Source organism: Kitasatospora sp. NPDC088861, from assembly GCF_044750105.1.
GTDB lineage: Bacteria > Actinomycetota > Actinomycetes > Streptomycetales > Streptomycetaceae > Kitasatospora.
This window is the reverse complement of sequence record NZ_JBIVJF010000019.1, coordinates 1-54,845: the sequence shown is the minus strand read 5'-3', so window position 1 is coordinate 54,845 and position 54,845 is coordinate 1. Positions and strand designations below refer to the sequence as shown.

55 protein-coding genes and 1 riboswitch (1 of these 56 running past the window's edge) are annotated in these 54,845 nt (G+C 71.6%); of the genes, 32 read left to right on the top strand and 23 right to left on the bottom strand.

The window, feature by feature from the left end; genetic code table 11:
• From ACIP37_RS26840 to ACIP37_RS26820, 5 genes are all read left to right on the top strand, one after another.
• Window positions 1–946, top strand: partial view of an iron ABC transporter permease gene (locus ACIP37_RS26840; protein ID WP_363377332.1) — the 3' portion only. Its footprint begins 86 nt before the window's first position; the window shows 946 of its 1,032 coding nt (coding positions 87–1,032); the start codon falls outside the window, past its left edge; its stop codon occupies window positions 944–946.
• Window positions 943–2,019, top strand: a complete 1,077-nt coding sequence (locus tag ACIP37_RS26835; RefSeq protein ID WP_363632249.1) for an iron ABC transporter permease — start codon at window positions 943–945, stop codon at window positions 2,017–2,019. Before ACIP37_RS26840 ends, ACIP37_RS26835 begins: the two co-directional genes overlap by 4 nt.
• Window positions 2,019–2,825 (top strand): ABC transporter ATP-binding protein, encoded by an 807-nt coding sequence (locus ACIP37_RS26830; RefSeq protein ID WP_063348212.1) that lies wholly within the window; start codon window positions 2,019–2,021, stop codon window positions 2,823–2,825. Before ACIP37_RS26835 ends, ACIP37_RS26830 begins: the two co-directional genes overlap by 1 nt.
• Window positions 2,826–2,891: 66 nt before the next feature.
• Complete coding sequence (locus tag ACIP37_RS26825) at window positions 2,892–3,863, top strand: ABC transporter substrate-binding protein (protein ID WP_400808824.1); 972 nt, start codon at window positions 2,892–2,894, stop codon at window positions 3,861–3,863.
• A gap of 138 nt (window positions 3,864–4,001) precedes the next feature.
• Window positions 4,002–4,445, top strand: coding sequence for a MarR family transcriptional regulator (locus ACIP37_RS26820; protein WP_363584920.1), 444 nt, complete (start codon window positions 4,002–4,004; stop codon window positions 4,443–4,445).
• Window positions 4,446–4,475: 30 nt separating this feature from the next.
• On the opposite strand, the gene ACIP37_RS26815 is transcribed toward ACIP37_RS26820, so the two are convergent.
• Window positions 4,476–5,075 carry a short chain dehydrogenase gene (locus ACIP37_RS26815; protein ID WP_363632251.1) on the bottom strand — a complete coding sequence of 200 codons (600 nt, stop codon included), beginning with the start codon at window positions 5,073–5,075 and terminating at the stop codon, window positions 4,476–4,478.
• A gap of 122 nt (window positions 5,076–5,197) precedes the next feature.
• Here ACIP37_RS26815 and ACIP37_RS26810 point away from each other — a divergent pair, with 122 nt between their 5' ends.
• Complete coding sequence (locus tag ACIP37_RS26810; RefSeq protein WP_400808826.1) at window positions 5,198–6,064, top strand: LysR family transcriptional regulator; 867 nt, start codon at window positions 5,198–5,200, stop codon at window positions 6,062–6,064.
• 32 nt (window positions 6,065–6,096) lie between these two features.
• Here ACIP37_RS26810 and ACIP37_RS26805 read toward each other — a convergent pair whose 3' ends face one another.
• Window positions 6,097–6,717: a cysteine hydrolase gene (locus ACIP37_RS26805; protein WP_363584914.1), complete on the bottom strand. Its 621-nt coding sequence runs from the start codon at window positions 6,715–6,717 to the stop codon at window positions 6,097–6,099.
• Window positions 6,718–6,789: 72 nt separating this feature from the next.
• Window positions 6,790–8,205 (bottom strand): MFS transporter, encoded by a 1,416-nt coding sequence (locus tag ACIP37_RS26800; RefSeq protein ID WP_363632255.1) that lies wholly within the window; start codon window positions 8,203–8,205, stop codon window positions 6,790–6,792.
• A 251-nt stretch (window positions 8,206–8,456) separates the two neighbouring features.
• Between ACIP37_RS26800 and ACIP37_RS26795 the strand changes: the two genes are divergently transcribed.
• Together ACIP37_RS26795 and ACIP37_RS26790 are read left to right on the top strand one after the other, a co-directional pair.
• Window positions 8,457–9,062, top strand: a complete 606-nt coding sequence (locus tag ACIP37_RS26795; protein WP_363584910.1) for a TIGR03086 family metal-binding protein — start codon at window positions 8,457–8,459, stop codon at window positions 9,060–9,062.
• A 213-nt stretch (window positions 9,063–9,275) separates the two neighbouring features.
• The gene (locus ACIP37_RS26790) at window positions 9,276–9,638 is read left to right on the top strand and encodes a nuclear transport factor 2 family protein (RefSeq protein ID WP_363584908.1); all 363 of its coding nucleotides are present in this window, start codon (window positions 9,276–9,278) and stop codon (window positions 9,636–9,638) included.
• A 78-nt stretch (window positions 9,639–9,716) separates the two neighbouring features.
• Here ACIP37_RS26790 and ACIP37_RS26785 read toward each other — a convergent pair whose 3' ends face one another.
• Together ACIP37_RS26785 and ACIP37_RS26780 are read right to left on the bottom strand one after the other, a co-directional pair.
• Window positions 9,717–10,193: a hypothetical protein gene (locus ACIP37_RS26785; RefSeq protein ID WP_363584906.1), complete on the bottom strand. Its 477-nt coding sequence runs from the start codon at window positions 10,191–10,193 to the stop codon at window positions 9,717–9,719.
• A 73-nt stretch (window positions 10,194–10,266) separates the two neighbouring features.
• Window positions 10,267–10,917 carry a hypothetical protein gene (locus ACIP37_RS26780; protein WP_400808831.1) on the bottom strand — a complete coding sequence of 217 codons (651 nt, stop codon included), beginning with the start codon at window positions 10,915–10,917 and terminating at the stop codon, window positions 10,267–10,269.
• Between the two features lie 102 nt (window positions 10,918–11,019).
• Between ACIP37_RS26780 and ACIP37_RS26775 the strand changes: the two genes are divergently transcribed.
• On the top strand, window positions 11,020–11,754 hold the full coding sequence (locus ACIP37_RS26775) for a TetR/AcrR family transcriptional regulator (protein WP_363584902.1): 735 nt from the start codon (window positions 11,020–11,022) through the stop codon (window positions 11,752–11,754).
• Here ACIP37_RS26775 and ACIP37_RS26770 read toward each other — a convergent pair.
• The gene (locus tag ACIP37_RS26770) at window positions 11,651–12,490 is read right to left on the bottom strand and encodes a hypothetical protein (protein ID WP_363584900.1); all 840 of its coding nucleotides are present in this window, start codon (window positions 12,488–12,490) and stop codon (window positions 11,651–11,653) included. The two genes, ACIP37_RS26775 and ACIP37_RS26770, sit on opposite strands and share 104 nt — an antisense overlap.
• 343 nt (window positions 12,491–12,833) lie before the next feature.
• On the opposite strand from ACIP37_RS26770, the gene ACIP37_RS26765 reads away from it, so the two are divergent.
• Entirely contained in the window at window positions 12,834–15,335 is a 2,502-nt protein-coding gene (locus ACIP37_RS26765; protein ID WP_400808834.1) for a helicase-associated domain-containing protein, read from the top strand.
• A gap of 20 nt (window positions 15,336–15,355) precedes the next feature.
• Here the strand turns inward: ACIP37_RS26765 and ACIP37_RS26760 are convergent, their stop codons facing one another.
• Both ACIP37_RS26760 and ACIP37_RS26755 read right to left on the bottom strand, forming a co-directional pair.
• Window positions 15,356–15,607, bottom strand: a complete 252-nt coding sequence (locus ACIP37_RS26760; RefSeq protein ID WP_280678786.1) for a hypothetical protein — start codon at window positions 15,605–15,607, stop codon at window positions 15,356–15,358.
• A 383-nt stretch (window positions 15,608–15,990) separates the two neighbouring features.
• Window positions 15,991–16,773 (bottom strand): GIY-YIG nuclease family protein, encoded by a 783-nt coding sequence (locus ACIP37_RS26755; RefSeq protein ID WP_400808837.1) that lies wholly within the window; start codon window positions 16,771–16,773, stop codon window positions 15,991–15,993.
• A 118-nt stretch (window positions 16,774–16,891) separates the two neighbouring features.
• Here ACIP37_RS26755 and ACIP37_RS26750 point away from each other — a divergent pair, with 118 nt between their 5' ends.
• The 3 genes from ACIP37_RS26750 to ACIP37_RS26740 all read left to right on the top strand — a co-directional run bounded on the left by ACIP37_RS26750 (window position 16,892) and on the right by ACIP37_RS26740 (window position 19,788).
• Window positions 16,892–18,190 carry a DNA cytosine methyltransferase gene (locus tag ACIP37_RS26750; RefSeq protein WP_400808840.1) on the top strand — a complete coding sequence of 433 codons (1,299 nt, stop codon included), beginning with the start codon at window positions 16,892–16,894 and terminating at the stop codon, window positions 18,188–18,190.
• A gap of 41 nt (window positions 18,191–18,231) precedes the next feature.
• Window positions 18,232–18,990: a very short patch repair endonuclease gene (locus ACIP37_RS26745; protein WP_400844639.1), complete on the top strand. Its 759-nt coding sequence runs from the start codon at window positions 18,232–18,234 to the stop codon at window positions 18,988–18,990.
• 264 nt (window positions 18,991–19,254) lie between these two features.
• Entirely contained in the window at window positions 19,255–19,788 is a 534-nt protein-coding gene (locus ACIP37_RS26740) for an NUDIX hydrolase (protein ID WP_400808842.1), read from the top strand.
• On the opposite strand, the gene ACIP37_RS26735 is transcribed toward ACIP37_RS26740, so the two are convergent.
• The gene (locus ACIP37_RS26735) at window positions 19,789–21,102 is read right to left on the bottom strand and encodes a hypothetical protein (RefSeq protein WP_400808845.1); all 1,314 of its coding nucleotides are present in this window, start codon (window positions 21,100–21,102) and stop codon (window positions 19,789–19,791) included.
• Between the two features lie 179 nt (window positions 21,103–21,281).
• Between ACIP37_RS26735 and ACIP37_RS26730 the strand changes: the two genes are divergently transcribed.
• From ACIP37_RS26730 to ACIP37_RS26705, 6 genes are all read left to right on the top strand, one after another.
• Window positions 21,282–21,731, top strand: coding sequence for an ATP-binding protein (locus tag ACIP37_RS26730; protein WP_400808847.1), 450 nt, complete (start codon window positions 21,282–21,284; stop codon window positions 21,729–21,731).
• Window positions 21,732–21,793: 62 nt separating this feature from the next.
• Entirely contained in the window at window positions 21,794–21,934 is a 141-nt protein-coding gene (locus tag ACIP37_RS26725; RefSeq protein ID WP_400808849.1) for a hypothetical protein, read from the top strand.
• Between the two features lie 120 nt (window positions 21,935–22,054).
• Window positions 22,055–22,183: an albusnodin family lasso peptide gene (locus tag ACIP37_RS26720; protein WP_350580324.1), complete on the top strand. Its 129-nt coding sequence runs from the start codon at window positions 22,055–22,057 to the stop codon at window positions 22,181–22,183.
• An 82-nt stretch (window positions 22,184–22,265) separates the two neighbouring features.
• A complete protein-coding gene (locus ACIP37_RS26715) occupies window positions 22,266–23,963 on the top strand; it encodes an albusnodin/ikarugamycin family macrolactam cyclase (protein WP_400808852.1) in 1,698 nt (565 codons plus the stop codon).
• Window positions 23,960–24,655, top strand: a complete 696-nt coding sequence (locus ACIP37_RS26710) for a lasso peptide biosynthesis B2 protein (RefSeq protein WP_400808855.1) — start codon at window positions 23,960–23,962, stop codon at window positions 24,653–24,655. The genes ACIP37_RS26715 and ACIP37_RS26710 overlap by 4 nt, the downstream gene beginning before the upstream one ends.
• Window positions 24,594–25,145 (top strand): GNAT family N-acetyltransferase, encoded by a 552-nt coding sequence (locus ACIP37_RS26705; RefSeq protein WP_400808858.1) that lies wholly within the window; start codon window positions 24,594–24,596, stop codon window positions 25,143–25,145. The genes ACIP37_RS26710 and ACIP37_RS26705 overlap by 62 nt, the downstream gene beginning before the upstream one ends.
• Window positions 25,146–27,413: 2,268 nt before the next feature.
• On the opposite strand, the gene ACIP37_RS26700 is transcribed toward ACIP37_RS26705, so the two are convergent.
• On the bottom strand, window positions 27,414–27,827 hold the full coding sequence (locus tag ACIP37_RS26700) for a GntR family transcriptional regulator (protein ID WP_400808861.1): 414 nt from the start codon (window positions 27,825–27,827) through the stop codon (window positions 27,414–27,416).
• A 203-nt stretch (window positions 27,828–28,030) separates the two neighbouring features.
• Here ACIP37_RS26700 and ACIP37_RS26695 point away from each other — a divergent pair, with 203 nt between their 5' ends.
• The 6 genes from ACIP37_RS26695 to ACIP37_RS26670 all read left to right on the top strand — a co-directional run bounded on the left by ACIP37_RS26695 (window position 28,031) and on the right by ACIP37_RS26670 (window position 33,151).
• Window positions 28,031–28,420: a hypothetical protein gene (locus ACIP37_RS26695; RefSeq protein ID WP_400808863.1), complete on the top strand. Its 390-nt coding sequence runs from the start codon at window positions 28,031–28,033 to the stop codon at window positions 28,418–28,420.
• On the top strand, window positions 28,417–28,671 hold the full coding sequence (locus tag ACIP37_RS26690) for a hypothetical protein (RefSeq protein ID WP_400808864.1): 255 nt from the start codon (window positions 28,417–28,419) through the stop codon (window positions 28,669–28,671). Before ACIP37_RS26695 ends, ACIP37_RS26690 begins: the two co-directional genes overlap by 4 nt.
• A complete protein-coding gene (locus ACIP37_RS26685; protein WP_400808867.1) occupies window positions 28,671–30,107 on the top strand; it encodes a cell division protein FtsK in 1,437 nt (478 codons plus the stop codon). The genes ACIP37_RS26690 and ACIP37_RS26685 overlap by 1 nt, the downstream gene beginning before the upstream one ends.
• Window positions 30,108–30,149: 42 nt before the next feature.
• Window positions 30,150–31,016 (top strand): DUF2637 domain-containing protein, encoded by an 867-nt coding sequence (locus ACIP37_RS26680; protein WP_400808869.1) that lies wholly within the window; start codon window positions 30,150–30,152, stop codon window positions 31,014–31,016.
• A 66-nt stretch (window positions 31,017–31,082) separates the two neighbouring features.
• Window positions 31,083–32,597 (top strand): replication initiator, encoded by a 1,515-nt coding sequence (locus ACIP37_RS26675; RefSeq protein WP_400808871.1) that lies wholly within the window; start codon window positions 31,083–31,085, stop codon window positions 32,595–32,597.
• Window positions 32,594–33,151 (top strand): hypothetical protein, encoded by a 558-nt coding sequence (locus ACIP37_RS26670; protein WP_400808873.1) that lies wholly within the window; start codon window positions 32,594–32,596, stop codon window positions 33,149–33,151. Before ACIP37_RS26675 ends, ACIP37_RS26670 begins: the two co-directional genes overlap by 4 nt.
• Before the next feature lie 40 nt (window positions 33,152–33,191).
• Here the strand turns inward: ACIP37_RS26670 and ACIP37_RS26665 are convergent, their stop codons facing one another.
• Together ACIP37_RS26665 and ACIP37_RS26660 are read right to left on the bottom strand one after the other, a co-directional pair.
• Window positions 33,192–34,223: a restriction endonuclease gene (locus ACIP37_RS26665; RefSeq protein WP_400808876.1), complete on the bottom strand. Its 1,032-nt coding sequence runs from the start codon at window positions 34,221–34,223 to the stop codon at window positions 33,192–33,194.
• A gap of 276 nt (window positions 34,224–34,499) precedes the next feature.
• The gene (locus ACIP37_RS26660) at window positions 34,500–36,059 is read right to left on the bottom strand and encodes a recombinase family protein (RefSeq protein ID WP_400844636.1); all 1,560 of its coding nucleotides are present in this window, start codon (window positions 36,057–36,059) and stop codon (window positions 34,500–34,502) included.
• 108 nt (window positions 36,060–36,167) lie between these two features.
• Here ACIP37_RS26660 and ACIP37_RS26655 point away from each other — a divergent pair, with 108 nt between their 5' ends.
• Window positions 36,168–37,799, top strand: a complete 1,632-nt coding sequence (locus tag ACIP37_RS26655) for a DNA repair helicase XPB (RefSeq protein ID WP_400808879.1) — start codon at window positions 36,168–36,170, stop codon at window positions 37,797–37,799.
• 330 nt (window positions 37,800–38,129) lie between these two features.
• Window positions 38,130–40,181 carry an AAA family ATPase gene (locus ACIP37_RS26650; protein ID WP_363584896.1) on the top strand — a complete coding sequence of 684 codons (2,052 nt, stop codon included), beginning with the start codon at window positions 38,130–38,132 and terminating at the stop codon, window positions 40,179–40,181.
• Between the two features lie 57 nt (window positions 40,182–40,238).
• Here the strand turns inward: ACIP37_RS26650 and ACIP37_RS26645 are convergent, their stop codons facing one another.
• The 8 genes from ACIP37_RS26645 to thrC form a co-directional block, all read right to left on the bottom strand.
• Window positions 40,239–40,925 (bottom strand): copper homeostasis protein CutC, encoded by a 687-nt coding sequence (locus tag ACIP37_RS26645; protein ID WP_400808882.1) that lies wholly within the window; start codon window positions 40,923–40,925, stop codon window positions 40,239–40,241.
• A 57-nt stretch (window positions 40,926–40,982) separates the two neighbouring features.
• Entirely contained in the window at window positions 40,983–41,981 is a 999-nt protein-coding gene (locus ACIP37_RS26640) for a hypothetical protein (RefSeq protein WP_363632263.1), read from the bottom strand.
• Window positions 41,978–42,361, bottom strand: coding sequence for a PadR family transcriptional regulator (locus ACIP37_RS26635; RefSeq protein WP_363584890.1), 384 nt, complete (start codon window positions 42,359–42,361; stop codon window positions 41,978–41,980). Before ACIP37_RS26635 ends, ACIP37_RS26640 begins: the two co-directional genes overlap by 4 nt.
• A 121-nt stretch (window positions 42,362–42,482) precedes the next feature.
• The gene (locus ACIP37_RS26630; protein WP_400808886.1) at window positions 42,483–42,839 is read right to left on the bottom strand and encodes a hypothetical protein; all 357 of its coding nucleotides are present in this window, start codon (window positions 42,837–42,839) and stop codon (window positions 42,483–42,485) included.
• 95 nt (window positions 42,840–42,934) lie between these two features.
• Window positions 42,935–44,557, bottom strand: a complete 1,623-nt coding sequence (gene groL / locus ACIP37_RS26625; RefSeq protein ID WP_063348228.1) for a chaperonin GroEL — start codon at window positions 44,555–44,557, stop codon at window positions 42,935–42,937.
• A gap of 346 nt (window positions 44,558–44,903) precedes the next feature.
• The gene (locus ACIP37_RS26620) at window positions 44,904–45,107 is read right to left on the bottom strand and encodes a cold-shock protein (protein ID WP_030289665.1); all 204 of its coding nucleotides are present in this window, start codon (window positions 45,105–45,107) and stop codon (window positions 44,904–44,906) included.
• Between the two features lie 589 nt (window positions 45,108–45,696).
• Window positions 45,697–45,975 (bottom strand): MoaD/ThiS family protein, encoded by a 279-nt coding sequence (locus ACIP37_RS26615; protein ID WP_363584886.1) that lies wholly within the window; start codon window positions 45,973–45,975, stop codon window positions 45,697–45,699.
• Window positions 45,976–46,014: 39 nt separating this feature from the next.
• Window positions 46,015–47,295: a threonine synthase gene (gene thrC / locus ACIP37_RS26610; protein WP_363584884.1), complete on the bottom strand. Its 1,281-nt coding sequence runs from the start codon at window positions 47,293–47,295 to the stop codon at window positions 46,015–46,017.
• 17 nt (window positions 47,296–47,312) lie between these two features.
• Window positions 47,313–47,449: riboswitch (SAM riboswitch) on the bottom strand.
• A 171-nt stretch (window positions 47,450–47,620) separates the two neighbouring features.
• Between thrC and ACIP37_RS26605 the strand changes: the two genes are divergently transcribed.
• Together ACIP37_RS26605 and ACIP37_RS26600 are read left to right on the top strand one after the other, a co-directional pair.
• A complete protein-coding gene (locus tag ACIP37_RS26605) occupies window positions 47,621–48,598 on the top strand; it encodes a glucosyl-3-phosphoglycerate synthase (protein WP_363632276.1) in 978 nt (325 codons plus the stop codon).
• A 50-nt stretch (window positions 48,599–48,648) separates the two neighbouring features.
• On the top strand, window positions 48,649–50,115 hold the full coding sequence (locus ACIP37_RS26600; RefSeq protein WP_363584880.1) for a trehalose-6-phosphate synthase: 1,467 nt from the start codon (window positions 48,649–48,651) through the stop codon (window positions 50,113–50,115).
• A gap of 86 nt (window positions 50,116–50,201) precedes the next feature.
• Here ACIP37_RS26600 and otsB read toward each other — a convergent pair whose 3' ends face one another.
• Window positions 50,202–51,041, bottom strand: a complete 840-nt coding sequence (otsB, locus tag ACIP37_RS26595) for a trehalose-phosphatase (protein WP_363584878.1) — start codon at window positions 51,039–51,041, stop codon at window positions 50,202–50,204.
• A gap of 30 nt (window positions 51,042–51,071) precedes the next feature.
• Window positions 51,072–51,332 (bottom strand): DUF3263 domain-containing protein, encoded by a 261-nt coding sequence (locus ACIP37_RS26590; RefSeq protein ID WP_363584876.1) that lies wholly within the window; start codon window positions 51,330–51,332, stop codon window positions 51,072–51,074.
• Window positions 51,333–51,399: 67 nt separating this feature from the next.
• Here ACIP37_RS26590 and ACIP37_RS26585 point away from each other — a divergent pair, with 67 nt between their 5' ends.
• Window positions 51,400–51,750 (top strand): cupin domain-containing protein, encoded by a 351-nt coding sequence (locus tag ACIP37_RS26585; RefSeq protein ID WP_363584874.1) that lies wholly within the window; start codon window positions 51,400–51,402, stop codon window positions 51,748–51,750.
• Window positions 51,751–51,799: 49 nt separating this feature from the next.
• Here ACIP37_RS26585 and ACIP37_RS26580 read toward each other — a convergent pair whose 3' ends face one another.
• Complete coding sequence (locus tag ACIP37_RS26580; protein WP_363584872.1) at window positions 51,800–53,080, bottom strand: extracellular solute-binding protein; 1,281 nt, start codon at window positions 53,078–53,080, stop codon at window positions 51,800–51,802.
• 293 nt (window positions 53,081–53,373) lie between these two features.
• Between ACIP37_RS26580 and ACIP37_RS26575 the strand changes: the two genes are divergently transcribed.
• The gene (locus ACIP37_RS26575) at window positions 53,374–54,321 is read left to right on the top strand and encodes an ROK family protein (RefSeq protein WP_400808893.1); all 948 of its coding nucleotides are present in this window, start codon (window positions 53,374–53,376) and stop codon (window positions 54,319–54,321) included.
• Window positions 54,318–54,845, top strand: a 528-nt coding sequence (locus ACIP37_RS26570) for an amidohydrolase family protein (protein ID WP_400844609.1), incomplete at its 3' end; no start/stop codon positions are given. The genes ACIP37_RS26575 and ACIP37_RS26570, both read left to right, overlap by 4 nt.

Sequence of the window (54,845 nt, the reverse complement as noted above, 5' to 3'; positions counted from 1 at the left end):
CGCCGCGGTGCTGCTGAGCCTGGCGGTCGGCAGCCGCACCATCCCCTTCGGCGACACCCTCGACGCCCTGCTGCACGGCGGCGACACGGCCAACGCCGTCGTCGTCCGCGAGCTGCGGGTGCCGCGCACCGTCGTCGGACTGGCCGTCGGCGCGGCGCTCGGCCTCGCCGGGGCCGTCATGCAGGGCCTCACCCGCAACCCGATCGCCGACCCCGGCATCCTCGGCGTCTCCCAGGGCGCGGCGGCCGGCGTGGTCCTCGCCATCTCCGGCTTCGGCGTCTCCACCCTCACCGGCTACGTCTGGTTCGGCTTCGCGGGCGCCGTGATCGCCACCGTGCTCGTGTACGGCCTGGCCGGGCGCGGCCGGGGCGGGGCCACGCCGATCAAGCTGGCGCTGGCCGGCTCGGCGATGTCCGCGTTCATCGCCTCGCTCAACACCATGGTGCTGACGACCGACGCGGCCACCATGGACCAGTTCCGCTTCTGGCACGTCGGCTCGCTCTCCGGGCGGACCTCGGACGTGGCCTGGCAGCTGCTGCCGTTCCTCGCCGTCGGCACGGTGCTGGTGGTCGCGGTGGCCCGCGGCCTGGACGCGCTCGCGCTCGGCGAGGACACCGCCAAGGGCCTCGGCGCCAAGACCGGCCTGGTCCGGGCGGTCGGCGCGCTCGGCGCGACGGTGCTGACCGGCTCGGCCGTCGCGGCCGCCGGGCCGATCGCCTTCGTCGGCCTCGCCGTCCCGCACGCGGCGCGGGCCGTCGCCGGCGCGGACCACCGCTGGGTGCTCGCCTTCTCCGCCGTCCTCGGCCCGGCCCTGCTGCTGCTCGCCGACACCCTGGGGCGGGTCCTCTTCCCGCCGTCGGAGGTCCCGGCGGGCGTGATGACGGCGCTCGTCGGCGTCCCGGTCCTGGTCGCGCTGGTGCGCCGCCGGAAGGTGGTCGCGTCATGAGCGCGCAGGGTGTGCGAACCGTCGGGCGCGGCGCCGTCTCCCCGCGCGGGTACGCCGTGCTGCGGGCCGGGCGGGCGTCCGTGCTGCTGCACCGCCGGTCGGCGGTGGTGGCGCTGGGCCTGCTGGTCGCGCTGGCCGGGACGGTCGTCGCCTCGCTCTGCCTGGGCGAGTCGGCCGTGTCCCCGGTCGAGGTGGTGAAGGTGGTGCTCGGGCAGCCGAGCCCGCACGAGCTGGTGGTCGGCGAGTTCCGGCTGCCCCGGGTGGTCGTGGGCCTGCTGGTCGGCACCGCTCTGGGGCTGGCCGGGGCACTGATCCAGACCGTCGCCCGCAATCCGCTGGCCAGCCCCGACGTGGTGGGCGTGACCTGGGGCGCGACCGCCACCGTCGTCGGGCTGATGGCGTACGGCGTGGTCGGCTCGACCGGTCAGGCCCCGTACGCGGCGGTGGCGGGCGGGCTGGTGGCCGGGCTGCTGGTGTACGCGCTGGCGTGGCGGCGCGGCCTGCACGCGCAGCGCTTCGTGCTGATCGGGATCGGGATCAGCGTGGCCCTGTCCTCGCTGACCTCCGTGTTCCTGACCAAGGGCGACGGCTTCCAGGCGCAGGCCGCGAAGGTCTGGATGACGGGCAGCCTGAACGGCGCCGGCTACGACCAGGCCGGCTGGCTGGCCTGGGTGCTGCTCGCCGCCGTGCCCGTCGTCCTGTGGGCGGCGCGGGCGCAGCGCTCGATCTCCTTCGACGACGCGACGGCCGTCGGTCTGGGCCTGCGGCTGGACCGGATCCGCCTCGGCATGGCGCTGCTGGGCATCGTGCTGGCCTCGTGCGCGGCGGGCGCCGCCGGGCCGGTGGACTTCGTGGCGCTGATGGCCCCGCAGATCGCGCTGCGGCTGGTCCGGTCCGCGCAGGTCCCGCTGTTCTGCTCGGCACTGACGGGCGCGCTGGTGGTCGTGCTGGCCGATCTGATCGCCCGGCGGCTGGTGGCGCCGACCGAGCTGCCGGTGGGCGTGGTGACCGGCATGGTCGGCGCGCCGTACTTGATGTGGCTGCTGATTCGTTCCCGTCGTGGAGGTTCCTGATGTCCGCTCACCGTCTGGAGGCCCGGGGCCTCACCCTGGCCTACGAGGCGCGCACGGTCGTCGAGGGCCTGGACGTCGGCATCCCGGACGGGCGGGTGACGGTGATCGTCGGCCCGAACGCCTGCGGCAAGTCGACGCTGCTGCGGGCCCTGGGGCGCCTGCTGAAGCCGGTCCGGGGCGCGGTGCTGCTGGACGGCGAGGAGCTGGCGCGGATCCCGACGAAGCGGATCGCCCAGCGGCTGGGCCTGCTGCCGCAGTCGCCGACGGCGCCGGAGGGCATCTCGGTGGCGGACCTGGTCTCGCGGGGCCGCCAGCCGCACCAGAGCTGGTGGCAGCAGTGGTCGCCGGAGGACGAGGCGGCGGTGACGGAGGCGCTGGAGCGGACGTCCACGGCGGAGCTGGCCGAGCGCAGCATGGACGAGCTGTCCGGCGGCCAGCGGCAGCGGGCGTGGATCGCGATGGCGCTGGCGCAGGGCACGGACATCCTGCTGCTGGACGAGCCGACCACCTACCTGGACATCGCGCACCAGGTGGAGGTGCTGGACCTGGTCCGCCGGCTGAACGTCGAGCGCGGCCGGACGGTGGTGGCGGTGCTGCACGACCTCAACCAGGCGGCCCGGTACGCGGACCACCTGGTGGCGATGCGGGACGGCCGGGTGGTGGCGCAGGGCGCGCCGACCGAGGTGGTGACGGCCGAGCTGGTGCGGGAGGTGTTCGGGCTGGAGTCGGTGGTGGTGCCGGACCCGGTGACGGGCACGCCGTTGGTCGTTCCGGGGGCCCCGTGGGCGGCGGCCGTGGACGCCTGACGGCAATTCCACACCAAACCGGACATAATCGGCGCGCCCCCGAAGCCTCACTCCCGAGGACCGCCGATGCACCGGATCGCCCGCCGTTCGTTCCTCGCCGGTCTCGGCGGGGCCGCGCTCGCGGCCTGCACGACCGGGCGGTCGGCGCCGCCGACCGCCGACGGCCTGGGCGCGTCCGCCTCGCCCACCCCGGTGCCGCCGGTCACGGTGGACGCGGCCACCGGGCCGGTGCTGGTGCCGGGCGAGCCGCTGCGGGTGGTCGTCCTCGACACGGACGTGCTGGACTCCGCGCTGACCCTCGGCATCACCCCGGTGGGCGCCGCGCTGCCGGCCGCCGACATCCGGTTCCCCGCCTACTGGCCGGCCTCCCGGGTCGCCGGGATCCACCGGGTCGGCCTGGCCAGCGCCCCGGACCTGGTCGCGATCCGGGCGCTGCGGCCTGACCTGATCCTCTCCAACCAGGCGCGCGACGGCGACCGCTACGACCAGTTGCGGGAGATCGCGCCGACCGTGCTCACCCAGACCACCGGCGCGCCGTGGAAGGCCGACTTCCAGGTGCACGCCCAGGCGTTGAGCCGGGAGGCCGCGGCGGCGGCCTTCGTCTCCTCGTACCAGCGGCACGCCAACCAGGTGGTGCAGGCCCTGTCGGCGGCGAAGGCGTCCGGCCGGAAGGTGAGCCTGGTGCGGTTCGTGGAGGGCGGCGGGATCCGGCTGTTCGGGAAGCAGAGCTTCCCCGGGATCGTGCTGTCGGACGCCCAGGTGGGGCGGCCGGACGCGCAGAACGTCGACCAGTCCGACGTCGAGATCCCGCTGGACCAGATCGCGAAGGCGGACGGCGACCTGCTGCTGTACGCCACCTCCGGCGATCCGGCCCTGGCCGGCACCGACGCCGCGCTGGAGAGTCCGGGTTGGCAGGCGCTGGGGGCGGTCAAGGCGCACCGGGCGTTCCCGGTGGACGACCAGCTGTGGTTCCAGGGGATCGGGTACACCGGCGCCAACTTCGTGCTGGCCGAGCTGCAGCGCTTCCTGGGCGCGTGACCCGCCGCGCGGCGTCGGAGAGTCCGTACCGGCCAGGCCAGGGCGTGGCGCGAGGATCCGCCGGACGTCGGCCCCGCCCCCGTACGCCGGGGTTCCGGCGCTGGTCGGGGCGGCTGCGCCCTGCCATAAGCTGGCACGGTGAGTAGCGAACCGGCCCCGCCCGAGGACACCGCCGTCGAGCTGATGCGTGCGATGACGCGGCTGCGGGCGCGGCTGCGCACCGAGGCCCCGATCGACGACCTGCCGTGGAACTGGTCGCACCTGACCACCCTGCACCGCGTCGTGCAGGAGGGCCCGGCGACCGTGACCGAACTCGCCCAGGCCGAGCACGTGCGCCGCCAGTCCATGGCGGAGACCGTGGCCGCGCTGCGGGCCGGCGGCCTGGTCAGCGCCGCCAAGGACCCGAACGACGGGCGCAAGTCCCTCTTCAGCGCGACCCCGGCCGGAGCCGACCTGTGCGAGCGGATCCCGGCGGCGCGGGAGGCGTGGCTGGCCGAGGTGATCGGATCCACCCTCCGGGCCGGCGAGCGCAAGACGCTCGACCGGGCGGCGGAGATCATGAACCGCCTGGCGGACAGCTAGGGCCCGTCCTTCGCGCCAGCTCGGTTGCTTCTAGCGGACCCGGTAGATCTGGCCGGTCTGCGCGCCCTCGATCGAGCGGACGTACGCCGTCGCCACGCGGGTCGCGGGTACCGCCTCCATGCCGGGGAAGAAGGGCCCGTAGGCGGGCAGGGACTCCTCGACCACGGTCGGGCTCACCGCGTTGATCCGCTGGGGCGGGAGTTCGATCGCGGCGGCTCGTACGAACGCCTCGACGGCACCGTTCGCCGCGGATGCGGCCGCCCCGGCCACGATCGGCTCCTCGGTGAGGATCCCGCTGACCAGAGTGAACGAGCCGGTCCTGGCTACGTGTGAGGCGCCCTGGCGGACCAGCTCCAACTGGCTCAGCGCCTTGCCGCGGAACGTCGCCGCGACATCGCCGGCGGTCAGCTCGCCGAGCGGCTTGAACACGGCGGCGCCCGCCGCGACCGCGACCGCGTCCAGCGGGCCTGCCTGCGCGTACAGCCTGGCCACCGCTTCCGGGTCGGTGACATCGGCCACCAGGTCCCCGCCCGTGCGGCCCGCGCCAATCACCTCGTGGCCGCGCTCCGCGAGCGCCCGGCGCACCGCGCTGCCCAGCGTTCCACTCGCACCGACCAGAAGAATCCTCATGACCCACACCGTCCATCACGTCTCGGGACCGAACCCCGGGAACCGCCCCGGGTACCTGTGACGCTACGGATCACGCCCCGTCCCCGGAAATGCCGTTTGGGCAGGGACTATGCTCCACAGGCATGGACGATGTGGAACTGCGTCACCTCAGGGCCCTGGACGCGCTGGCCGAGGCGGGCACCGTCACCGCCGCCGCGGCCCGGCTACACATGACGCAGCCCGCCCTCTCCCGCACGCTCGCCCAGCTGGAGACCCGCGTCGGCGTCCGGCTCGTCGACCGCTCCTCCCGGCACCTGGCCCTCACCCAGGCCGGCACCACCCTCCTCGGACACGCCCGGGCGATCCTCGCCCACCTGGATGCGGCCCTCGCGGACGCCCGGACGATCTCCCGCCCCCTACGGCTGGGCTACACCTGCGCGGTGCTCGGACAGCAGACCGTCCCGCTGCTCCGGTCGTGGCGCCGCACACACCCGCACGCCCCGCTCGAGGTGGTCCGACGGGACAACAGCACCGCGGGCCTCGCCACCGGGGACACCGACGTGGCGGTGCTCCGCACCGTCCCCGCCGATCCGCGTATCCGCACCGAGGCCCTCTACACGGAGGGCCAGGTCGCGGCCCTGTCCGACGACCACCCCCTTGCGGACCGGGACGGGGTGCTGCTGGCCGAACTCACCGTCGGCCGGGACCTCCCGCTGGCCCTGTGGCCGGGTGTCGGTACCGCCTCACCGGACCTGTGGCCCCCGGAGCAGTGCCCGGTCGGGACGGTCGAGGTGGGCAACGTGGACGAGTGGCTGAACCTCATCGCCACCGGCGGTGCGTTCGGCCTCGGCGCGGCAGGTACCGCGGAGAGCCACAGCCATCCGGGCGTCCGCTTCCTCCCGGTCTCGGACGCCCCTGGCGCCACCGTCTACCTCGCCCACCCCGCTCACCCCACCCATCCCCGGACGGCGGACTTCCTCACGGCGGTCCGGGAAGTGGTGAGCGGCTAGCGCCAGACCCCGTCGCACGTCTCCGCCGCGCCTCACCGGCTCCCGGGCACGCTCAGGGCGGCCAGGTCCGCGGTGGCGACGATCCAGGCCTGGCGCGGGAAGACCTTCTCCATGAGCACCCGGTGCACCTCCGGGTCGGGGTCGGCGGTGGCGTCGGCCAGGACGAACAGGCGGTAGTCCTCGTCGGCCGCCTGCCGGAGGGTGGTCAGCACCACCCCGCTGGTGGAGAGCCCGGCGAGGACCAGGGTGTCCACGTCCCGCCCGCGCAGTTCGGCGCGCAGATCGGTGTCACTGGCGAAGACGCCGAAGCGCGTCTTGCGCACGGTCACGTCGTCCTCGCGGATCTCCAGGGACTCGTGCACGGCCGTCGCGGGGTGGCCGTCGGCGAGGTGGCCGGCCTCGGCGACCCGGGCGAAGGCCTTGTTGCGGGCGGGGACGGCGGCGAGGTCCGCCTCGGCGAACGCGACGCGGACGAAGACGACGTGCGTGCCGTGGGCGCGGGCCCAGGCCAGCGCCTCGCCCGCGCGGGCCAGCAGACCCTCCGGGTCGGGAACGGCGCCGAGGGCGGCGGGCTGGAAGTCCATCAACAGCAGCGCGGTGCGCGCGGGGTCGATCGCGGGCGCGGTCTCGGTCACGGTGGTCATGGTGGTCATGTCGTGGATCGGCTCTCTGCGGGTTGAGGTGGGCCCGGGCCGGGTGGGTCCGGGCCGGTTCGCCTGCGGCGGCTAGGACTCGGCGAGTCGGCGGTCGCAGGCGGTCAGGACGAGGAGGAGGGCGGAGATCGCGACCAGCACCCAGGCGATGGAGTGCAGGCCGGCGTCGCCCACCCGGTCGTGGAAGGCGGCGCCGGTGATCGCCGCCGAGGCGATGGAGCCGAGGTAGCCGAAGGTGCGCAGCAGTCCGGAGGCGGTGCCGACCGTCGCGGCGGGGGCCTCCTGGTAGAGGACGGTCTGGTTGGCGACCGTCCCGGCGCCGGAGGTCAGCCCGAACACCGCGCTGACGGCGACGACCGCCGCCATCGGGGTGCCGACGCCCACGAACAGCACGGCCACCGCGCCGAGCAGCAGCAGCACCGCGCAGGCGATCAACGGCAGCCGCACGCCCGTCCGTCGTGCCACCGCCCGGGCGGTCACGGCGCTCAGGACGCCCATCGGCATCAGCGCCAGGCCGGCCTGGTAGGCGGACAGCCCGCGGGCCGCCTCCAGCCACTGGGTGAGCCCGTAGAGGATCACGTACGTGCCCATCAGCGTCAGGCCGTTGCGCACGTAGGTGCGGGTCAGGGCCCCGTTGGAGGCGAGCAGCCGGACGTCGAGGAACGGGTGGGCGGCGCGCAGTTCCCAGCCGACCAGCACGGCGGCGAGGACGAGGGCGGCGGCGAGCGCGGGCCAGTCCGGGCGCGGCAGGGCGGCGAGGAAGACCATCAGGGCGGTGAGCGAGCCGCCGAAGCCCAGCATGCCGGGCAGGTCGAGGCGGGAGGCGAGGGCGCGGGGTGAACCGAGGCGCACCGGGTCGGGGTCCGGCGCGATCCCGACCACGGCCAGGACCAGGGCGACGGCGGCGACCGGAATGTTGATCCAGAAGGCGGTCTGCCAGCCGAACCAGCCCACCAGCAGTCCGCCGAGGGCGGGGCCGACGGCGACGGTGGCGGCGCCGGTGATCGCCAGGCCACCGAGCACCCCGCGCGGCGGGGCCTGGTAACCGGCCTGTTCGGCGCGGCGGCGGATCAGCAGCATCGCGGCCGGGTAGCCGGCCGAGGTGCCCGCGCCGATCAGCACCCGGGCCGCGATCAGGGCGGCCATCGAGTGGGCCAGCGTGCCGACGATCCCGGCCGCGAACACCAGCACGATGCCGGCGACGAAGATCCGCCGGGGCCCGAACTCCTCGGCGAGCCGCCCGGCGGCGGGCTGGGCCAGCGCGCTGGTGAGGTACAGGCAGGAGATCAGGACCGCGGTGTCCCCGACGGGGAGGTGCAGGGCGGCCGCGATGGCCACCAGCGCGGTCGCGATGATCGAGCTGTTGACCGGGTTGAGCGAGGCCCCCAGGTACAGCGGGGCCACGAAGCGCGGGCCGAAGGGGTTGCCGGTGGGCGTCGCGGTCGTGGCCGTCTGCTGCGGGGTGTGGGTGTCACCGGGGAGAGGCATGTCGGCCCCCTTCCTCCGGAACCTCTGCGACGGAGCTGGCCTGCTGGGGAGGTCCCGGTAGAGATAGGCAGGCTGCCTGCTTAATATTAGCAGTCTGCCTGCCTACTCTGAACCGGTTGCCGCAGCCGGGGCGGCCACCGCGGGCCCCGGGCCGGCGCTCCTGGCCGGGGCCCGCGGCGTCGCTCCTGGTCAGGGCACCGGCCGTCGCGTTTCTTCAAGACCCGGCGGCCCGACCGGCGCAGGATCGGGGCATGAACGATCACCCGACCCGGGACACCCACCCGCTGCACCCCCTGCTGGCGCGCGCCGCCGCGGCCGCCGCCCGGGTCGCCGACGGCGTCCCGGCGGACCACCCGCTGGACGGCCCGACACCCTGCACGGACTTCGACGCCCGTGCGCTCGTCAACCACTGGGTGCTCTACACCTCGCACGGCCTGGAGCACCGGGCCCGCCGCACCGAACTGCCCGAGGAACTGGTCGACCGCGACTTCACCGCCGACCCCGGCTGGCCCGCCGCCTACGCGGCCCGGCTGGACCGCGCCGTCGCGACCTGGGCCGACCCGGCCGTCTGGGAGGGGCACGTCGACCTCGGCGGATCCTCGGCACCGGCGGAGGGCATCGCCCGGATGCTGATCGCGGAGCTCGTCCTGCACGGCTGGGACGTCGCCCGGACGACCGGCGGTCCGATCGGGATCGACGAGGAGCTCGCGCAGCTGGTGCTGGCGGTCGTCGAGGAGAACGCCGAGCTGTACCGCCGGTACGGCGGCTTCGCCGCCCCGGTGGCGGTGCCGGACGGCGCTCCGACGCTGGACCGCGCGCTGGCCGCCTCCGGGCGCGATCCGCGCTGGAACGGCTGAGCGCCTGGCTGCCCAAGCGCCCAAGCGCCCGACCGCCTGACCGCCTGACCGCCTGGCTGCCCGAGCGCTCAGCCGGCCGCGCACTCAGTCCGCCGCCCGCAGGGACGCACGGAGCCGGGCGTGCAGCAGGCGCACGGCCGGCGAGTGCTGGTCGGGTCGGGCGACCAGGCCGAGGCGGGCCCGGACCGGTGCGTCGACGACGGGGATGGAGGCATGACGACGACGAAGACTGCACGTGGGATTTCCGAGACCTACTTCGCGGCCTGGCAGGCGGGCGACTTCGAGACGCTGCGGGGGCTACTGGCGGAGGACGTCGACTTCGTGGGCCCGCTGGCCACGGTGTCGGGGGTGGAGGAGGCCCTGGCCGGACTGAAGGGGCTCGGGCAGGTGCTGGAGAAGATCGAGGTGCACGCCCGGGTCGCCGAGGGGGACGACGTGATCACCTGGTTCGACCTGCACACGAGCATCGCGCCACCGGCGCCGACGGCGAACTGGAGCCACGTGGAGAACGGGAGGATCACCCGGATCCGGGTGACCTTCGACCCGCGGGGGCTGCTGGCGGGCTTCGCGCGCTGAGCGGAGGTCGCACCGGCCGCCGGGCTGAGCGATCCGGGCCCGACAGGGCGGGCGATCCGGGCCCGGCGGGGCGATGCCCTACTCGTCGTCGCCGTCCTGGATCTCCTCGGGCGGCGGCGCGAGGATGATCGGCCAGTCGTCCTCGGAGGCGAGGAGGTCTTCGAGCGGGGTGCCGGGGCCGGCGGTGAAGACGGCCAGCCCCTCGTCGAACCAGGCGGGCAGCACCGGATCGACGGTCGTCCCGGCGCGCAGGACCAGGTGGGCGCGCGGGTCGACGGTCGAGCGGTCGGGGAAGTCGGCGGGGTCGACGCCCACCTGCTCCAGCGCCACCGGGTAGACGGCCACCGAGATCGCCAGCCGGTCCCCCTCCAGGGAGGGCTCGAACCAACCGTCCGTCTGCACCAGGTAGAACACCCCGTCGCCCTCGTAGCAGTACGAGCCGAGCCGGTCCAGGGCGCGCTCACCGGGGGTGCCGTCGGGGTCGACGACCAGGACCGCGGCGGGCGCGTCCGGTTCGTCGGGATTCGGGCCGGGCCGTACGTACAGGCGGGCCATCGGGCACCTCCGGGTCGTGGCGGGTCGGGCGGGGCTCAGCGGGTCGGGCGGGGCTCAGCGGGTCGGGCCCAAGCTACCGTCGCGCCAGGCGACCGCGAACCGCCCAGGCCACCGCACCGAGGGCGAAGCCGTAGACCGCCACCAGGCCGTGTCCGTTGTCCTGGGCGAGCCACATGGCGAGGCCCAGCACCGGGACGCCGACCGCCAGGGCGCGCTCCTTGGGGAGGCGGGTGCGGGTGAGGAAGGCGAGGGCCAGGGTGGCGCCGAGGAAGTAGGTGGCGCCGGAGCTCCCGGCGAAGTTGCGGGGGTCGGTGCTGGGGCCGTCGCCGAAGCCGAGCAGGCCGTCGATCCGGCCGGGCAGCAGGATGCCCGCGAGGAAGAAGGCGAGGGTGAGCGGGCCGCCCCAGTACCACTGGGCGAGCGCGGCGACGGCGGCGAGGGTGGCGAGGTTCCACAGGCCGCCGCCGAGGCCGCCGTTCTGCATGAAGACCGAGGTGAACTCGCGCCACCAGCCGGACTTGGCGGGGTCGGCGTCGAGCGTGTCCATGGCGCCGGACCAGAGCAGCTGGAGCAGCACGCCGCCGACGGCGAGCGCGGTCAGGGCGACCGCCGCCCACGGGATCGGCCGCCCCCGCAGCGTGTCCCGGCCGACCACGCCGAGCCCGCAGTTGACCATCATGACCATCAGCGCGGCCGTGGTCACGTTGAACAGGATCGCCCCCATGACTGCCCCTCCCCCATCACATTCCAACGCCGTTCGAAAACCGGGCAGGGCAAAGCTAGCACAGTTTTCGAACAGTGTTGGAAAGCGTTGTACGGTGGAGCCATGAAGCTCACCAAGGAGCGCATCGTCGATGCGGGCATGGCCGTCTTCGCGGAGGTCGGCTACCACAACCTGTCCATGCGCCAGGTCGCCGACCGCCTCGACGCCCACGCCGGCAGCCTCTACTACCACGTGCGCGGCAAGGACGAGTTGCTCACCCTGATGGCCGACCGCGTCTGCCGACAGGCCTACGACACCGGCACCGCGGCCCTCGCCGCCCTCCCCCCCGACGCCACCTGGCGGGACCGGGTCGAGGCCCAGGCCGCCACCCTGCGCCGCAGCATCCAGCAACACCCCGGTGGCGCACTGCTCCTCGCCGAGAGCCCCGGCGTCCTCAGCTCCGGCGGCCTCTCCCTGATGGAACGCCTGCTGCGCACCCTCCTCGACGCCGGCCTGCCCACCGTCCACTGCGGCATCGCCGCCGACATCCTGCTCAGCCACGTCACCGGCTTCGTCCTCCAGGAACAGAACCAGCCACCGGCCCCACCACCCGTCAGCGCCGAGCTCTACGCCGACCTGTGCGCGGAGTTTCCGCTGATCATGGGCGAGTTGATCCCCCGAATCGGCCAGGACGAGAAGTTCACCCAGAGCATCCGACTGCTCTGCACCGGCTTCGCCGCCCTCGTCCCGGGCGTCAGCCCTGCTGCGGCGGACGACGGCGCAGGCTCAACAGCAGCAGCACCACCGCCGACAGCACCGCCGACAGGCGCAGCACGCCCGGGGCCGCCGACCAGCTGATCTGACTGAACTGCGCACCGGCCTGCACGCCCGCGCCGCCCTGGGCGCCCGGCTTGGCCTGCATGGCGTGCAGGGTGGCCGCGCTCATCGTGATCAGCGGGATCCCGAGGATGACGAACTTGCGCATCAGATCGGAGAGTTGGCGGGACAGGTAGCCGAGGGCCCAGCCGACCAGCATGGCCGGGAAGAAGCTCATGGCGGCGCCGCCGATCAGCAGCCCGCAGGAGAGCAGGACCAGCAGGGACGGCCGACGGGCCCCGACGCCCGCGCCCGCACTCGCGCCCGCACCGGCAGTTGCGCCCGCACCGGCACCGGCCTGGCCGGCGGGGGCGGTCGGCTGCGCCTTCGCCTTCCCCGCGGCGGTCGCCCTCCCCTTGGCCTTGCGCTGCTTCTTCCCCTTCGCCGAGGCCGCCGCAGCCGCCCCAGCCACAGCCCCCGCCGGATCGGCGGCCTGCGCACCCGCCGCTCCCGCCCCGTCCCCGGCACGCTGCTCGGGGATCGGCTTCGGCGGAGCCTGCGGCGCGTCCGAGAAGTTGAGCAGCACCAGATCCCAGCCGTTCGCGCCGGAGCTGTACACCTGGGGCGGCGGGATGGAGCCCGGATCGTCCTCGGGCCCGTCGAAACGCGGCTTGTCCAGCTGGACGGGCGGCGCCCCGGCCCCCGGGGTGCGCGGCGTCCGGGGCGGGTCCAGCGGCACCGACGGGGTCCCGCCGCCCGGCGCCGCCGTGTCGTACACGCTGTCCCCGTCGGAGGCACCGGACGGACCGGACGGACCGGAGGCGCCGGATGCACCCGAACCGCCCGAACCGCCCTCGTCGCCTGCAGCACCGGACCCGGCAGACCCGCCGGAGGCCCCCGCCCTGCCCCCCGAACGGCCGCTCCACGGCCCGCTCCTGCGCCACCACTCGCCGTCCGTCATCACCGACACCCCGCCTCGCGCCCGAACCCCGGCCCACCGAACCACCCTCGGCCGTGACGCTACCCACCCCGCCCCCGCCCGCGCGAGTCCTGAGGACCGGTCCACCACGGGCCGCCGCACGGACACCCCGCCGTCCGCCCGCCCGACTAACCTAGGTCGAATGACCACACAGCAGGGCCCTCAACGCCAGGGCAGGTCCGCCGCCGGCCCCCGCACCCTCGCCGAGGAGTTGCGCGCCCGCCCCGACGACGCGCTCGCCGCCCTGCTCCGCTCCCGCCCCGACCTGCTCAACCCCGTCCCCGGCGACCTCACCCAGCTGTCCGCCCGGCTCTCCTCCCGCGCCTCGGCGCTGCGCGCCCTGGAGCGCCTGGACCGCTTCACCCTGCAAGTCGCCGAGGCCCTGGCCACCGCCCCGGACGGCACCGGCCTGGCCACCGTCCGCACCCTGCTGACCGGCCCGGCCAAGGTCAAGCCGCACCCCGGCGCGACCCCGCTGACGCCCGCCGACCGGTCCGCCGTCGCCGCCGCCCTCCCCCGGGCGATCGCCACCCTGCGCGACCGGGCGCTGCTCTGGGGCCCGGACAACGGCCTGCGGCTGGTCCTCGCCGTCCGCGAGGCACTCGCCCCGACGGCCGCCAACCCCGGCCGCACCGGCCTCGGCCCGACCCTCTCCGACGCGACCGTCGGCATGTCCCCGGCCCGGCTGCAACAGCTGCTCGCCTCCGCCGGGCAGCCCGCCACCCCGGACCCGGTCACCGCCGTCGACGCGCTCACCTCCCTGCTGAACGACCGCGCCCGCTGCGCGGCGCTGCTCGACACCGCCCCCGAGGCCGCGCTGCGGCTACTGGAACGGCTGGTCTGGGGGCCGCCGACCGGCACCGTCCCGGACGCCACCCGCCCGGTCACCGCCGAGGACGCGCAGAGCCCCGTCGAGTGGCTGCTCGCCCGCGGGCTGCTGCTGCCCAGCGGGCCGGGCAGCGTCGTCCTGCCGCGCGAACTGGCCCTGCACCTGCGCGGCGGCCGCACCCACCGCGCCGTCGAGCCGGTCCAGCCCGAGCCCGCCCCGGCCGCCGCCCCGCGCGATCCACAGGCTGTGGACGGCGCGGCGGCCGGCCAGGCCCACACCGCCGTCAAGACCGTCGAGGAACTCCTCGACACCTGGGGCCTCACCCCGCCGCCCACGCTGCGCGCCGGCGGCCTCGGCGTCCGCGACCTCAAGCGCACCGCGCAGGCCCTGGAGACCACCGAGCAGCAGTCCGCCTTCTGGCTCGAACTCGCCTACGCCGCCGGACTGCTGGCCCCCGACGGCGAGGCCGACGAACGCTGGGCCCCGACCCCCGCCTACGACGGCTGGCTCCAGCGGGACACCGCCGAACGCTGGTCCGTCCTCGCCGCCGCCTGGCTCGCCGCCACCCGCGTCCCCGCCCTCACCGGCACCCCGGACGGCAAGGGCAAGCCGCGCGCCGCCCTCGGGCCCGAACTCGACCGCACCCTCGCCCCGTCCGTCCGCCGCGCCACCCTCGCGCTGCTCGCCGAGCTCCCGCCCGGCACCCCCGCCACCGCCGCCGAACTCCTGCCCACCCTGCGCTGGCAGCGCCCGCTGCGCGGCGGCCCCACCGGCCCGGACGGCCACGAGCTGCGCGACGACCTCACCGCCTGGACCCTCGCCGAGGCCGAACTCCTCGGCGTCACCGGCCGCGGCGCCCTCGCCGCCCCCGCCCGCGCCCTGCTCACCGCCGAATCCGACCCGGCCGAGGTGCTCGCCCCGCTGCTGCCGCAGCCGCTCGACCACGTGATCCTGCAACCGGACCTCACCGCGATCGCCCCCGGCCCGCTGCTCACCCCGCTCACCCAGGCCCTCGCGCTGTGCGCCGACATCGAGTCCAAGGGCGGCGCCACCGTCTACCGCTTCACCCCGGTGTCCGTCCGCCGCGCCCTCGACGCCGGACGCACCGCCGCCGACCTGCGGGCCTTCCTGGAGCAGCACTCCCGGACGCCCGTCCCGCAGCCGCTCGCCTACCTGATCGACGACGTCGCCCGCCGGCACGGCGTCCTGCGGGTCGGCGCCGCCTCCTCCTACCTGCGCTGCGACGACCCGTCCCTGCTGAACGAGGTCCTCGCCGACCGCCGCTCCGCCGACCTGCGGCTGCGGCTGCTCGCCCCCACCGTCCTCGCCGCCCAGGCCGCCCCGGACGCCCTGCTCGCCGCCCTGCGCGCGATGGGCTACGCCCCGGCCGCCGAGTCCGCCGAGGGCGACGTCCTGATCACCCGCCAGGACAGCCACCGCACCCCGCCCCGCACCGCCCCCGCGCCCGTCCCGGACGGCCCGCCGACCCCGGACGACACCCTGCTCGCCGCCGCCATCAAGGCCATCCGGGCCGGCGACCGCGCCGCCACCGTCAACCGCCGGGACTCCACCCCCGACCCGCGCCAGCTGCCCCGCACCGCCGCCGCCGAGACCCTCGCGGCCCTGCAGACCGCCGTCCTGCTCGGCGAACGGATGTGGATCGGCTACCTCAACGCCGAGGGCATCGCCAGCCAGCGGATCATCGACCCGGTCAAGGTCGAAGGCGGCTTCGTCACCGCCTTCGACCACCACGCCGACGAGCTCCGCACCTTCGCCCTGCACCGCATCACCGGCGTCGCGGAGCTCGACGAGTAACCCCGGCGGCAGGGCCGGGCTCAGTGCCCCTGCGACTCCTTCATCTTCTCCTTGACGGCCTTGTCCGCCAGGCTGCCGATCTCCCCCTGCCCGACCGGCAGCGAGCCGCCGCCGACCTGGTCGGCGATCAGGAATCCGGGCGCGGCGAGCAGCCCGCCGGGCCCCTCCCCGATCCCCGCGAGGGCGTGCGCGGAGCCGGCGGACGAGGCGGTGGCCGCGAAGGCCGTGCCCATCAGGGCGAGAGCGGTGAGAACGCGCTTCGACTTCTTCATGACCGGCTCAACGAGCGATGCGCACCGTGGTCACCCGGCGCCGTCGCCCGGAGCGCGGGCTCGGTCGCCCGTACGAACGGAAGGAGCCCGTTCCCGTTCGGAAGGAGCCCGACCACGTTCGCCGCGGAATGCGCGACACTGGAGGGTCTGCGTCAATCCAGCCTGTCAGCCAGTGGAGGGCTTCCCCGCGTGAACGACGGACCGCTCATCGTCCAAACGATTGAGTGGGATACACATCCTATGGCTGCGTAACCGCACCGGCCAGCCCCACGTCCCTTCGCACCCGGACCGGCGGAGGAACTGGGCGCTCTCCGCGACAGGGACGCCCAAACAGTGCGCCCCGCCCGCGACCTCACGTCACGGGCGGGGCACCTGTCTCACAATTAGCTTGCGGCGACGGCAGGGAGCTCCTCACCGGCGATGTAATACTTTCGCGCACTCTTGGAATGCAATTCCTTTTGATACATCACGACATATCCAGGAAGTGCCATTATCTGCCAGGAATCGGGAAGCCTTGCGCTCACGAACCGAAAGAACTCATTCGCCGTCATCTCAGGCCAGCCAATATCAACCTGGAACTGCTCGTAGTAGCTCTCCCTCTTGGTTCGATGGTGCGCAAACCTGAAAGTGTAGGGGAGAGCATCCTTGGCGAACTTCAGGATAGAGCGCAGACTTTGATCCCCCTGAGGGAGATCACGTATCACCCAGTCAAGATTGGCAGGGTACAACTGATCGAAGTGATCACCAGAGAAAACCGTGGTATCGCGCTCGGCTCCAGGATCATTGATGCCGAAACCATTAAAATTCCAAGGCGCCCGACCATCGCCCTGAAACCTGTCAATGAGAAGCTTCTCCGGTGCGACTGCAGCGAAATCCTCATCCACGGACAAGGCTTTGAAGCTCATCCAGTCCAGGTGAATATTTTCGCGCCCACTCAGCTTATTGAGATGCTTCCTCAGCCTTTGACCGAGGGTGACATCAGCCTTCCCGATGTACACGGGGTCACCGTGCCGGTAGAGCTGATACACCCCCTTGTGATTCGGAAGGAGGTCGATGTTCTCATCGGTCAGAGGCGCTGGCTCCAGCCCTCTAAGTGCCGCAGCCAACTGATCGCCGAGCGCCTGAGTGATGCTCAGCTTGAACTCGGCGTGGTTCTCCAGTGACACGGCCTGGCTCCCTTCGGGCGAGTGATCGACATCACCTTAACTGGTGAACGAGAGGCGCAAGTTGCGCACATCTCTGAAATGTGCTTGATGATCGCCAACTCCGCGGTACACTTTGGACATGCCTGAGCTGCGAGAAGAACGCCAAGATGTGGGGACCTGCGTCGAGCTGTTTGCCGGCGGCGGCGGACTCGCCATGGCTGTGCACGCCGCGGGCTTCCGCCCGCTCCTGGTGAACGAGCACGCCCCACGAGCCTGCGAGTCGCTGCGGAACAACCCGCCGGACCCCAAGGAGCCAGAGAAGCGCTGGCCGCTCATCCCCGGCGATGTGCGCGAGATCATCAACTTCACTGACCACGTCAAGGACGAGGTCGACGTCCTCGCCGGCGGACCGCCGTGCCAGCCCTTCAGCCTGGGGGGCGCTCACAAGGGCATGGAGGACGAGCGGAACATGTTCCCCGAGATGTTCCGCGCCATCCGTGAGCTGAAGCCGAAGGCGGTCATCTGCGAGAACGTGCGTGGCCTGCTCCGACCGTCTTTCAGGCCCTACTTCGAATACATCTTGAACGAGATGCGCCTGCCGTTCGTCAAGCGCGAAAAGGACGCGACATGGGAAGAGCACAACGACGTCCTTGAAAAGCTGATCGCTAACGACTCCGTCGAGCTGTCGCAGCGATATGTGGTAAAGGAGATGGAGGTCAACGCGGCTGACTACGGCGTTCCTCAGATCCGGAACCGAGTCATCATCGTCGCGTTCCGCGCTGACCTCGGAATCGACTGGGCCAAGTTCATGCCCAAGCCGACACACTCCGAGGAGTCGATGATCCACTCCATGCGTGAGGGCGGGCCCTACTGGGCCCGGCATAAGGTGGACGCCGCCGCTCGCAAGCGCGTCATCGACAACCTTCCAGAACTCGATCTTGAGAACGAGAAGGTCAAGGAGAAGCTAAAGCTCGATCCGTGGCGTACTCTGCGTGACGCGATCGCGGGCATCGACGAGAACGAGGGAAAGCCTCTTCCTCCGGTTTCCGAGGAAGAGGTTAAGAACAAGGTCATCGTTGGGGGCATCCCGGACCACATCGGCTGGCCTGGCGCGCGCATGTACGCCGGACACACTCCGAACCTCCTGGACCGGCCGGCGAAGACCGTGAAGGCGGGCGTGCACGGTGTCCCGGGCGGGGAATCCGTCATGAAGCTTGACGACGTCGACTTCGCCAACTTCGGCGGCGGGACTGGCTACCGATACATGACCGTACGTGAGACTGCGCGGGTCATGACGTTCCCGGACCGTTGGATTCTCGACGGGCCGCGGGGAGAGAAGATGCGGCAGCTGGGGAACGCTGTGCCCGTCAAGCTCGGGATGGCCTTCTCCAAGGCTGTCGCTGAAGCCCTCAAGTCGGTCCCGGAGAAGCGGAAGTGACCGAAGCCGCGAGCGGTCGGCAGGGGCGCTGGAACGATCAGATGCCTCCCGATCGGGCGTGGAAGCCCAGAGTGGGGATGACCAGGGATGCCCGGGCCGCTGAGCAGGACCGAGCCGCCGGCAGCCGCCTCACACGCGCGGTCGAAATCGGCGAGGGCCGATACGCACGTGCGTCCATCGCTCTGCGCGTGTACCGCAGGACGCGTCGCATCCGTGCCTACCTACGGTGGTCACAAGAAGGCGACACACGGGAGCAGTACGTCGGCGAGGTAGACGCCGGCACCCGCGCCGCGAACCTCGCAAAAGCATGGGAGATGGCTCACGCCGCCGGTTATGTGACAACCGAGCCCCTTCCGCCCGGCTCGTGGGCGTCCTCTCCCGCTTCCCGCGCAGTAATGTCCGCCAACAAGGGACGGGACACGAAGCCCGAGATTCTCTTGCGGTCCGCACTCCACAGACGTGGTCTGCGGTATCGCGTCGGGGTAAGGCCCCTGTCAGACCTCCGCCGTACAGCCGACGTGGTGTTCACCAAAGCACGCGTCGCCGTCTTCGTCGATGGTTGCTACTGGCATGGCTGCCCGGAGCACCTTCGCCCCGCTAAAAAGGGCGCGGCGTTCTGGCATGACAAGATCGCGGGAAACCAAGCCCGTGATGCTGAGACCAACGAGGCACTACGGGCAGCAGGATGGCTTGTCATCCGGGTGTGGGAGCACGAAGATCCCGAACTAGCCGCACAGAATGTAGCGGAGGTAGTGCTGTCGAGGCAGCACACACCACCGAGGGCCAACGCCCTGGGCTGACCTTGCTTCGATGAGAAGGCGGAGGACGCATCCGCTGACGACAAAATCTCGCCTGGCGCGCGGACCACTCGGCGATCCGCGCGCCTACGAGCGTGTCCGCCTCAGCAAGCGCGGCAGACCCATTGGAAGACCACACTGTGTTCCAGACCGGAGACCCTGCAAGCTAGCCCCGACATTTCGTCAGACTGACGCAAATTTGCCGGAACTGCGCCGCTAAGCTCCACGGTCTGACATGCTGAAGTTCCAGCGAGAGGGGCCGCAGCGATGCAGTGGAAGATCCACGGGGAACGTCCGATCTACGAGAACCCCTGGGTGAACCTGTGGCTGACAGACGTCGAGCAGCCTGACGGGCGCCGCTGGGAGTACCACGTGGTCAAGCTGCGGCACCTGGCCGTGGCCGCCATCGTGAACAGCGAGAAGCAGGTACTCATGATGTGGCGGCACCGCTTCATCACCGACACCTGGGCCTGGGAACTTCCGATGGGGCTCATCGAGCCGGACGAGACCCCGGCAGATGCGGCAGCCCGCGAGGCACTGGAGGAGACCGGCTGGAAGGTCGGCGAGATGAAGCCGCTGATCTACGCCCAGCCAGCGAACGGGATCACCGACTCCGAGCACTTCGTCTTCCGGGCCGATGCCGTCGAGTACGTGGGCCCGCCGACCGAGCGCAACGAGTCCGACCGGATCGAGTGGGTTCCACTGTCCGAGCTGCGCGGCATGATCGACCGCCGCGAGATCGTCAGCAGCGGCACGCTCGTGGGCGTGCTCTACCTGCTGCTGGACGAGGCCGGCCTTTGATCAGCTGGCCGCGCTGGTGATCCGGTCCGCCAGCGTCGCTACCGAGGCATTGGCACGGTAGGGCCTGAGTAGGTGGCGGAACTCCTGGAGGTGGGCAACCACTCTGGGGGACTCGATCACTGCCGCGAGATCGAGAGCTTCCGTGGCGGTGGCGCACGCCAACTCGACCTGCCGCCGCTGGAGCTGGGTCCGTGCGAGCCAGAAGCTGTGGAACGCGCGGCCCCGGAGGTTCGTCGTCGGCTCGGCCCGTAAGGCTTCGGCGATGAGGGGTTCGGCGGCGGTCGCGTCCCCCAGCTGACCGAGGGCGATTCCGGTGTCCACGGTGAGTTTGGTGTGGTCGAAGTATTCGACCCACGCGGGGTCGTCGTCCGCCTCGTGGATGCGCTCGAAGTACTGGTGCGCCTCGGTGATCGCGCGGTGGGTCGACTCCTGGTCGTGTGCGCTCGCGTGGCCGAAGGCTTCGCGCATCGACAGCATGGCCATCAGCCTCGGCGTACCACCGACAAGACGCGCGCTGTCCTGCGCGGCTCGGGCAAGCGTGATCGCGTCCTGTGCCCTGTCCTGATAGGTCGACTGGAGACTGAGACAGGCCAGCACGTTGGCAATGAACGGGCGGTCGTCGATCTCTCGCGCGAACCGAAGCGACTCGGTGAAGTAGCCCTGCGCGGTGTTGTACTGCCGTGCGTCGAAGTATGTCCACCCGGTGAGGCGTGCGAGCTCGGCAGCGATGCCATGGAGACTGCGCCGGTAGTTGGGATCGGCGGTGTCGCGCATTATGCCCGTGACGTATCGGAGCTGACCGATCACCGCCGGACGGAGCGCTTCGCCGCCGTGCTGGTCATCGCGCCGCCAGTAGTCCTCGATGGACGCTTGGAGGGACCGCAGGACGTTGGGCGTGACCCGCGCGCCCGCCGCGATGGCGAGGATGTTGTCGAGATCGCTGCCTGAACGCGAATCCACGACCGGCAACGGGGCACGGGCAGGCCCGACCGCCGGTGTCGGGCCTTGGCGCGGGATCGGCGACGGTTCCCAACTGCGGTCCGCCAGACCGAGCATCCGCCCCGGAATCCGTAGGCCATCCGCGATGCGTTCGATGACGGCCATGTTGGTGATCTTCGGTCGACCCTTCATCACCTCGCCGACCCTGCTGGGCGTCAACTCGCATGCACGGGCGATGCGCGACGGGTGAAACCCGCCTTTGCGCTTGGCGAGTTGGAAGATCAACGCGAAGTCTCTCTCCGCGCATGCCGCCACCATCTCGGGGTCCGCGAGCAGTCGACGCGGAAGCCCTGGTGACGGTGTGGACTCGCTCATGGCCAGCTACCCCCAGGGCAAGGAAGATCATCGCTCAGTGTCACGCGAGATAACTGACCGCGAGTTTACCCATCGTGGGTACACGCGCTGGCCTTATTTCGATACCGCCTGCCCCGGGATTCTGAGATCGCCTCCGGGGGACACCCGGAGCCCGACTGATGGAGGGGGCGGTCCTACCGATGAGCCTGATCAAAACCGCCGGCCCATCAGGCACCGAGCACATCGAGATCCCGGTAGTACGACCTGGCGATCTCGGGTGTCTGCTCCATTTGCGCTGCCATCCCGAATCCGCGGGGGCCGCACGCAAGTTGGTGACTACCGCTCTGATGGCCTGGTCCCTTGAACACCTCGCGGACGTGGCTGAGCTGCTGGTGACCGAGCTGGTTGCCAACGCGGCCAAGCACACGGGGTGTTCGCGGATCTCCGTCTCGGTGGACCGACAGGAGGCGTCGGTGTGGGTGGGGGTCCGGGACTCGTCCCGCGCGCTGCCGTGCCGCACGGAGCCGGAGGATCAGGCGGAGTCCGGGTATGGCCTCGGCCTGGTGGAATCCCTTTCGTTCCGCTGGGGGGTGGACTGGGCCCCGTTCGGCAAGTGGGTCTGGTTCGCGCTGAGGACGGTGACGCCATGACCTCGAACGGGACTGGCGCTCGCGGTCAACACCGTGGCGAGCATCGTGATCCCGTTGGCACGGTGCTGACGGGGGTCTGGGCGCTCGGGCACGTGATCACGGTGCTCCTCCTCGGAACCACCGTGGTGAACCAACTGGACGCCGACCACCACGGCCTGGCGCACACCTCGCTGTCGGCGCCGGACCACGAACCGCCGGCCTGAGCATCGGCTCACCTCAAGACTCCCCCCGGCCTCGACGACGACACCGGGGCCGGGGGGTCGCACCACCGTGACGGGGACTGGACCCGCCACGCCCTACGGCAACGAAGGGAGGTGAACAGCATGGAGGACTTCGCTCGGCTCGACCCTGAGCCGGAAGAGGAGGTCGTCGTCCTGGGGGACGCGGCGCTCCTGACGAAGGGCAGCAACAGCCAGAGTGTGGAGGGCAAGCGCTCGCCCTACGACGCCTAACGGCAGTACTGCGGCGGCACCCCAGGACCCCCGGTGGGGTGCCGCCGCACCACTCTCGCGCTCATCTCACGGAGGTGATCACATGAGCTTGTTCGGTGGGTCGATTTCCCGGTCTGCTCCGTCCCGGGTGCCGGTCGGTGCACGGGTTGTGTGGCGCGGGCCGCTGGCCTGGTCGGTGGGTGCTCCTGTGCGCTCGGCGAAGGGTGCGGGTGGGCGGCGCCTGGCTGTGTTCGGTCCGTGCGGGGCGACGGACGCCGAGCTGATCCGTCTTGCCCATTCTGCGGACCTACGTGCTCTGGACGTGGCGGCTACGGCCTGGGCGGGTGCGTACACCCTGGTCTTCGACGATGGGTACGGCGTGTGCACGGTGTGGGCCGACCCGGCGGGCGCTGCCCCCGTCTACACCGCCCGCACGGACGGGGCCCCGGTGTGGGCGTCGAGTTCGCTCGCGCTGGCCTCCCTGGTCGGCGCCGAGCCCGATACCGCCTGGCTGGCCGCACACCTGGCCGACCCGACCGAGTGGGTTCCCGGCCGGTCGGCCTGGACGGGAGTGGAGCAGGTTCCGCCGGGGCACCGCTGGTCGGCCACCGCATCGGGCACGTCCGGCTTCACTCCGTTCTGGCGGGTGCCGGCACTCGCCTGGGCCGATGCCGTGCGGCGGCTGCGCGCTGACCTGGCGGACGGCGTCCTGATCCGCGTCTCCGGTCGTGCGGCCTCCTCGGATCTGTCGGGCGGTCTGGACTCCAGCACCCTGGCGGCCCTCGCCGCCCAGTGCGGTCCGGTCACCGGCCTGACCTACCACCCCAAGGGCAGGGAGAGCGGTGGAGACATCGACCACGCCCGTGCCGTCGCCCGCGCGTTCCCCTCGATCCGCCACCGTTTCATGGCCCTGGGCCCGGAGCACCTGCCGTTCACCGGCCTCGGTTCCCTCCCGCTGACGGACGAACCGGCGCCATCCGCCATGGTTCACGCCCAACTGGGCGCACAGCTCGACATGTTGGGTGCGGAGGGCGTCGATGTCCATCTGACGGGCGACGGTGGCGACTCGTTGTTCATGCCACCACCCGTGCACATGGCCGATCTGGCACGATCGGGCCGCTTCCTGCGCTTGGCCGGCGACGCACAGGCATGGGCGCGCCTCTACCGGTCAAGCCCCTGGACGGCGGTGGCCGCCGCTTGCAACGCCCCGGGCAAGCTCGGCGGGGCATCGGCGCCAAGGCCGTGGCTCACCCACTACTCGCTCGACCTGGCCGACGCCGTCACCGCTCCGTACCCGGAGGTGAACGGTCTCGGGCACGCGGACCGCCACCTCCTGGAGGAAGCCCGCTACGTCGGCCGGAGTGCTGCGACGGAGAACCAGCTCGCCGCCACGCACGGCATCGAGATGCACAACCCCTTCACGGACACCCGCATCGTGGAAGCCGTCCTCGCCACACCCGCGCCCGAGCGGTGGTCCGCGCACCGGTACAAGCCCCTGCTGACCGACGTCGTGGCCCGTCTCCTGCCTCCTGGTGTCCTCCAGCGCGGGGCCAAGGGGGTGTTCGCGGCCGACCATCACCACGGGTTGCGCGCGAACAAGGCGGGCGTCCTGGATCTCACGGGCGGCTACCTCGCGGACCTCGGCCTCGTCCACCCGGCGGCCCTGCGCTCGCTGCTGGGCAATGCCGTGCTCGGCGTGGACATCCCGTGGGGGCTGATCGAACCCGTCCTCGGCACGGAGCTATGGCTCCGGTCCTCGACGGCTGTCGGACAGGCGATTCAGTGGGAGGAGACAGCGTGACCACGCCCGTGCCGACTTCGTACACGCGCACCGCCCTGACCGGCAGGGCGGGCGTCGTCGTCAACTACCGGACCGGCGAGACGATCGTCCTCACGGGTGGCGCACTCGCTCGCTGGCTCGGTGCCCTGGAGCAGAGCCCGGCTCCGGCCCCAGTGACGGTCCGGGACTCGGAGGTGTCCTGGGGCACGAGTGAGGCCCCCGCCCGCCTGGAAGCGCTCGTCTCACCGCCGTTGGCCTGGCGCCTGGCTGCTGCTGCCGTGCTGGCAGCGACCCTTGCCGTGCGCACCGCCAGCCGCCCGGGATCGAAGTTCGGCCGCCTGCGCCACCTCGCCGAACTGGGCGGGGACCTCCCGTTGCCGACAACGGCCCACGCCCGCCTGGCGATACGCTCGGTCCGCTGGGCCGCTCGTGCCTTCCCGGCCCGCGTCGCATGCCTGGAGGAGTCCACCGCGGCCTCGCTCCTGCTCGCGCTCGGCGGCCGTGGGGGTGCCTGGCGGCACGGGGTGGCCACCGACCCAATACGGCTGCACGCCTGGATCTGTGACGTTCACGGCCTGCCGGTCGAAGAACCCGAGCACACTGGCGACTACACGCCGATCAACGCACCAACCGACCTGGAACGAGGCGCCGATGCCCACTCCGAACATCCTGCTGCCCGGCAAGCGCGTCAGCCTGGCGATGACCGACCGTGACCACCTGACCGACTACCACCGCTGGGAGAACGACCCCGGCACGATCCTCGGCTTCGGCACGCAGGTCGCCCAGTCCTGGGAGGTCCGCGCCGGTGGTTGGGAGGCCCAGGGCCGCAACCGCGACTACCCCCAGTTCGAGGTGGTCACCGCCGACGACCACACCCCGGTGGGCATCACGACGCTCCAGATCGATCCGGCCGTGCGGACCGCCGAGTACGTGATCCTCCTGGCCCCCGAGGCGCGCGGGAAGGGCTTCGCCGCTGAGGCCACTGAGCTGACGCTCCGCTGGGCCTTCGAGTACACGGCCCTGCGCATGGTGTGGCTCAAGGTCCTGGAGCCGAACGCGGCGGGCATCTCGGCCTACCAGAAGGCCGGGTTCCAGCCCGCCGGCCGACTGCGGCAGTCGGGTTACTGGCTGGGTCGTCCCTGCGACGAACTGCTGATGGACGCCGTCGCCGACGACTTCCTTCTCACCGCTGAGTCGGCCTGAACCACAGGCGCAACCCGGACAACCTCATAAGCGCGCCGGACCACCCCTGACCTTGGCGGGGAGGGTGGTCCGGCGGCGAGCTGACCTCGCTGACCAGCCCTGGTGCCGCATGGTGCCGGGGCCGGAGGCATGTTCAGAGCGGATTTCTGACGTAGGGTCAGCATGATGGATGGGGCATGTGCGGGACTTGGCCGGTGTGGTGGTGGCGTGCGGGGCGCCATTCCGGTCGGGCCCCCCGACAGCTGCCGAGTTGTAGGGGCGGGCGGGTTCGGTCAAGCCCGCATGTACGGGCCTGTGCGTGGCGACGGTGGCGAGCAGTGCGGGCTTGACGGGTTCCGTTCGCCCCGGAGAATCGGGCGGCGGGGGGCCCGAACGAACGGCGGGCAACCATCGGCCGTGACCTGGCCACGCCGGACCGGACAGCCTGTCCGGGGTCCAACCTGCTCTGCCGACCGCCACCCCGTTCCTTGCGCCGCCAGCGGGGCCGGCCATAGCGGGGCGGAGACAGGAGCGGCGGGCGGCAACGCGGCGGCGCGCGGCCCGCCTCTGGCGGGCCGCTCTTGATCCAGTAATGAAACTTTGAACACGCTCCCCCTGCCCCCTTCGCCTCCCTGGTTCTGGCCACTCTCTGCCGGCCGTACGTCTTCCTGCCTACTGCTGCCCTGATCAACCATGGGCGCCAGGAAATCCGCGGTGCCCATCTCCGCTCACCCTCCGCACGCCTCGACCCTGGCTCGCTCGCGCGAGCGTGGTCCGCTCCCTACCCACCCCTCGGCCTCGCGCTGCTTCGACCCTGCCCGGCCGACTGCGGCACCGATTGCGCCCCGGGCACACCGCCGGACCGTGGCCGTCCTGGTGCTGCTCGCGGCCCTCTACCACAAGACCGGCTCCCTACAGCGAGCCCTCCTAGCGCGAAGGTTGGTGCGCGGGCCAGAAAGGTCCGGCAGTCGTGTCACACCGAGGGCCATACCGACACCTGTATGAGATGACCGGCTCTCCTGGGCTCGGTGCTCTACCACAAGGTCGGGGAAACGTTCTTCTCCGTCGCGGCGGGAGGGTGGTGCGCGGGGCCCGGGAAGAAAGTTCGGCCGTCGTGTCACACCGAGGCGGTTTTTCGGGCCTCTATGGGGTGACGTGGGCGAACCGCGAGGACGAAAGGGAGGAACAGGGCATGTCAGGCATGGAGCTGGGGTCGGCGAAGTCTGTCCACAGGCTGTGTGTGGCGGACTGGTTCTACCGCGAGCGGGGCGGCTTCTATCAGGAATCGGCGGCCGGACCCAATCGCGGAAAGGCGGCATCGTGTGCGGCGCGCGGTCGACGGAAGCGGCCTCGCCGTCCGTGTGGTGCATGCCACATGACGTTTTCCAAGGGCCGTGGTGAGGGGTTGGTTTTTATGCAGATCAATTGCCGGGGCGGGGCGGAATATCAGCCCGCATATCTCCCGCGCAAGGACTTGCCCGGCGGCCATGGTGAATGTGTGCCTGAACGGTTCGGGGACGCCATGACGGCGGAGCGCCGGAGGGAACTTCCAGCTATGCGATGTGATGTGCATCACGGACGCGGGTCGAGCTTTCCGCTCGTCGCCTCTGGCTACCGGTCGAAGCTTCTTGCTGCCTCTCACCCCGGAAAGAACTTCCAGGAACTCCCGGGATTCCTGGTTGGACTTGTCCGCGAACCTGGGGTTGGCTTCGTGGCAAGTTCCCGGGATGCGGGATCTGGAGAAACGTTTCTCCGCTCTGCGGGATCTGTCGGCCGTGGAGGGTGCGCGGGAGCGCCGGCCGCTGTAGAGGTGGCTGGTGTGAACCTTGATGGCCGCTGGCCTGCGAAGTCGTCTCACCTTGATGGACTATCAACCGAAACCTTGATGGCCGCTCACACCTTGATGGCCAACCTTGGTGAGCGGGGTTACCGAACCGTTACGGCGCGGGGCCCGTTCATCAAGGAATCCGCCAAGGGTCGCGGTGTTGAGTGCGGGAACTCACCAGCCCGGCGCCCGAACTCACCGGCCTGCGGGGCCGTTCTCACCGGCTGCGCGGGGTCGGCTGAGAACTCACCGTTTTTCTCACCGGTGTCCGATGTACAACCGTTACGCGCGGTCGGGGTGCACGGTGAGAAAACCGGTGAGTTCTGCCGGGTTGAGTGGGGCCATCAAAAGCGAACGGCGTGCGGGGGAAAGGAATCTGATGAACAGCGAAATCGGGAGGCTGCTCGAAACGCTGGCGCGGGTCGGCGGTCAGCTTGCCGACCTGAACGAGGAGATGGCCCGGCTCAACGAGCGTTTTGCTCGTATCGCGCAACCTGCTGACGCAACCGTTCTTGCTCTTCCCGGAGCTGCTTCAACTGAGCTTCGAACCCGGTGACGAGATCGACGATCTTGGCGAAGTCGGCGGCGGACACCTCGACGGTTCCGCCGGCCGACTCGGCCTGCTCCGCGGCGGGCTCCGCCTCGGGCATGGCGCGTACGAAGGTGCCGACGCCCTGCACGGCGTAGACGAGTCCTTCGTCGCGCAGGACCCGCACCGCGCTGCGGGCGGTCATGTTGGCGATGCCGAACCGCTTCTCGATCTCCGAGAGGGCGGGCAGCTTGTCGCCGGCCTTCAATCGCCCCTCGGCAATGTCGTGGCGCATGGCGTCGGCCGCCTTCTGGTACGGCGCCCGCTCCTCGTCGTTTCTGCGGCTCATGCCCCCAAGGGTAGACCCCGCTAGCACACCCAAGCCCTGTCGCATCCGAAATTTCCCTTCGATCGGCACTTCCAACGGGCCACACTGCTAACTCTGCTTGACAGTGACAGTCCTACTAGTGCTACAAATGACCTAGCACCGCTTAGCGGTCTAGCGGGGCCGGTGTCCTCCGGTCCCTCCGCCTCCCACCCCTGGAGTCCTTCATGGCTCGTCACACCATCCGCCCCGACCTGACCGGCACCTCCCACCTGCTCGCCACCCCGGCGGCGGTGAAGATGGCCGACGCCGCCACGGGCCAGGTCGCCACCGACCGCGAGAGCGGCGCGACCCTCTACACGGTCCAGCTCCTGGAGACCTACGAGGGCACGGCTCAGCTGATCAAGGTCACCGTTCCGGAGAGCGAGGCGCTTCTCGCGCTCACTCCGGGCAGCATGGTCCGTCCGGTCGGCCTGATCGCCACCCCGTGGGCGAACCTCTTCAACGGCCAGGTCAGCTCCGGTGTGGCCTACCGGGCTGAGGCCCTGGTGGCTGCGCCCCCGGCGGCCCCGGCTCCGAAGTCGGCCGCCAAGACCGCCGAGCCCGTCGCCTCGTGACCGGCATCGGCCCCGCCCGGATCGTCGGGCCCGTGGACTGCTCGTCTGCGGGCCCGGCCCCGGCCCCCTCCCCGGCGCTCTACCCGCTCCCTGCTCCGGACGCCGACCCCCGGTTCACCTTCGGCCTGGTCCTCGACCTCGCGGCCGTCCTCGCCGAACACGGCTACCCGCCGATCACCTCCGGCACGGACCTGGTGAACCTGCAACAGGCCCTCTTCCGCTTCCTCTACAACCTCAAGGACCCCGTCTGATGAACGCCTCCCCGCCCCCGGCCTCCCCGGCCGGTTCGGCCCTCACCGGCCCCCTCGGTGCGGTGCCCTGGCTGCCGTACGCCGCCGGTGCTGTCGCCCTGCTCCTGCTCGGCTGGCTGATCGTGATCGGCGTGCGCTACCTGTCCGCCGACACCGAGACGCGCCGCTCGATCCGCCAGGCCGCCCGCATCCGCCGCACCTGGCCGCGCCTGGCCCGCAACCTCGGCCTGGTCACCACCGACCGCACCCCCACGTTCCTCCAGTCCCTCGCCACCACCGGGGACAAGAAGCCCGAGCCCCGCACCCTCACCCCCAAGCTCCACACCAAGACCGACCCGTACGGCGTCACGGTCACCGTGAAGACGGTGCCCAAGATCGGCCTGGAGGAGTTCCAGAAGCGCGCCGACCACCTCGCCGACGCCTGGGAGTGCACCCGCGTCTCCGTCAACCCGGACGGCCCCGGCAAGCTCCGCATCCGCGCCGTGCGCCGCGAACCCCTCTTCGAGCCCTACGCCTACACCCCGGAGGGCAAGCCCCCCAAGGACCTGTCCGTGTGGGACCTGGGCATCGACGAATACGCCCTCGCCTCGGTCCTGCGCATGTCCAACGTGCCCGGCGTGTGCGTCGCCGGCCTTCCCGGCTACGGCAAGACCAGCCTGATCAGCGGCCTCATCTCCCGCCTCGCCCCCTCCGGCGCGGTCCAGTTCGCCGTGGCGGACGGCAAGGTGTCCGAAGCCCACGAAGGCGACTACGCCGACGTCGTGAACCGCCTGTTCGCCTTCGTCGGTGACGACCTGGAAGCCGCGAACAAGCTCTTCGACCGCCTGGTGAAGCTGCGGCGCGGACGCTCCTCCTCGATCCGGCGCGTGCTGGGCACCACCAACATGTGGTCCAAGGGCCCCAGCAAGGCGTGGCCGCTGGTCGTCCTGGTGATCGACGAAGCGCACACCTACTTCCGCGACTACAAGGGCTCCGACCCCGCCACCAAGCGCCTCGCCGCCCTGGCTCAGGACAACGCCCGCCTGGTCGAAGACCTGGTCAAGAAGGGCCGCTCGGTGGGCATCGTGGTCGTCCTGGCCACGCAGAAGGCCACCGGCGACGCCATCCCCACGTTCATCCGCGACGTGTGCCCGGTCTCGCTGTCGTTCGCCCAGAAGACCGCCGAAGCCGCGGTGGCCGCTCTCGGCGAGGACATCCGCAACTGGCCGGAGGCCAACCCGGTATCGATGCAGGACCCCGGCTTCGTCGGCGTCGCGTCCATGGTCCGCCAGGGCCAGGAAGGCTACACCCGCATCCGCATCCCCTACGTCGAACCCGAGCACGTCGCCCGCGTCGCCGAAGCCTCCGCGCACCTGACGGCCGACCCGTTCGAGCTGCTGACCCTCCAGACGGGGCCGAACCTGACCAAGGACACCGACCTCGACGTCATCGCCTGACCATGACCATCCCAACCGATAGACCAGAAAGGAGAGTTGGCGATGACCGCCACCGCCCCCGCCACACCCGGCACCGCCCGTGCGGGAACGTTCACCCGCGTCACGGTCACGATCGTGATGGCGGTCATCGCCTCCCTCGCCTTCGTCTTCTCCTTCGGCAACGTCTGGGCCCTCGCCCTGCGCCTGGGCGTCCCCCACCCGATCGCGCCCCTGATCGCCCCCATGGTCGACCTGTCCGTCGTCGGCCTCCTCGTCGCCCTCCACCACCTCGTCCTGACCGGCACCGAGCCGGACCAACTCCGCTCCGCCGCCCGGCTGATGCACCTGTGCGGTGCTCTCACCCTCGCCCTCAACACCGCCGAACCCGTCATCGCCGGCCACTACGGACGCGCCTGCCTCGACACCGTCGCCCCCGCCCTCCTCCTCGGCTGGGGAACGGTCGGCCCCGACCTCCTGCGCCACCTCGCCCCCCCAACAGCCAGCCCCAGCAAGGAACTTGCACCTGACACCATCGACCCCCTGGCCCCGGCTCCTGCCCCGCCGACCCCACCGGCCGACCAGCCCACCCCGGCGCCCCCTGCGGATACGGCCCCGCCGACCCCGGCCGCTGGACCCCCGGCGGAGCCCGAACCCGCCCCGGACCCCCAGCCCGAGCCCGTTGCCACGCCCGCCCCGGCCGCTGAGCCCCCGGCCCCCACGCCCCCGGTCCTGCCCAATGCCCCGGCCCCCGCACCTGCGGCCCTGCCCGACGTCCCGGCCCCGCTCCTTGGTGCCGCCCGCCGCATCGCCGACGACCACCGCGCCCGCACCGGCGACGTGATCACCCCAGGCGAACTGCGCGCCCGCCTCGGCGTCCCGCCCCGCCTGGCCGACGCCGTCCACGCCCACCTGGCCGCCGTCCCCGCCTGACCCCTGCCCCACCCGCCTCGCGCCGACCGCGAGCACGCCCCTCGTGGTCGGCGCGACGGCACCCCCATGCCTCACCACCCCTCGACTGCCCGGAAGGACAGCCCTGTGACCGATCTCCACCCCGACCTCCTCGACCTGCGCGCGGTCGCCTCACTGGCCGCCCGGGACCTGGTCCACCTCGCCAACCGCGACGACTTCGACCGCATCGAGGCCACCGTCGAGCGCCTGGCCGGATGTGCCCACCCCATCCAGCTCACCGGCAGTACCACCACGTTCGACAAGGCCACCGGCGAACCCCTGCGGCACTACTCCAGCATCGCCGAACCCCTCGGCCGCACCCTCATCGCCTGCGGCAACCGCCGCGCAACCCGCTGCCCCTCCTGCTCCCGCGTCTACGCCGCCGACACCTACCAGCTCATTCGCGCGGGCCTCGCCGGAGGCAAGGGCACCCCCGACGCCGTCCGCACCCACCCCCGCGTCTTCGTCACTCTCACCGCCCCCAGCTTCGGCCCCGTCCACAACCGCCCCACCACCCGCACCGGCAAGCCCTTCCCCTGCCGCTGTGGCACCCTCCACGGCGCCGACGCCCCGATCCTCGGCACGCCCGTCGACCCCGTCACCTACGACTACGCCGGAGCTGTCCTCTTCAACGCCCACGCCGGAGCGCTCTGGGCTCGCTTCACCACCTACCTGCGCCGCGAGGTCGCCCACGCCGCCGGCCTGACCGTCAAGGAACTGCGCGACCACTGCCGGGTCTCCTTCGCCAAGGTCGCCGAGTTCCAAAAGCGCGGCCTGGTCCACTTCCACGCCATCGTCCGCCTCGACGGCCCCGAAGGCTCCACCACCACCCCGCCCGCCTGGGCCACCACCGACCTCCTCACCGACGCCGTCCGCACCGCTGCGGACAAGGTGGCCGTCACCGTGACCGGCGACTCCATCGGCGAACGAGTCCTGCGCTGGGGCGAACAGCTCGACGCCCGCGTGATCCGCCGACCCGTCGACACCGACCGCGACGACACCCCGCTCACGGACGCCGCCGTGGCTGGCTACGTCGCCAAGTACGCCACCAAGTCCGCGGAGGGCACCGGCACCATCGACCGCCCCCTCTACTGCACCCGGTGCAAGGGACGCGGACGCACCTCCACCGACGACGGCGACACCGAATGCCGCTCATGCGACGGCACCGGCCTGGCCGAACCCATCAAGGACCTCAAGGTGGCCGCACACGTCCGCCAGATGATCCGTACCTGCTGGGACCTCGGCCGCCGCGTCACCGACTTCGCCGACCTCAAGCTCACCAAGTGGGCCCACATGCTCGGCTTCCGGGGCCACTTCTCCACCAAGTCCCGCCGCTACTCCACCACCCTCGGCACCCTCCGGGGCGTCCGGCGGACTTGGCAGAGCGAACAGGCCCGAATCCGTGCCGGCCACCCGCCCATCGACCCCGACACTACCCTCGTCGTCTCCGACTGGCGATACCTCGCCACCGGCTACACCCCCGGCGAAGAACTCCTCGCCCAAACCGTCCGCGACAACCGCACCGCCGCACAACGCCTCAAGCGGGAAGGGGACATGGGATGACGACAGCAGCCCCCAATCTCGACTGGGCGCGAAACCGTGTCGACGAGGCGTTCGCCAACACCACTGTCGGTGAATTCCTCACCGGGCAGCACACAGATGGCCGGACAGCAGAGCACTCCATGTGGCTTGTGACCACGGAGTTTCCGACCATCGCCGCCGATCTCGTCGAACTTCTTGGTGGCACAGCAACTCGGCCGCTGACAACCACGAGCGCCCAGATCGCTGTGGAGACACAGGCCCCCGACGTTCTGGTTGTCCTGGATGGCCCGGAGGCTCTGACCTGTGCGCTCGTCCAGCAAGCGGCGACTACCGCCCTTGTGCCGGCCATTTCTGTCCGTTTCCAGCTCGCAGACGCCCGTCAGCTCGGCGCGTTCGACTTCAAGTCCACGTCATGGAACCTTGCCGAAACGATCATGGACGTACAACAAGACCTCGCTCAGAACGATGGACCATCGCTCTGCAAGCTCTCGCTGCAACTGGTCCGATTCAGGGCCCGCAACGGCGTCGAGATGGCATTCCGAAAGCCCTCTCTTACGGTCCTCCGGGGCCTGTAACCAGCTGAACAGCTGAGGCGGTCAGGCGGTCCTTCCCGCATCAATCCAGGGCAGGACCGGCGACTGCTGCCACTGACGTGGGCAACCGGGCGCTGACGGGCTGGGCGTACCGGCCGAATTGGGCGAGTACCTGCTCGAAGCTCCGTCCCTGCACCAGCCAGCGGCGCAGAGCGTCGTGGTTGAGCGCGCGGATTCCGTACTTATCGCCGAACTGACGTGCAGGAGCAGTGAAGTCACCGTTGGTCAGGACGACGGCGACATCAGCGCCATGTTCTTGTTTGGCGGAGCCGTTGACCTCCCGCATCACCCTGGGCTCAACTTTCCTTCGACCGCCCGTGGTGTGCTTGATCTGGATCACCACTCGGACACCGGCGGGTGAGGTGGCGATCACGTCGGCGCCACCGTCGTTGGCACCGCCATTGGCTTGCTCTATGACATACCCCTCGTCGCGCAGCGTGTTGGCGATTAGGGCCTCGAAGTCGCTGTGGTGCAGGTAGTCCACGACAGCACTTGCGGCACCCGCTGGTAGCACTTGCCGGACCACGGTCGTCACGTAGCCGCGAGGGTCACGCGGGTCAGTGTGCCGGCCCTCGCACAGCTCGCTTGCGAAGACGAAGGAGGGAAGTGACGGGAGGCCCTTGCGCGCCACATCGACGACGCCCAACAGCCCGGTGAACCGCTCCATCTCCCGGTCGGCCTGCCCCCATCCGCAGGCAGGCTCGTCCATCTGCTTGGGTGGTGGAGCGATCTCGAACTGGAGGACCTCTTGTTGCGTCTCGCAAGCTGACGTAACAACGACGGGTAGCTTGCTCCAGCCGGGAGTTGAGCACGAACCCCACCAGTTCTTCCCAGCCGTGTCATCCGGCCGTCTTACCTCGAAGGCCATCCGTTCGTGATGCTCCCCGGGGCCGCGGGCAGCAACGATCGTGGTGACCACACCCGAGGTGACAATGCGGTCCCCAACGCCCACGTCCAGGGCTTTAGTGGGGATTACACGGCGGGTAGGGTCGCAGTTACGGCGATCCTGGTGCCACGCATCGAACATCGAGTTACGGGACTCGTCGAGGATCATTCGGCAGCAGAGAACGCATCGTGCCGAACTGAGCGTAACGGATGCGGGCATAGGCTCCCCCTCGATATCGCGCGTACCTCAAGAGAGGCTAGCGACGGGGACTGACAGAACGTCGGAGACCTTGAAACTGTGCGACCGAGACGGCAAAGTCGGCTCGGACTGTTCGACCCCTGCCACCACCCGATAGTGGGGCGAACCCTCAGTAGCAACTCAACACCACGTACAGCGGCCCGCCTTCGGCACTCCCGAAGGCGGGCCGCTCACGTTCTCAGTCCGTCACTCCTCAGGTTCCGGCGAGACGTCGCCGTGGCCGCCTGCCCCGTCCACTGCCGCGACCTTCCCAGCTGCGGACCGCCGCATCAAGCCCTCCTCGCCGAAGTGGAGGGCAAGCCGCTTCAGGTCCAGGACCTTGCCCGCCTTCGCTGCCGGAGCCACCTCGACGTACGCGCCCGTGCTGAGCAACAAGTCCCGCTTCCCCGCCACGTCGGCGTCCCGCCAGACCTCCTCATGCGTCTTGCCGATCGGGACCACCTCCGTCCCCGCCGGCTTCGCGTTCCGCTGCCGCTCCTTGAGGTCGGCGATCCGCTCCTCAAGGCGGGCGTACTGCGTCACGTACCGCTGGGCGCCGTCATCGCCCTTGAAGAGACCGCGCTCGTACCGGTCCCTCTCAAGGTCAGTCAGTGCTTCCTCAGCCTGCCTGATCTGCGGCCGGAAGTTCTCCCCTGCGTGCTCCACCACCCGTACCACGGGAAGACGGCCGAACTTCCGAAGGAACTCCGCCTCGACGTGGTCCTCCATCCCCTTGCCCGCGATGCTCACGCCGTAGCAGTCGACCGCCACGCCACCCTGTCGCTTCTTGAGCCGACCGATGCAGCGGTACCGCGTCCGCCCGCTCGCTACGTAGGTGTACATCCGGAACCCGCACAGCGCGCAGTGAGCCACGCCGCGCAGCAGCGATGTCGCCTCCCGCCTGCGCTCGCCCGGGTTGTTCGAGCGGCGGCCCAACTCGTCCTGGAGCGCCTGCCAGGTGTCCATGTCCAGGATCGGTGGCCGGTTGACCAACGGCAGTCCATCGGTTCGCAGGATCGGCTTTCCGTCCTCGATGACCTGCCCAAGCAACTGCGGGTTGCTCAGCAGGCTCCGCAGCGAAGTCGTGTACCACTTCTTCGAGTTGCTGCGCTTGCCGGTGGTCTGCCGCGACGTGTGCCCCGGCGACGGGACGTCGGCCTTGGTGAGGTCGATGGCGATCTGGATCAACGAGTCCTTGGCCAGCACTCGCTTCACGATCGAGTGAATGGTCTTGGCCTCCTCCTGGTTGACGACCAGCACCTTCCCCGCGCCGTCCGGGTTCGGGGCCACCTCGTAGCCGTAGGGGACGCGTCCCCCGGTGTAGCGGCCTTCCCGTCGCAGGTGCTCGTGGGCGCCGGCAACTCGCATGCCGATGGTGTCCGACTCCAGCTCGGCGAAGACGGCGATCACCTTCGCCATGGCCCGTCCCATGGACGACGTGAGATCCAGCGGTTCCGTCGCCGACGCCAGGGCAACGCTCTGCGCCTCGGTGATCTTCATGATCTCGGCGAAGTCCACCGTGGACCGCGCAAGTCGGTCGATCTTGAAGAACACGATCACGTCGACCTCGTCGAGCCGTTCCAGGATCTTCTGGAGCCCGGGGCGTTCCAGGCCGCGGGAGAACCCGGAGACGTCGATGTCTTCCTCGACGGCGACCACGGTCCAACCGCGTGCCGCACACAGCTGCTCGCAGGCCGCCCGCTGGCGCTCTGGCGAAGTGGTTTCCTCTGTCTCGCGCGATAGGCGAACATAGATAGCTGCGCGCATACCTGGTGCGCTGGCCGGAACGCCCTTCCGGCGACGGGCTCGGGGCATGGCCCGAACAGTGGCAGTCGTGGTCTCTGTCACGCGGCGATCCTATCCACGGAGGTATGTGTGTCCTGCCTAATCGTCCAGAGCGACAAAACTCTTCTCCTGGAGATCGATCACCCCAAGGCCGCCGAGTGCCGCCGCGTCATCGCGCCGTTCGCCGAGTTGGAACGCGCCCCCGAGCACGTGCACACGTACCGGGTGACGCCGCTCGGGCTGTGGAACGCGCGGGCGGCGGGGCACGACGCCGAGCAGGTGGTCGACGCCCTGGTGACGTACTCGCGCTACCCGGTGCCGCACGCGCTGCTGGTGGACGTGGCGGACACCATGGGCCGCTACGGGCGGCTCCAGCTGCTCAAGCACCCGACGCACGGGCTGGTGCTCGCCACCACCGACCGGCCGGTGCTGGAGGAGGTGCTGCGCTCCAAGAAGATCGCGCCGCTGGTCGGCGCCCGGGTCGACCCGGACACGGTGGTGGTGCACCCCTCCGAGCGCGGCCAGATCAAGCAGGTGCTGCTCAAGCTCGGCTGGCCGGCCGAGGACTTCGCCGGGTACGTGGACGGCGAGGCGCACCCGATCGAGCTGGACGAGGACGGCTGGCGGCTGCGCCCGTACCAGGCGCAGGCCGTCGAGGGCTTCTGGCACGGCGGCTCGGGCGTCGTGGTGCTGCCCTGCGGCGCCGGCAAGACGCTGGTCGGCGCGGCCGCGATGGCGCACGCCAAGTCGACGACGCTGATCCTGGTCACCAACACCGTCTCGGCCCGCCAGTGGAAGCACGAGCTGGTCAAGCGCACCTCGCTCACCGAGGAGGAGATCGGCGAGTACAGCGGGACGCGCAAGGAGATCCGCCCGGTCACCATCGCCACCTACCAGGTGATGACCACCAAGCGGAAGGGCGCCTACGCGCACCTGGAGCTGTTCGACGCCCGCAACTGGGGCCTGGTGGTCTACGACGAGGTGCACCTGCTGCCGGCGCCGGTGTTCAAGTTCACCGCCGACCTCCAGGCCCGCCGCCGCCTGGGCCTGACCGCGACGCTGGTGCGCGAGGACGGCCGCGAGGGCGACGTGTTCAGCCTGATCGGGCCCAAGCGCTTCGACGCGCCGTGGAAGGAGATCGAGGCACAGGGCTACATCGCGCCCGCCGACTGCTGCGAGGTGCGGGTCACCCTGACCGACTCGGAGCGCCTGGCGTACGCCACCGCCGAGCCCGAGGAGCGCTACCGCTTCTGCGCCACCACGGCGACCAAGCGGCGGGTGGTGGAGGCGCTGGTGAAGAAGCACGAGAAGGACCAGACGCTGGTCATCGGCCAGTACATCGACCAGCTGGACGAGCTCGGCGAGGTGCTGGACGCGCCCGTGATCAAGGGCGAGACCAGCAACGCCCAGCGCGAGAAGCTCTTCGAGGCGTTCCGCAACAAGGAGATCGGCGTCCTGGTGGTCTCCAAGGTCGCGAACTTCTCGATCGACCTGCCCGAGGCCACCGTGGCCATCCAGGTCTCCGGGACGTTCGGCTCCCGCCAGGAGGAGGCCCAGCGCCTGGGCCGCGTCCTGCGTCCGAAGGCGGACGGCCACTCGGCGCACTTCTACTCGGTGGTCGCCCGGGACACCGTGGACCAGGACTTCGCCGCCCACCGGCAGCGCTTCCTGGCCGAGCAGGGCTACGCGTACCGCATCATCGACGCGGACGACGTGCTGTAGGACGTGCGGTAGGACACGCCCCGGTACCGGACACCGTCGCGCCCGAGGAGGACCACGCGCGCGCGGCGGTGCCCGGGGCGGCGCCGCCGTCGCGCACGTCCTCCGGGCCGTACGGGGGCCGGGACCCGCGGGCCCGGGACCTGCGGGGCTGGAACCCCGGGGCGCCCGGGTCTAGGATCGTCCGTCTGCCCCCTCCCGAACCGTGGTACCCGCTGAAGTCGCGCGGGCAGCCGGGGGAGGCGCCGACCGCACGGCAACCGGTCGGCCGTACCCACCGTGAGCTCCATCGATCCGCTGCGCCCGCTTCCGGCGCAGCCGGGAAGGTTCGCTGTGCCCGCCACCCCCACCACCGACCCCCTCCAGCGCGAACGCGACCACCTGGCCGCGTCCCGGTCCGCGCTGCGAGCGATGCGCGAGGACGTCCAGTCGCTGGACCTGCGCGACGTGACCGGCACCTGGGTGTCCGCCGCCGTCCTCCAGAACCAGATCGAGGCCCGGATCGCCGCCCTCGCCGACCTCTCGCACACCCCGCTGTTCTTCGGCCGCCTGGACTACCTACACACGATCAGCGAGGAGCTGAGCGAAGGAGGCGGCGGGGAGAGCTTCTACATCGGGCGCCGGCACGTCCACGACGCCGACGGCGACCCGATGGTGATCGACTGGCGCGCGCCGGTCTCCCAGCCGTTCTACCGGGCCAGCCGCACCGAGCCGCTGGACGTCGAACGCCGCCGCCGCTTCGGCTACACCGGCGGCGAGCTCACCGCCTACGAGGACGAGCACCTGAGCGACCCGGCGGAGGCGGACACCGCCTCCGCCCTGCTCGCCGCCGAGATCGAGAAGCCCCGCGTCGGCCCGATGCGCGACATCGTCGCCACCATCCAGCCCGAGCAGGACGAGATCGTCCGCTCCGACGTGACGGGCACCATCTGCGTCCAGGGCGCCCCCGGCACCGGGAAGACGGCCGTGGGCCTGCACCGCGTCGCGTACCTGCTGTACGCGCACCGCGAGCGCCTCGCCCGGACGGGCACGCTGGTGATCGGGCCGAACAACGCCTTCCTCTCCTACATCGAGCAGGTGCTCCCGGCCCTGGGCGAGCTGGACGTCAACCAGGCGACCGTGCAGCAGCTGGTCGGGCACGTCGAGGTGCGCGGCGAGGACGACCCGCGGGCGGCCCGGCTGAAGGGCGACGCCCGGATGGCCGAGGTGCTGCGCCGGGCGGTGCGCGCGGGCATCACGCTGCCCACCGAGCCCTGCGTGGTGGTCCGCGGCTCCCGCCGCTGGCGCGTCCAGGTGAACGAACTCACCGCGATCATCGAGGAGTTGAAGAGCCGCGAGGTGCGCTACGGCGCCGCCAGGGACGCCCTGCCACAGCGGATCGCGCACACCGTGCTGCTGAAGATGGAACAGTCCGGCGAGGCCCCCGACGACCGGGTGCAGGACGCGGTGGCCCGCAACCCCGCGGTCAAGGCGGTGGCCAAGGAGTGCTGGCCGGCGGTCGACCCGGCGAAGCTGGTGCTGCGACTGCTCTCCGACCCGGAGTTCCTGGCCGCCTGCGCGGAGGGCGTGCTGACCCCGGAGGAGCAGCAGGCGGTGCTGTGGCCCAAGCCGGGCCGCTCGGTGAAGACGGCCCGCTGGACGCAGGCCGACGCCGTCCTGGTCGACGAGGCGACGGACCTGGTGCAGCGCACCCCCTCGCTCGGGCACGTGGTGCTGGACGAGGCGCAGGACCTCTCCCCGATGCAGTACCGCGCGGTCGGCCGCCGCTGCACGACCGGCTCGGCGACCGTCCTCGGCGACCTCGCCCAGGGCACCACCCCGTGGGCGACGGCGAGCTGGCCGGACGCGCTGCGCCACCTGGGCAAGCCGGACGCCCACGTCGAGGAGCTGACCAAGGGCTTCCGGGTGCCGGAGGAGGTCATCGCGTACGCCTCCCGGCTGCTCCCGGCGATCGCCCCGGGCCTGGCCCCGGCGACCTCCGTCCGCGACGCCCCCGGCTCGCTGACGATCCGCCGCCTCCCGGACGCGGAGGCCGTGCCCGCCGTCGTGGCGGCCTGCCGCGAGGCGCTGGAGCACGAGGGCTCGACCGGGCTGATCGCCGCCGACGCCCGGATCCCGCTGCTCGCCGAGGCGCTGACCGCGGCCGGCCTGCCGTACCTGTCCCCCGGCGCCGAGACCAGCGCCGAGGCCCGGCTGACGCTCGTGCCGGCCTCGCTGGCCAAGGGTCTGGAGTACGACTACGTGGTGCTGGACGAGCCGGCCGCGGTGATCGCGGGCGAGCCGGACGAGCGGACCGGCCTGCGGCGGCTGTACGTGGCGCTCACCCGTGCCGTCTCCGGCCTGACGGTGCTGCACGGCGAACCGCTGCCCGCGCAGCTGCGCTGAGGAACCGAGCGGCGGGGGCCGGCCCCACCGGGACCGGCCCCCGCCCTCCTCGCGCGCTCAGGCGTCGATCAGGGCCCGCCACTCGGCGACCTTCGCCGCGTCCACCGGCGTCCGCCAGCCGTCGACCCGCACCGCGCCGCCGACGTGGAAGCCGTCGAAGCCCTCGGCCCGCAGCCCCTTCAGGTGTTCGGCCCGCAGGCCGCCGCCGATCAGGATCCGCTGCCCGTACCCGGGCTCGCCCGCGCGGGCCAGCTCCGCCAGGAGCACCTCGTACCCGGCGTCGACGCCGGCGGGCGCGCCCGAGGTGAGGAAGGTGTCCAGCCCGGGCAGCGCGCCGACGGCGGACCGCAGGGCGGCCCGGTCGGTGCTGTGGTCGATCGCCCGGTGGAAGGTCCAGCGGCAGCCGGCCACCGCCTCGGCGACGGCGGCGGTGGCGGCCAGGTCGACGGCGCCGTCGGCGTGGAGGAAGCCGAAGACGAACTCCTCGGCGCCCTCGGCCCGCAACGCGGCGGCCCGGGCGGCCAGTTCGTCCAGGCCGCCGGGCGCGAAGCCGTCCCGGATCCGGAGCATGACGCGCAGCGGGATGTCGACGGCGGCCCGGATCCGGGCGAAGTCCTCGACGGACGGGGTGAGCCCGTCCGCGGCCATGTCGGTGACCAGTTCGAGCCGGTCGGCGCCGCCCGACTCGGCAGCCTGGGCGTCCTGGGGCGTCAGCGCGATGACTTCGAAAATTGGTCTAGACATATCAGTAGGTTGCCACATCCGGCCGGGCCCGGCGAGCACTTCGCCCCGCCCCCCGGGTCACGCCAGGCTGCGCCCCTTCCCGGAGTCCCCGCCGAACCATCCGCCGAACCGTCCGCCGGGCCCGTCGCCGGCCCCGATCCGGCGCATCGCCACCGCGGCCGCCACCAGGAGCAGCAGCACCGGCGCCGCCATCGGCAGCACGTGCCAGAACCCGCGGCCCTCGCGCCAGATGTTGAACAGGCCCGCGAACATCGTCAGCGACAGCACCGCGACCCCGACGGCCGCCGGCAGCACCCGGCCGCGCAGCGCGGTGAAGGTCAGCAGCAGCGGCCCGATCAGCAGCGCCGCGAACCACTGCATGTCCAGCGGGAAGGTGGAGTCGCCCCAGTGCTGGAGCGCCACCAGCAGCCCGCCCCCGAGGACCGAGGCCAGCGCCAGCCCGCCGGAACGCCAGGAGGCCCTGGGCAGCAACTCCGTCGGCGCCGCGGCCAGCAGCAGCGCCCCCAACACGAACGGCATGGTGGCCACGCTGCTGTCCCCCACCCCCCAGAGGTCGAATTCCGGCGGCAGCACGACGGCCTGCGCCAGCACGAACAGCGCGGAGACGGCCTGGAGCAGCGAGATGACCCGCACCGCCGTCCAGCGCCCCGTCACGACGGCCACCGCGAGCAGCAGCGCGATCACCGGCGGCGCGATGGTCAGCGCGTACGTGGTGTACGAGGGGTCCCAGGTCAGCCGGCGGGCGGCCCGCTCCGCATCGCTCACCCACGGCACCAGCGCCGCACCGGCCAGCGCCCCGGCGACCATCGGCGCGGCCAGCGCGAGCACCCGCCCGGCCAGCGAGGAGCCGGTCAGCCCGAGCCGCACCCGCAGCCCGTACGCGGCCAGGTCGAACGCCTCACGGGCGACGGCCGAGCGGCCCGCCTCCGCCGTGGTGTCGGCGAACACCGCGGCCAGCTCCTCGCCGCGCTCCCGGCGGTAGCGGGGCGGGTAGAACTGCAGCGCCGCCCGCAGCGCGGTCGAAGGCGCCCCCATCGTCGGTGTGGTCATGGTCATGCGAAGAACCCCCTCATCATCGACTTCCCCTCCGGCTCCGGCTTGCCCTGGAGCGCCGACCAGACGTTCGCGAGACGGCGCTCCGCCTCGGTGGCGACGGCCCGCAGCCGCTCCGCCTCGGAGGCCAGCGCCTCCCGGCCGACGCTGGTCAGCGCGTAGCTGCGCCGCGCCCGCCCGTCCACGACCTCCTCCGCGGCGACCTCGATCAGCCCCTGCTGGAGCAGGCGGTCGAGGGCGCCGTACAGGGTGCCGGTGCGCATCTTGACCCGGCCCTCGGAGATGGCGGCGATCTCCTGGATGAGGGCGTAGCCGTGTCTCGGGGCGTCCGCCAGAGCGGTGAGCAGCAGCAGCGTCGGCTCCTGCATCGAGCGTTCAGTCATACGACTACATATATCGTCAACCTACCTATAGGTCCAGTACTCCCGCCGCCCGGTCCACGACGCGGACCACGAGCGGACTGGGAACGGACCAGGAGCGGGCTGGGAGCGGACCACGAGCGGGCTAGGAGAGCTCCCCCACCGGCGCGACCACCGCGCCCTGCTTGCCGCACACCCAGTGCGGCTCCGGCCCCAGCTCCGGCTCCACGCCGAGCGCGTGCGGGTCCCCGTCGGCGGCGCAGGCGGTGCACAGCGGCCAGCGCCCGTACGCCTCCAGCAGCGCGTCCTGGACGTCCTGGGCGACCAGCCCGAGCACGTACCCGGTGCCGTCCGGCCACTGCTCCAACCACCAGCGGCGGTGCGTCACGGCCTGCTCCACCAGGGAGACGACGGCGGCGTCCGCCACGTCCCGCGAGGTGAGGTCGGCCAGGATCAGCGCCCGCGCGTTGTGCAGCGCGGTCTCGATGTCGTCGGAAGCCATCTGTCCATTCTCCGGTAGAACGCCGTGTGGGCGGCCCCCCGAAGGGGACCGCCCACACGATCAGGAACCAGCCGATCCGATCGGTGCGATCAGGATCAGAAGTCCATGTCACCGCCCGGCATGCCGCCGCCGGCGGCCGCAGCGGCCTTCTCCGGCTTGTCGGCGATGACGGCCTCGGTGGTGAGGAACAGCGCCGCGATGGAGGCGGCGTTCTGCAGCGCGGAGCGGGTCACCTTGGCCGGGTCGATGATGCCCTCGGCGATCAGGTCGACGTAGGTGTTGGTGGCCGCGTTCAGGCCGTGACCGGCGGGGAGGTTGCGCACCTTCTCCACCACGACGCCACCCTCCAGGCCGGCGTTGGTCGCGATCTGCTTGATCGGGGCCTCCAGCGCGACCTTGACGATGTTGGCACCGGTGGCCTCGTCGCCCTCCAGCTCCAGCTTGTCGAAGGCGACCGAGGCCTGGAGCAGCGCGACGCCACCACCGGCGACGATGCCCTCCTCGACGGCGGCCTTCGCGTTGCGGACGGCGTCCTCGATGCGGTGCTTGCGCTCCTTGAGCTCCACCTCGGTGGCCGCGCCGGCCTTGATGACGGCCACGCCGCCGGCCAGCTTGGCGAGGCGCTCCTGGAGCTTCTCGCGGTCGTAGTCCGAGTCGCTGTTCTCGATCTCGGCGCGGATCTGGTTCACGCGGCCGGCGACCTGCTCGCTGTCACCGCCACCGTCGACGATGGTGGTCTCGTCCTTGGTGATGACCACCTTGCGGGCGGTGCCCAGCAGGTCGATGCCGGCGTTCTCCAGCTTGAGGCCGACCTCCTCGGAGATCACGGTGCCACCGGTGAGGATGGCGATGTCGCCGAGCATGGCCTTGCGGCGGTCGCCGAAGCCCGGGGCCTTGACGGCGACGGACTTGAAGGTGCCGCGGATCTTGTTCACGACCAGGGTCGACAGGGCCTCGCCCTCGACGTCCTCGGCGATGATGACGAGCGGCTTGCCGCTCTGCATGACCTTCTCCAGCAGCGGCAGCAGGTCCTTGACCGAGCCGATCTTGGAGTTGGCGATGAGGATGTAGGGGTCCTCGAAGGTCGCCTCCATGCGCTCCAGGTCGGTCGCGAAGTAGGCGGAGATGTAGCCCTTGTCGAAGCGCATGCCCTCGGTGAGCTCGAGCTCCAGACCGAAGGTGTTGCTCTCCTCGACGGTGATGACGCCTTCCTTGCCGACCTTGTCCATGGCCTCGGCGATGAGCTCGCCGATCTGGGTGTCGGCGGCCGAGATGGAGGCGGTGGAGGCGATCTGCTCCTTGGTCTCCACGTCCTTGGCCTGGGCCAGCAGCTGGTCGGAGACGGCGGCGACGGCCTTCTCGATGCCGCGCTTCAGGGCCATCGGGTTGGCGCCGGCGGCGACGTTGCGCAGACCCTCGCGAACCAGGGCCTGGGCGAGCACGGTGGCGGTGGTGGTGCCGTCACCCGCGACGTCGTCGGTCTTCTTGGCGACCTCCTTGACGAGCTCCGCGCCGATCTTCTCGTAGGGGTCCTCGAGCTCGATCTCCTTGGCGATGGAGACACCGTCGTTGGTGATCGTGGGGGCGCCCCACTTCTTCTCCAGCACGACGTTGCGACCCTTGGGGCCGAGCGTGACCTTCACTGCGTCGGCGAGCTGGTTCATGCCACGCTCAAGGCCGCGGCGAGCTTCCTCATCAAAGGCGATGATCTTGGCCATCAGAAGTGGTCCTCCGGGACACGGTCGACTGCTCGGACCAAGGGGTGCCCGCGACGGACGGCCCTGGTGTGCGGGGGTCCTTTCCCCTACCGCTCCCGGGGGCCTCACCGACCCGGTCCGCTGTCACTCTCACGCTGTGAGTGCTAACGCCAATAATTAGCACTCGGGGTGGTCGAGTGCAAGCCCAATCGCGATCCCGCGAGCCGCCCGGGGCGCTCCCGCCGACCCGCGCAACTCCCCGCCGGGGAACGCCGACGGGCCCGTACGACGCGTGTCGCACGGGCCCGTCGAGAAGCGAGTGGTCACCAGCCGTGGGCCGCGCCGAGCTCCTGGGGTCGGAAGGGGGTCACACCGCGGCGCGGACCATGTCCGCCTGCGGGCCCTTCTGTCCCTGGGAGATCTCGAACTCGACCCGCTGGCCCTCCTCGAGGGTGCGGTAGCCGTCCATCTGGATCGCGCTGTAGTGGACGAAGACGTCCGCACCACCGTCGACCGCGATGAAGCCGTAGCCCTTCTCCGCGTTGAACCACTTGACGGTGCCCTGAGCCATTCCGAACTCCCCTAGTGCTGTGCTGGCCCTTCACGCGCCCGCAGGTCGCGGGCCCGGGTCTGGTTTGAAGGCCGGCCCGGGGAACCCCCCCTGGGCGCAGCCGTGCACGCCGCAACCCTCCGCCGGGGGTGCCTGACGGCGCCCTGTGAGCGGGTGATTACGTCGACCGCGGCTGAATGTATCCGGATCGACGCCCTCTGCAACAGGGTCAGCTGCGGGGAATTCCGGCACCACGCCAAGGGGCAGGACGGGCCAAAGCGGGAGGAATTCGGCATTTCACGCCGGACATAGCGGACGGATTACTGCAAATCCCCGCGGGAATTCTGACATCTGCCTGACATGTTTCACGGCCCAGGCACCCGACCGGTCTCAGCGGCCGGACGACCGTCCGGCGATTCGCGGGTGATTCGCGGGTGAGGATGAGGGGAAGCCCTGTTCCCAACCGAGCCACACTCTACTCCGACTTGACCCCGCCATATTCCCGCCGAAATGCGGCCGGCCGCCCGTGCGTACGGAGAACGGAATTCCGTACGCGCGGACGGCCGGTCGGACGAGCGGCTCGGGCGGGGTGCCCGGATCGGGGCGCGGCTCAGCAGCCGCCGGCCACCGCCGGGATGATCGAGACGCTGGCGCCGTCCGCGATCCCGGTCGCCAGGCCCTCGGCGAAGCGCACGTCGTCGTCGTTCACGTAGACGTTGACGAAGCGGCGCAGCTTGCCGGCGTCGTCCAGGATGCGGGCGGCGATCCCCGCGTGGTTCTTCTCCAGGTCGGCGATGACCTCGCCCAGGGTGGCGCCCTCGGCGGCCACCTCGGCGGCGCCGCCGGTGTAGGTGCGCAGGATGGTGGGGATACGGACGTTGGCGCTCATGGTTCTCCTAGCGGACAGGGCCCAGCGGGGTGGGGGGATTCAGGCGGACGCGAGGCCGGCGTCGTGGAAGGACGCCAGGGTCGGGCGGATGACGGCGGTCATCCCGGCCCCGGCGACGGCGTCCAGGGTCTTCAGGCCGTCGCCGGTGTTGATCGCGACGGTCTCCTTGGCCGGGTCCAGCTGGCCGGTCTCCACCAGCTTCTTCAGCACGCCGACGGTCACCCCGCCCGCGGTCTCGGCGAAGACGCCCTCGGTCCGGGCCAGCAGCCGGATCGCGTCCACCACCTCGGCGTCGGTGACGTCCTCGACCGCGCCGCCGGTGCGCCGGGCGATGTCCAGCACGTACGGGCCGTCCGCCGGGTTGCCGATCGCCAGCGACTTGGCGATGGTGTCCGGCTTGACCGGGCGGATCACGTCCTGGCCGGCCTTGAACGCCGCCGACACCGGGGAGCAGCCCGCCGCCTGGGCACCGAAAACCTTGTACGGCCGGTCCTCGACCAGGCCGAGCCTGATCAGCTCCTGCAGCCCCTTGTCGATCTTGGTCAGCTGGGAGCCGGAGGCGATCGGGATGACGATCTGCTCCGGCAGCCGCCAGCCGAGCTGCTCGCAGATCTCGTACGCCAGCGTCTTGGAGCCCTCGCCGTAGTACGGGCGCAGGTTGACGTTGACGAAGCCCCAGCCCTCGCCGGCCGGGTCGCCGATCAGCTCCGAGCAGAAGCGGTTCACGTCGTCGTAGTTGCCCTCGATGCCGACCAGCTCACCGCCGTACACCCCGGCCATGACGACCTTGCCCTGCTCCAGGTCGTGCGGGATGAACACGCAGGACTTGAAGCCGGCCCGGGCAGCCGCCGCGCCCACCGCGCCGGCCAGGTTGCCGGTGGAGGAGCAGGAGAGCGTCGTGAAGTCGAAGGCCCGCGCGGCCTCGATGGCGCAGGCCACCACGCGGTCCTTGAACGAGTGGGTCGGGTTGCCCGAGTCGTCCTTGATGTGCAGCTGCGCGGTGAAGCCCAGCTCGCGGCCCAGGTTGTCCGCCTTGACCAGCGGGGTCCAGCCGGGGTTCAGGTTGGGCTTGGTGGCGACGTCGGCCGGGACGGGCAGCAGCGGCGCGTAGCGCCAGATCGAGCTCGGGCCGGCCTCGATCCGGCGGCGCAGCGCCTCGGCGTCCTCGCTGCCGAAGTCGTACGCGATCTCCAGCGGGCCGAAGCACTCCAGGCAGGCGAAGCTCGGACCGAGCGGGAAGCGGGTGCCGCACTCCCGACAGGACAGCGCGGTGGCGGGGCCGAGGTCCACGGATGCGGGTGCGACAGTGTCGATAGCCATGATGGCGGAGGCCTCTCTCCTCATCTTCCCCGTGGCACGGTCGCGCCACAGGCCGGAATTGGCACCTGTCCCGCCGGGGCCTGTCGACAGACAGCCGCGCGAGAAGGTTGCCGGGACGTCAACGGGCCGTTCCCTCAGTCCCTCTGGATGAGCTTGTGAAATTGTGGTGGTGCTCAACGGCGACCCCGGCGTGCAAAGGTCCGGCCGCTGTACGAAGACTGTATCCGAAGGCGTCAACCCCGAACGGGATCGTCCGCCACGCGAGATGGCGCGTCCCACCGACCCCGCCGAGGAGAGTCCCGTGCCCGCCGAACCGACCCCCGCGCTGCTCCCGCAGGCGGCGTCCTGGCTGCGCCGCCGCTCGTGGAGCGCGGTCGACCGGCCGGTGCACGCCCTGCTGGAGGCCAAGCGCCGGACCGGCCACACGGTCAGCGTGGTGCTGCCCGCGCTGGACGAGGAGGCCACCGTCGGCGACATCGTCCGCACCATCCGCCGCGAGCTGATGGAGCGCCTCCCGCTGGTCGACGAACTCGTCGTGGTCGACTCCGGCTCGGCCGACGCCACCGCCGCCGTCGCGGCCCGGGCCGGCGCCCGGGTGGAGTACCGCGACGCGATCCTGCCCCGGCTGCCCGCCGTCCCCGGCAAGGGCGAGGTGCTCTGGCGCTCGCTGCTGGTCACCCGCGGCGACATCGTCTGCTTCGTCGACGCCGACCTGCGCGAGTTCGACCCGGCCTTCGTCTCCGGCATCCTCGGCCCGCTGCTGACCGAACCGGACATCCAGCTGGTCAAGGCCATGTACGACCGGCCGCTGGAGACCGAGGGCGCGGTGGTCCCGGCCGGCGGCGGCCGGGTCACCGAACTGGTCGCCCGCCCGCTGCTCAACCTGCACTGGCCGGAACTCGCCGGTTTCGTCCAGCCGCTCGGCGGCGAGTACGCGGCCCGCCGCGCGCTGCTCGAACGGCTCCCCTTCCCCACCGGCTACGGCGTCGAACTCGGCCTGCTGGTCGACGCGCTGGAGACGGTCGGGCTGGACGCCCTGGCCCAGGTGGACGTCGGCGTCCGGCACCACCGGCACCAGGACGGCCAGGCCCTCGGCCGGATGGCCGCCACCATCTACCGCACCGCCCTCGAACGCCTCGACCGCACCCACCGGCTGAAGGCCTCGGCCGACCTGGTCCACCCGCTGCTGACCCAGTTCACCCGCGACCCGCAGAGCCGGGAGTTCACCGCCCACACCCACCCGGTGACCGCCCTGGAACGCCCGCCCATGCACACCGTGCCCGAGTACGCGACCCGACACTGAACACCCACCGAAAGGGTTTGCCGCTCCGGAGCCCCGGCAACGTACCAACCATGGGCGATCTCACGACCGAACGTTCGAGTGCGACCGGCACCGCCCCCGTCCTGGTGGCCTCCAATCGGGGACCGGTGTCGTTCGGCACCGCGGACGACGGCACGCTGACCCTCCGCCGCGGCGGCGGAGGCCTGGTCTCCGGCCTCTCCGCCATCGACGACCCCGACGCCGTCTGGGTCTGCGCCGCCCTCGGCGCGGCCGACCGGCAGGCCGCCAGAGGGGCCCCGGACGGCCGCCTCGACCTGGCCGGGCACGACGTGGGCGGCCAGGCCGTCCGCATGCTGGACATCGATCCCGACACCTTCGCCCGCGCCTACAACGGCGTCGCCAACTCCACCCTCTGGTTCGTCCACCACCTGCTCTACGCCACCCCCACCGCCCCCGCCTTCGACGCCGGGTTCCGCACCGAGTGGGCCGCCTACCGCGCCTACAACGCCGCCTTCGCCGAGGCGCTGGCCGCCGAGGCCGCCCCCGGGGCCGCCGTGCTGGTCCAGGACTACCACCTCTCGCTGACCCCTGCCCTGCTCCGCGCCGCCCGCCCCGACCTGCGGATCGGCCACTTCTCGCACACCCCGTGGGCCCCGCCCGAGTACTTCCGGCTGCTTCCCGACGACGTCGCCGAGGCCGTCCTCACCGGCATCCTGGGCGCCGACCGGGCCGGCTTCCTGACCCGCCGCTGGGCGCTGGCCTTCGCCGACTGCTGCGCCGACCTGCTCGGTGCCGAGGTCGACCGGGACGCCATGACCGTCACCCACGCCGGCCGCACCACCCGGCTCGGCGTGCACGCGCTCGGCGCCGACGCCGACTTCCTGCGCGAGCGCTCCCACCGCCCGGACGTCGACGAACGCCTCGCCGCCCTCCGCGAGGCCGTCGGCGGGCGGCGCACCATCGTCCGGGTCGACCGCACCGAGCTGAGCAAGAACATCGTCCGCGGCCTCCAGGCCTACCGGCACCTGCTGCGCACCCGCCCCGAATGGCACGACCGGGTGGTGCACATCGCCTTCGCCTACCCCTCGCGCACCGACCTCGCCGAGTACCGCGCCTACACCGCGCAGGTCCAACGGCTCGCCGAGGACATCAACGCCGAGTTCGCCACCCCCGCCTGGCAGCCGCTGATCCTGCACGTCGACGACGACTTCCCGCGTTCCCTGGCCGCCTACCGGCTCGCCGACGTGGCCCTGGTCAACCCGATCCGGGACGGCATGAACCTGGTCGCCAAGGAGGTTCCGGTGGTGTCCGACCACGGCTGCGCCCTGGTGCTCTCCCGCGAGGCCGGCGCGCACGCCGAACTCGCCGAGGACGCGCTCACCGTCAACCCGTACGACATCATCGCCACCGCCGACGCCCTGCACGCCGGCCTCACCATGCCCGAGGGGGAGCGCGCCGACCGCACCAAGCGCCTCGCGGCGGCGGCCACCGCGCTGCCCCCGCAGCAGTGGTTCCTCGACCAGCTCAACGCGCTGTGAACCAGCTCAACGCGCTGTGAACCGGCTCAACGCGCTCTGAGCCCGCTCAACGCGCTCTGAGCCCGCTCAACGCGCCGTCGCCCGGCTCAGACCGCTCCGACGGCCGCGCCCAGCGCCGCGAGCAGCTCCACCACGCCGGCCGGGCCCGGGACCACCAGGTCGGCCCGGTCGGCGAGTTCGCGCACCGGCGCGTCCCCCACCGCGCCGCTGCACACCAGCAGCCCCGCCACCCCCTCGCCGCGCAGCTTCTCCACCGCCGCGAAGGCCGCCACGTCCCCCAGGTCGTCCCCCGCGTACAGCACCGAACCTGCCCCGCGCTCACGCAGGAAGCCGGTCAGCGCCGCGCCCTTGTCCACCCCCGGCGGCCGCAGCTCCAGCACCAGCCGCCCGGGCTCCACCACCAGCCCGTGCCCGGCCGCCAGCTCGCCGACCGGCGCCCGCAGCAGCTCCAGCGTCTCCTCGGGCGCCGCCGTGCGCCGGGTGTGCACCGCCAGCGAGCGCCCCTTGTCCTCCAGCCACGTCCCCTCGGGCGCCCCCGCCGCCGCCAGCAGGCCAGGCAGCGCCGCCCGCGCCCCGGCCACCCCGGGGTGCACCGGCGGCGCGGTCACCTCGCCGCCCTCCCAGCGCTCGGCGCCGTAGTGCCCCAGCACCACGACCCCGGGCAGCCCGTCCAGGCCGCCGTACTCCGCCGCCAGCGCGGCCGGCCGACCCGTCACCACCACCACGGCCCGCACCGCCGGCACCAGCGCCCGCAGCGCGGCCGCCGCCCCCGGATGTGCCCGCGCCCGATCGGGATCCGCCACGATCGGCGCCAGCGTCCCGTCGAAGTCCAGCGCGATCACCGCCTCGCCCGGCGCCGCCAGGATCGCCCGCAGCCCGTCCCGCCCGGCAGCCGTGACCGGCGCCCACTTCTCGTCAAAGCCCATGCCCGAGCCCTACCCCGCGGCCCCGTCCCGCTACCGTGCCGCCCGCCGGGCCTCCCGGATCCGGCGCAGCCGGTTCACCAGGACAGGGGCGTGCGCCAGGGCCTCCGGCCGGTCCAGCAGCGCGTTCAGCAGCTGGTAGTACCGGGTGGAGGAGAGCCCCAGTTCCTCCCGGATCGCCCGTTCCTTGGCCCCGGCCGTCCGCCACTGCCGCCCCTCCAGGGCCAGCACCGCCACGTCCCGCTCACTCAGCTCGCCCACCAGGACACCTCCGCCATCACTACGGAGTGTCATTCTCCCGCGTGAGCCGGACACACTGTGCGCCCTCCGGCACCCGGCCGCCCCGGCTAGCGTCGGCGGTATGACCACGCCCAGCTTCGCCGTGCACATCCCCACCGCCGACCTCGAACCCGATCCGCTCGACCCGGCCCAGATCGTCTCCGGCACCCCGGAGGTCTCCGGCCTGGTCCTCGCCGAGTCCCCCGACGGCCGCCAGCTGCGCGGCATCTGGCAGATCACCCCCGGCGTGGTCACCGACGTGGAGGCCGACGAGTTGTTCGTGGTGCTCAGCGGCCGGGCCACCATCGAGGTCGAGGGCGGCCCGACCCTGGAGGTCGGCCCGGGCGACTGCGCCGTGCTGCGCGAGGGCGACCGGACCACCTGGACGGTCCACGAGACGCTCCGCAAGGCCTACGCCATCACGCTCCCCTGACGAGCCCGCCCCTGACGCCCCCGCCCCTGGAGGGCACCCCGGCCCGGGTTCACTTGCGGACCCGGGCCGCCTCCTTCACCGCCGCGTCCTGCAGCCCGGCGAGCGCCTGCTTCGGGTCGCCGGTGACGGCCTGCCCGATCCCGGCCTTGATCCGGTTGCTGACGTCGCCCCAGGCCGGGTCCCCGAACGGGTAGAAGCTGGCGTTGGTCAGCCCGACCGCGAACTGCTTGAGGTCCTCGTGCTTCGGGTCGGACGTCATCTGGTTGAACGCGTCCTGGGTGACCGGCAGCAGGTTGTACTGCTCGTCGAACTTCAGCTGGAACTCGCGGGAGTAGGCGAAGGACAGGAACTTCTTGATCTCGTTCTTGTGCCCGTTGGCCTTGAACGCCATCATCCAGTCCGCGACGCCGAGGCTGCCGGTCTTGCCCACGCCGTCCTTCTTGGGGATCGGCGCCGTCCCGAAGTCGATCTTCCCGGCGGTGGCCATCCGCAGCAGCGTCGGGTGCCCGTTCAGCATCGCGACCTTCCCGGCCGCGAAGTCCTGGAAGACCGGGGTGCGGTTCATCTTGCCCGGGTCCGGATAGGTCAGCCCGGTGGCCACCAGGTTGTTCTTCAGCCAGCTGAAGGTGGCCTGGTTCTGGGTGCTGTCGATGGTGTAGTTGCCGACGTCGTCGGAGAGGCTGCCGCCGCCGCTCAGCGTCCACAGCATGGACTCGGCCGGTGCCTCCTCCGGCCCGAGCGGCAGCCCGTACGGGGTCACGCCCGGCACCTTGGCCTTGATCTTCTCGGCGTCCTGGCGCAGTTCGTTCCAGGTGGCCGGCGGCTGGGTGATGCCGGCCTGGCGGAAGACCGCCTTGTTGTAGAAGAGCACCCGGGAGGAGGAGACGAACGGGATGCCGTACTGGGTGCCGAGCACCTGCCCGGCGTGCGCGAAGGTGTCCAGGAAATTGGCCTGGGTGTCCATCGAGAGCACGTCGGCGGCCGGGTACAGCCGGTCCGCCGCGACCTGGTCGGCGAAGCCGCCGGTCTGCAGCAGGTCGGGGGACTTGCCGGCCGCGATCATGTCGTCGACCTTCTTGCCGATGTCGGTCCAGCTGTCCACCTCGACGTCGACCTTGATGCCGGGGTTGGCGGCCTCGAAGCCGCGCGCGATCTCGTCCCAGTACAGCTTGGAGCTGGTGTCGGCGCTCTCCCCGTAGTCGGCGGCGACCAGCTTGAGGGTGACCGGCCCGTCCTCCTGCCCGCCGCAGGCGCTGACGGCGGTGAGTACCAGTGCTCCGGCCAGCGCGGTGCCGAGGACGCGGGTGGGAACGTGGGCGCGCCTGTTCAACGCGGGTACCGCCTTCAGGGGAGAACTGCGACCGGACGGGGGAATCCGGGAGGGGGGAGGCGCAACACTGCCAAACCCACCGGGCAGTGGTCCACACCACTGTGCCGAGCCCGCCGAGTAGTTATCGAAGTGCGGACGTCATTGCACGATGCGCAACAGAAGGTGAACGGAAGGCGCCCGGCGCAAAGCCGCTCACACTGCCCCCATCTGCGACAAAGCTCACCTACTTTGGACCAGACCAATCCGACAACTGGACTAGACCTCTTCTACCCGACCAAGGGAAACTGTCCTCCGTGAAGCACGTCATCGCACTCGATGTAGGCGGCACCGGCATGAAGGCCGCGCTGCTCGCCCAGGACGGCTCCGTGCTGTTCGAAGCACGCCGACCGACCGGGCGGGAGCACGGCACGGACGCCGTGGTCACCGCCATCCTCGACTTCGCCGCCGACCTGGCGGACGAGGGCCGGGGCCGCTTCGGCGTCGCCCCGCTCGCGGCCGGCGTCGCCGTCCCCGGCACGATCGACGAGAGGAACGGCATCGCGGTCTACTCGGCCAACCTCGGCTGGCGGGACCTCCCGCTGCGCAAGCTCCTGGGCGAGCGCCTGGCCGGGCCCGACCGCGCCGCCATCCCCGTCGCGCTCGGCCACGACGTGCGCTCGGGCGGCCTGGCCGAGGGCCGGCTCGGCGCCGGCCGGGGCGTCGACCGCTTCCTGTTCATCGCGCTGGGCACCGGCATCGCCGGTGCCATCGGCATCGGCGGCCGGATCGAGGCCGGCGCGCACGGCTACGGCGGCGAGATCGGCCACGTCGTGGTCCGCCCGGGCGGACCGCAGTGCGGCTGCGGCGCCCGCGGCTGCCTGGAGACGCTCGCCTCCGCCTCCGCCGTGTCCCGTGCCTGGGCCGCGGCCAGCGGCGACCCCGACGCCGACGCGGCATCCTGCGCCGCCGCGGTGGACGCCGGGGACGACCGCGCGCTCGCGGTCTGGCAGGGCGCCGTCGACGCCCTCGCCGACGGGATCGTGCTCGCCCAGAGCCTGCTCGACCCGTCCACGGTGATCGTCGGCGGCGGGCTGGCCGAGGCCGGTGACACGCTCTTCGGCCCGCTGCGCACGGCGGTCACCGAGCGCCTGACCTTCCAGATGCCCCCGAAGGTCGTACCCGCCATGCTCAAAGACACCGCCGCGTCCCTGGGCGCGGGCCTGCTCGCCTGGGATCTGCTCTCCATGGAGGTGACCGCGTGACCACCGCGGACCGTGACCGTACCGCACTGGCCGGCGCCCGGCTGGTCCTGCCCGGCGGCGTCGTCGAGGGCGGCCGCCTGGCCGTCGGGGGCGACCGGATCGCCGGCCTCGGAGGCGAGAGCGAGCCCGGCGACCTCGACCTGACCGGGTACACCGTCGTCCCCGGCTTCGTCGACCTGCACGTGCACGGCGGCGGTGGCGCCTCCTACGCCTCCGGCATCGCGGAGGAGGCCCTGCTCGCCGCCCGTACGCACCTGGAGCACGGCACCACCACCACGGTCGCGTCCACCGTCACCGGGGAGATCGACGAGGTCGCCCGCCAGGCGTCCGTGCTGTCCGAGCTGGTCGAGGACGGCGTGCTGGCCGGCATCCACTTCGAGGGCCCGTTCATCTCGCACAACCGCTGCGGCGCCCACCGCCCCGACCTGTTGCGCGACCCGGACCCGGCGCTGGTGCGCAAGCTGGTCGACGCGGCCCGCGGCCACGCGAAGATGGTCACCCTGGCCCCCGAACTGCCCGGCGGC

Coding starts and splice junctions, on each gene's coding strand:
- ACIP37_RS26835 (WP_363632249.1), top strand. CDS start 943: ATGAGCGCGCAGGGTGTGCGAACCGTCGGGCGCGGCGCCGTCTCCCCG.
- ACIP37_RS26830 (WP_063348212.1), top strand. CDS start 2,019: ATGTCCGCTCACCGTCTGGAGGCCCGGGGCCTCACCCTGGCCTACGAG.
- ACIP37_RS26825 (WP_400808824.1), top strand. CDS start 2,892: ATGCACCGGATCGCCCGCCGTTCGTTCCTCGCCGGTCTCGGCGGGGCC.
- ACIP37_RS26815 (WP_363632251.1), bottom strand. CDS start 5,075: ATGAGGATTCTTCTGGTCGGTGCGAGTGGAACGCTGGGCAGCGCGGTG.
- ACIP37_RS26810 (WP_400808826.1), top strand. CDS start 5,198: ATGGACGATGTGGAACTGCGTCACCTCAGGGCCCTGGACGCGCTGGCC.
- ACIP37_RS26805 (WP_363584914.1), bottom strand. CDS start 6,717: ATGACCACCATGACCACCGTGACCGAGACCGCGCCCGCGATCGACCCC.
- ACIP37_RS26800 (WP_363632255.1), bottom strand. CDS start 8,205: ATGCCTCTCCCCGGTGACACCCACACCCCGCAGCAGACGGCCACGACC.
- ACIP37_RS26795 (WP_363584910.1), top strand. CDS start 8,457: ATGAACGATCACCCGACCCGGGACACCCACCCGCTGCACCCCCTGCTG.
- ACIP37_RS26790 (WP_363584908.1), top strand. CDS start 9,276: ATGACGACGACGAAGACTGCACGTGGGATTTCCGAGACCTACTTCGCG.
- ACIP37_RS26785 (WP_363584906.1), bottom strand. CDS start 10,193: ATGGCCCGCCTGTACGTACGGCCCGGCCCGAATCCCGACGAACCGGAC.
- ACIP37_RS26780 (WP_400808831.1), bottom strand. CDS start 10,917: ATGGGGGCGATCCTGTTCAACGTGACCACGGCCGCGCTGATGGTCATG.
- ACIP37_RS26775 (WP_363584902.1), top strand. CDS start 11,020: ATGAAGCTCACCAAGGAGCGCATCGTCGATGCGGGCATGGCCGTCTTC.
- ACIP37_RS26765 (WP_400808834.1), top strand. CDS start 12,834: ATGACCACACAGCAGGGCCCTCAACGCCAGGGCAGGTCCGCCGCCGGC.
- ACIP37_RS26760 (WP_280678786.1), bottom strand. CDS start 15,607: ATGAAGAAGTCGAAGCGCGTTCTCACCGCTCTCGCCCTGATGGGCACG.
- ACIP37_RS26750 (WP_400808840.1), top strand. CDS start 16,892: ATGCCTGAGCTGCGAGAAGAACGCCAAGATGTGGGGACCTGCGTCGAG.
- ACIP37_RS26745 (WP_400844639.1), top strand. CDS start 18,232: ATGCCTCCCGATCGGGCGTGGAAGCCCAGAGTGGGGATGACCAGGGAT.
- ACIP37_RS26740 (WP_400808842.1), top strand. CDS start 19,255: ATGCAGTGGAAGATCCACGGGGAACGTCCGATCTACGAGAACCCCTGG.
- ACIP37_RS26735 (WP_400808845.1), bottom strand. CDS start 21,102: ATGAGCGAGTCCACACCGTCACCAGGGCTTCCGCGTCGACTGCTCGCG.
- ACIP37_RS26730 (WP_400808847.1), top strand. CDS start 21,282: ATGAGCCTGATCAAAACCGCCGGCCCATCAGGCACCGAGCACATCGAG.
- ACIP37_RS26720 (WP_350580324.1), top strand. CDS start 22,055: ATGGAGGACTTCGCTCGGCTCGACCCTGAGCCGGAAGAGGAGGTCGTC.
- ACIP37_RS26715 (WP_400808852.1), top strand. CDS start 22,266: ATGAGCTTGTTCGGTGGGTCGATTTCCCGGTCTGCTCCGTCCCGGGTG.
- ACIP37_RS26705 (WP_400808858.1), top strand. CDS start 24,594: ATGCCCACTCCGAACATCCTGCTGCCCGGCAAGCGCGTCAGCCTGGCG.
- ACIP37_RS26700 (WP_400808861.1), bottom strand. CDS start 27,827: ATGAGCCGCAGAAACGACGAGGAGCGGGCGCCGTACCAGAAGGCGGCC.
- ACIP37_RS26695 (WP_400808863.1), top strand. CDS start 28,031: ATGGCTCGTCACACCATCCGCCCCGACCTGACCGGCACCTCCCACCTG.
- ACIP37_RS26685 (WP_400808867.1), top strand. CDS start 28,671: ATGAACGCCTCCCCGCCCCCGGCCTCCCCGGCCGGTTCGGCCCTCACC.
- ACIP37_RS26680 (WP_400808869.1), top strand. CDS start 30,150: ATGACCGCCACCGCCCCCGCCACACCCGGCACCGCCCGTGCGGGAACG.
- ACIP37_RS26675 (WP_400808871.1), top strand. CDS start 31,083: ATGCCTCACCACCCCTCGACTGCCCGGAAGGACAGCCCTGTGACCGAT.
- ACIP37_RS26670 (WP_400808873.1), top strand. CDS start 32,594: ATGACGACAGCAGCCCCCAATCTCGACTGGGCGCGAAACCGTGTCGAC.
- ACIP37_RS26665 (WP_400808876.1), bottom strand. CDS start 34,223: ATGATCCTCGACGAGTCCCGTAACTCGATGTTCGATGCGTGGCACCAG.
- ACIP37_RS26660 (WP_400844636.1), bottom strand. CDS start 36,059: ATGCGCGCAGCTATCTATGTTCGCCTATCGCGCGAGACAGAGGAAACC.
- ACIP37_RS26645 (WP_400808882.1), bottom strand. CDS start 40,925: ATGTCTAGACCAATTTTCGAAGTCATCGCGCTGACGCCCCAGGACGCC.
- ACIP37_RS26640 (WP_363632263.1), bottom strand. CDS start 41,981: ATGACCATGACCACACCGACGATGGGGGCGCCTTCGACCGCGCTGCGG.
- ACIP37_RS26635 (WP_363584890.1), bottom strand. CDS start 42,361: ATGACTGAACGCTCGATGCAGGAGCCGACGCTGCTGCTGCTCACCGCT.
- ACIP37_RS26630 (WP_400808886.1), bottom strand. CDS start 42,839: ATGGCTTCCGACGACATCGAGACCGCGCTGCACAACGCGCGGGCGCTG.
- groL (WP_063348228.1), bottom strand. CDS start 44,557: ATGGCCAAGATCATCGCCTTTGATGAGGAAGCTCGCCGCGGCCTTGAG.
- ACIP37_RS26620 (WP_030289665.1), bottom strand. CDS start 45,107: ATGGCTCAGGGCACCGTCAAGTGGTTCAACGCGGAGAAGGGCTACGGC.
- ACIP37_RS26615 (WP_363584886.1), bottom strand. CDS start 45,975: ATGAGCGCCAACGTCCGTATCCCCACCATCCTGCGCACCTACACCGGC.
- thrC (WP_363584884.1), bottom strand. CDS start 47,295: ATGGCTATCGACACTGTCGCACCCGCATCCGTGGACCTCGGCCCCGCC.
- ACIP37_RS26600 (WP_363584880.1), top strand. CDS start 48,649: ATGGGCGATCTCACGACCGAACGTTCGAGTGCGACCGGCACCGCCCCC.
- otsB (WP_363584878.1), bottom strand. CDS start 51,041: ATGGGCTTTGACGAGAAGTGGGCGCCGGTCACGGCTGCCGGGCGGGAC.
- ACIP37_RS26590 (WP_363584876.1), bottom strand. CDS start 51,332: ATGACACTCCGTAGTGATGGCGGAGGTGTCCTGGTGGGCGAGCTGAGT.
- ACIP37_RS26585 (WP_363584874.1), top strand. CDS start 51,400: ATGACCACGCCCAGCTTCGCCGTGCACATCCCCACCGCCGACCTCGAA.